Annotated in this window: 65 protein-coding genes (2 of these 65 cut by a window edge); 46 read left to right on the forward strand and 19 right to left on the reverse strand. The window is 32.8% G+C overall.

The window, feature by feature from the left end:
- From nagB to CM54_RS00305, 9 genes are all read left to right on the forward strand, one after another.
- Window positions 1–88 carry the 3' end of a glucosamine-6-phosphate deaminase gene (nagB, locus tag CM54_RS00265; protein ID WP_002433147.1) on the forward strand. 653 nt of this gene lie to the left of the window's left edge, so 88 of the gene's 741 nt are visible here — the last part of the coding sequence; its start codon lies off the left edge, out of view; its stop codon occupies window positions 86–88.
- A 99-nt stretch (window positions 89–187) separates the two neighbouring features.
- Window positions 188–820, forward strand: a complete 633-nt coding sequence (hxlA, locus tag CM54_RS00270) for a 3-hexulose-6-phosphate synthase (RefSeq protein WP_023350759.1) — start codon at window positions 188–190, stop codon at window positions 818–820.
- Between the two features lies 1 nt (window position 821).
- Complete coding sequence (gene hxlB, locus CM54_RS00275) at window positions 822–1,370, forward strand: 6-phospho-3-hexuloisomerase (RefSeq protein ID WP_002433290.1); 549 nt, start codon at window positions 822–824, stop codon at window positions 1,368–1,370.
- A gap of 120 nt (window positions 1,371–1,490) precedes the next feature.
- Window positions 1,491–2,138: an HAD family hydrolase gene (locus CM54_RS00280; protein ID WP_037548159.1), complete on the forward strand. Its 648-nt coding sequence runs from the start codon at window positions 1,491–1,493 to the stop codon at window positions 2,136–2,138.
- Window positions 2,139–2,250: 112 nt separating this feature from the next.
- Complete coding sequence (locus CM54_RS00285) at window positions 2,251–3,606, forward strand: AMP-binding protein (RefSeq protein ID WP_037548162.1); 1,356 nt, start codon at window positions 2,251–2,253, stop codon at window positions 3,604–3,606.
- 2 nt (window positions 3,607–3,608) lie between these two features.
- Window positions 3,609–4,748, forward strand: a complete 1,140-nt coding sequence (locus CM54_RS00290) for a thiolase family protein (RefSeq protein ID WP_037548164.1) — start codon at window positions 3,609–3,611, stop codon at window positions 4,746–4,748.
- Window positions 4,723–5,088, forward strand: coding sequence for a hypothetical protein (locus CM54_RS00295; RefSeq protein ID WP_002433510.1), 366 nt, complete (start codon window positions 4,723–4,725; stop codon window positions 5,086–5,088). The genes CM54_RS00290 and CM54_RS00295 overlap by 26 nt, the downstream gene beginning before the upstream one ends.
- Before the next feature lies 1 nt (window position 5,089).
- Window positions 5,090–5,350 carry a hypothetical protein gene (locus CM54_RS00300; RefSeq protein WP_037548165.1) on the forward strand — a complete coding sequence of 87 codons (261 nt, stop codon included), beginning with the start codon at window positions 5,090–5,092 and terminating at the stop codon, window positions 5,348–5,350.
- Window positions 5,351–5,540: 190 nt separating this feature from the next.
- Complete coding sequence (locus CM54_RS00305; protein WP_002433423.1) at window positions 5,541–6,953, forward strand: MFS transporter; 1,413 nt, start codon at window positions 5,541–5,543, stop codon at window positions 6,951–6,953.
- 378 nt (window positions 6,954–7,331) lie between these two features.
- Here the strand turns inward: CM54_RS00305 and vraX are convergent, their stop codons facing one another.
- The 4 genes from vraX to CM54_RS00325 all read right to left on the reverse strand — a co-directional run bounded on the left by vraX (window position 7,332) and on the right by CM54_RS00325 (window position 11,184).
- Window positions 7,332–7,502, reverse strand: a complete 171-nt coding sequence (gene vraX, locus CM54_RS12710; RefSeq protein WP_016898722.1) for a C1q-binding complement inhibitor VraX — start codon at window positions 7,500–7,502, stop codon at window positions 7,332–7,334.
- A gap of 237 nt (window positions 7,503–7,739) precedes the next feature.
- Window positions 7,740–8,891 carry an FAD-dependent oxidoreductase gene (locus CM54_RS00315; protein WP_037548168.1) on the reverse strand — a complete coding sequence of 384 codons (1,152 nt, stop codon included), beginning with the start codon at window positions 8,889–8,891 and terminating at the stop codon, window positions 7,740–7,742.
- A 371-nt stretch (window positions 8,892–9,262) separates the two neighbouring features.
- The gene (gene thiD, locus CM54_RS00320) at window positions 9,263–10,093 is read right to left on the reverse strand and encodes a bifunctional hydroxymethylpyrimidine kinase/phosphomethylpyrimidine kinase (RefSeq protein WP_030059924.1); all 831 of its coding nucleotides are present in this window, start codon (window positions 10,091–10,093) and stop codon (window positions 9,263–9,265) included.
- A gap of 107 nt (window positions 10,094–10,200) precedes the next feature.
- On the reverse strand, window positions 10,201–11,184 hold the full coding sequence (locus CM54_RS00325; protein ID WP_023350750.1) for a choloylglycine hydrolase family protein: 984 nt from the start codon (window positions 11,182–11,184) through the stop codon (window positions 10,201–10,203).
- A 168-nt stretch (window positions 11,185–11,352) separates the two neighbouring features.
- On the opposite strand from CM54_RS00325, the gene CM54_RS00330 reads away from it, so the two are divergent.
- The 4 genes from CM54_RS00330 to CM54_RS00345 all read left to right on the forward strand — a co-directional run bounded on the left by CM54_RS00330 (window position 11,353) and on the right by CM54_RS00345 (window position 14,356).
- Window positions 11,353–12,003 (forward strand): uracil-DNA glycosylase, encoded by a 651-nt coding sequence (locus CM54_RS00330; protein ID WP_037548171.1) that lies wholly within the window; start codon window positions 11,353–11,355, stop codon window positions 12,001–12,003.
- 11 nt (window positions 12,004–12,014) lie between these two features.
- On the forward strand, window positions 12,015–12,377 hold the full coding sequence (locus CM54_RS00335; protein WP_002433511.1) for a DUF5327 family protein: 363 nt from the start codon (window positions 12,015–12,017) through the stop codon (window positions 12,375–12,377).
- A 24-nt stretch (window positions 12,378–12,401) separates the two neighbouring features.
- Window positions 12,402–12,770 carry a DUF423 domain-containing protein gene (locus CM54_RS00340; RefSeq protein WP_162488584.1) on the forward strand — a complete coding sequence of 123 codons (369 nt, stop codon included), beginning with the start codon at window positions 12,402–12,404 and terminating at the stop codon, window positions 12,768–12,770.
- Between the two features lie 113 nt (window positions 12,771–12,883).
- Window positions 12,884–14,356 carry an APC family permease gene (locus CM54_RS00345; RefSeq protein WP_037548174.1) on the forward strand — a complete coding sequence of 491 codons (1,473 nt, stop codon included), beginning with the start codon at window positions 12,884–12,886 and terminating at the stop codon, window positions 14,354–14,356.
- Between the two features lie 108 nt (window positions 14,357–14,464).
- Here CM54_RS00345 and CM54_RS00350 read toward each other — a convergent pair whose 3' ends face one another.
- From CM54_RS00350 to hemQ, 3 genes are all read right to left on the reverse strand, one after another.
- Window positions 14,465–14,917, reverse strand: coding sequence for a threonine/serine exporter family protein (locus CM54_RS00350; RefSeq protein WP_002433140.1), 453 nt, complete (start codon window positions 14,915–14,917; stop codon window positions 14,465–14,467).
- A 14-nt stretch (window positions 14,918–14,931) separates the two neighbouring features.
- Window positions 14,932–15,696: a threonine/serine exporter family protein gene (locus CM54_RS00355; RefSeq protein ID WP_023350747.1), complete on the reverse strand. Its 765-nt coding sequence runs from the start codon at window positions 15,694–15,696 to the stop codon at window positions 14,932–14,934.
- Between the two features lie 431 nt (window positions 15,697–16,127).
- Window positions 16,128–16,877 (reverse strand): hydrogen peroxide-dependent heme synthase, encoded by a 750-nt coding sequence (hemQ, locus tag CM54_RS00360; RefSeq protein WP_023350746.1) that lies wholly within the window; start codon window positions 16,875–16,877, stop codon window positions 16,128–16,130.
- A gap of 172 nt (window positions 16,878–17,049) precedes the next feature.
- Between hemQ and pta the strand changes: the two genes are divergently transcribed.
- The 6 genes from pta to CM54_RS00390 all read left to right on the forward strand — a co-directional run bounded on the left by pta (window position 17,050) and on the right by CM54_RS00390 (window position 22,895).
- Window positions 17,050–18,039, forward strand: coding sequence for a phosphate acetyltransferase (gene pta / locus CM54_RS00365; RefSeq protein ID WP_002452520.1), 990 nt, complete (start codon window positions 17,050–17,052; stop codon window positions 18,037–18,039).
- Window positions 18,039–18,878, forward strand: coding sequence for a lipoate--protein ligase family protein (locus CM54_RS00370; RefSeq protein WP_023350745.1), 840 nt, complete (start codon window positions 18,039–18,041; stop codon window positions 18,876–18,878). The genes pta and CM54_RS00370 overlap by 1 nt, the downstream gene beginning before the upstream one ends.
- Before the next feature lie 521 nt (window positions 18,879–19,399).
- Window positions 19,400–20,320, forward strand: coding sequence for a mevalonate kinase (gene mvk, locus CM54_RS00375; RefSeq protein ID WP_037548177.1), 921 nt, complete (start codon window positions 19,400–19,402; stop codon window positions 20,318–20,320).
- 4 nt (window positions 20,321–20,324) lie between these two features.
- On the forward strand, window positions 20,325–21,308 hold the full coding sequence (gene mvaD / locus CM54_RS00380; protein ID WP_037548180.1) for a diphosphomevalonate decarboxylase: 984 nt from the start codon (window positions 20,325–20,327) through the stop codon (window positions 21,306–21,308).
- A 12-nt stretch (window positions 21,309–21,320) separates the two neighbouring features.
- Window positions 21,321–22,397, forward strand: a complete 1,077-nt coding sequence (locus CM54_RS00385; RefSeq protein WP_002433171.1) for a phosphomevalonate kinase — start codon at window positions 21,321–21,323, stop codon at window positions 22,395–22,397.
- A gap of 156 nt (window positions 22,398–22,553) precedes the next feature.
- Window positions 22,554–22,895, forward strand: a complete 342-nt coding sequence (locus CM54_RS00390; protein ID WP_002433135.1) for a DUF1450 domain-containing protein — start codon at window positions 22,554–22,556, stop codon at window positions 22,893–22,895.
- 182 nt (window positions 22,896–23,077) lie between these two features.
- Here CM54_RS00390 and merA read toward each other — a convergent pair whose 3' ends face one another.
- Both merA and hypR read right to left on the reverse strand, forming a co-directional pair.
- Window positions 23,078–24,409, reverse strand: coding sequence for a hypothiocyanous acid reductase MerA (gene merA, locus CM54_RS00395; protein WP_037548183.1), 1,332 nt, complete (start codon window positions 24,407–24,409; stop codon window positions 23,078–23,080).
- Window positions 24,406–24,837 carry a redox-sensitive transcriptional regulator HypR gene (hypR, locus tag CM54_RS00400; protein ID WP_037548187.1) on the reverse strand — a complete coding sequence of 144 codons (432 nt, stop codon included), beginning with the start codon at window positions 24,835–24,837 and terminating at the stop codon, window positions 24,406–24,408. The genes merA and hypR overlap by 4 nt, the downstream gene beginning before the upstream one ends.
- Window positions 24,838–25,024: 187 nt before the next feature.
- Here hypR and CM54_RS00405 point away from each other — a divergent pair, with 187 nt between their 5' ends.
- The 5 genes from CM54_RS00405 (at window position 25,025) to CM54_RS00425 (ending at window position 29,399) form a co-directional block, all read left to right on the forward strand.
- Entirely contained in the window at window positions 25,025–25,963 is a 939-nt protein-coding gene (locus CM54_RS00405; protein WP_030063504.1) for an aldo/keto reductase, read from the forward strand.
- Between the two features lie 164 nt (window positions 25,964–26,127).
- Window positions 26,128–26,667 carry a flavodoxin family protein gene (locus CM54_RS00410; RefSeq protein WP_037548194.1) on the forward strand — a complete coding sequence of 180 codons (540 nt, stop codon included), beginning with the start codon at window positions 26,128–26,130 and terminating at the stop codon, window positions 26,665–26,667.
- 249 nt (window positions 26,668–26,916) lie between these two features.
- Complete coding sequence (locus tag CM54_RS00415) at window positions 26,917–27,393, forward strand: GNAT family N-acetyltransferase (protein ID WP_002433199.1); 477 nt, start codon at window positions 26,917–26,919, stop codon at window positions 27,391–27,393.
- A 117-nt stretch (window positions 27,394–27,510) separates the two neighbouring features.
- Window positions 27,511–28,809 carry an HD domain-containing protein gene (locus CM54_RS00420; protein WP_002452531.1) on the forward strand — a complete coding sequence of 433 codons (1,299 nt, stop codon included), beginning with the start codon at window positions 27,511–27,513 and terminating at the stop codon, window positions 28,807–28,809.
- A gap of 83 nt (window positions 28,810–28,892) precedes the next feature.
- Window positions 28,893–29,399, forward strand: coding sequence for a YwhD family protein (locus tag CM54_RS00425; RefSeq protein WP_023350739.1), 507 nt, complete (start codon window positions 28,893–28,895; stop codon window positions 29,397–29,399).
- Between the two features lie 97 nt (window positions 29,400–29,496).
- On the opposite strand, the gene CM54_RS00430 is transcribed toward CM54_RS00425, so the two are convergent.
- The 5 genes from CM54_RS00430 to larA are packed head-to-tail and all read right to left on the reverse strand — an operon-like array spanning window position 29,497 to window position 34,006.
- On the reverse strand, window positions 29,497–29,895 hold the full coding sequence (locus CM54_RS00430) for a nuclear transport factor 2 family protein (RefSeq protein ID WP_037548197.1): 399 nt from the start codon (window positions 29,893–29,895) through the stop codon (window positions 29,497–29,499).
- Window positions 29,896–29,918: 23 nt separating this feature from the next.
- Window positions 29,919–31,106 (reverse strand): nickel pincer cofactor biosynthesis protein LarC, encoded by a 1,188-nt coding sequence (gene larC / locus CM54_RS00435; RefSeq protein ID WP_037548200.1) that lies wholly within the window; start codon window positions 31,104–31,106, stop codon window positions 29,919–29,921.
- A gap of 14 nt (window positions 31,107–31,120) precedes the next feature.
- The gene (gene larB, locus CM54_RS00440) at window positions 31,121–31,879 is read right to left on the reverse strand and encodes a nickel pincer cofactor biosynthesis protein LarB (RefSeq protein ID WP_037548203.1); all 759 of its coding nucleotides are present in this window, start codon (window positions 31,877–31,879) and stop codon (window positions 31,121–31,123) included.
- A gap of 3 nt (window positions 31,880–31,882) precedes the next feature.
- Window positions 31,883–32,719: an ATP-dependent sacrificial sulfur transferase LarE gene (gene larE / locus CM54_RS00445; RefSeq protein WP_037548205.1), complete on the reverse strand. Its 837-nt coding sequence runs from the start codon at window positions 32,717–32,719 to the stop codon at window positions 31,883–31,885.
- 18 nt (window positions 32,720–32,737) lie between these two features.
- Complete coding sequence (larA, locus tag CM54_RS00450) at window positions 32,738–34,006, reverse strand: nickel-dependent lactate racemase (RefSeq protein WP_037548208.1); 1,269 nt, start codon at window positions 34,004–34,006, stop codon at window positions 32,738–32,740.
- Between the two features lie 217 nt (window positions 34,007–34,223).
- On the opposite strand from larA, the gene CM54_RS00455 reads away from it, so the two are divergent.
- The 13 genes from CM54_RS00455 to CM54_RS00515 all read left to right on the forward strand — a co-directional run bounded on the left by CM54_RS00455 (window position 34,224) and on the right by CM54_RS00515 (window position 45,908).
- Window positions 34,224–34,745 (forward strand): VOC family protein, encoded by a 522-nt coding sequence (locus tag CM54_RS00455; RefSeq protein WP_002433212.1) that lies wholly within the window; start codon window positions 34,224–34,226, stop codon window positions 34,743–34,745.
- A gap of 398 nt (window positions 34,746–35,143) precedes the next feature.
- On the forward strand, window positions 35,144–35,560 hold the full coding sequence (locus CM54_RS00460; protein WP_002433342.1) for a DUF1934 domain-containing protein: 417 nt from the start codon (window positions 35,144–35,146) through the stop codon (window positions 35,558–35,560).
- The gene (gene argS, locus CM54_RS00465; protein ID WP_002433338.1) at window positions 35,557–37,218 is read left to right on the forward strand and encodes an arginine--tRNA ligase; all 1,662 of its coding nucleotides are present in this window, start codon (window positions 35,557–35,559) and stop codon (window positions 37,216–37,218) included. Before CM54_RS00460 ends, argS begins: the two co-directional genes overlap by 4 nt.
- 92 nt (window positions 37,219–37,310) lie before the next feature.
- Window positions 37,311–37,946, forward strand: a complete 636-nt coding sequence (locus CM54_RS00470) for an endonuclease III domain-containing protein (RefSeq protein WP_037548211.1) — start codon at window positions 37,311–37,313, stop codon at window positions 37,944–37,946.
- Window positions 37,947–38,000: 54 nt separating this feature from the next.
- Window positions 38,001–38,756, forward strand: a complete 756-nt coding sequence (locus CM54_RS00475) for a MerR family transcriptional regulator (protein WP_037548214.1) — start codon at window positions 38,001–38,003, stop codon at window positions 38,754–38,756.
- Between the two features lie 196 nt (window positions 38,757–38,952).
- On the forward strand, window positions 38,953–39,453 hold the full coding sequence (locus tag CM54_RS00480; protein WP_037548217.1) for a DUF805 domain-containing protein: 501 nt from the start codon (window positions 38,953–38,955) through the stop codon (window positions 39,451–39,453).
- A gap of 188 nt (window positions 39,454–39,641) precedes the next feature.
- Window positions 39,642–40,538, forward strand: a complete 897-nt coding sequence (locus CM54_RS00485) for an ABC transporter substrate-binding protein (RefSeq protein ID WP_016898713.1) — start codon at window positions 39,642–39,644, stop codon at window positions 40,536–40,538.
- Between the two features lie 92 nt (window positions 40,539–40,630).
- Window positions 40,631–41,581, forward strand: a complete 951-nt coding sequence (locus tag CM54_RS00490) for a FecCD family ABC transporter permease (RefSeq protein WP_037548221.1) — start codon at window positions 40,631–40,633, stop codon at window positions 41,579–41,581.
- Between the two features lie 53 nt (window positions 41,582–41,634).
- On the forward strand, window positions 41,635–42,363 hold the full coding sequence (locus tag CM54_RS00495; RefSeq protein WP_002433179.1) for an HAD family hydrolase: 729 nt from the start codon (window positions 41,635–41,637) through the stop codon (window positions 42,361–42,363).
- Window positions 42,341–43,147 carry an alpha/beta fold hydrolase gene (locus CM54_RS00500; RefSeq protein WP_002433355.1) on the forward strand — a complete coding sequence of 269 codons (807 nt, stop codon included), beginning with the start codon at window positions 42,341–42,343 and terminating at the stop codon, window positions 43,145–43,147. Before CM54_RS00495 ends, CM54_RS00500 begins: the two co-directional genes overlap by 23 nt.
- A 204-nt stretch (window positions 43,148–43,351) precedes the next feature.
- The gene (locus CM54_RS00505) at window positions 43,352–43,861 is read left to right on the forward strand and encodes an SA0570 family protein (protein WP_002433432.1); all 510 of its coding nucleotides are present in this window, start codon (window positions 43,352–43,354) and stop codon (window positions 43,859–43,861) included.
- Between the two features lie 285 nt (window positions 43,862–44,146).
- The gene (locus CM54_RS00510; protein ID WP_037548224.1) at window positions 44,147–44,863 is read left to right on the forward strand and encodes a hypothetical protein; all 717 of its coding nucleotides are present in this window, start codon (window positions 44,147–44,149) and stop codon (window positions 44,861–44,863) included.
- A gap of 250 nt (window positions 44,864–45,113) precedes the next feature.
- Entirely contained in the window at window positions 45,114–45,908 is a 795-nt protein-coding gene (locus tag CM54_RS00515) for an alpha/beta fold hydrolase (protein ID WP_002452550.1), read from the forward strand.
- 210 nt (window positions 45,909–46,118) lie between these two features.
- Here CM54_RS00515 and sarA read toward each other — a convergent pair whose 3' ends face one another.
- The 5 genes from sarA to sroA all read right to left on the reverse strand — a co-directional run bounded on the left by sarA (window position 46,119) and on the right by sroA (window position 49,681).
- Window positions 46,119–46,493: a global transcriptional regulator SarA gene (gene sarA, locus CM54_RS00520; protein ID WP_002433479.1), complete on the reverse strand. Its 375-nt coding sequence runs from the start codon at window positions 46,491–46,493 to the stop codon at window positions 46,119–46,121.
- A gap of 401 nt (window positions 46,494–46,894) precedes the next feature.
- Window positions 46,895–47,851 carry a hypothetical protein gene (locus CM54_RS00525; RefSeq protein WP_037548227.1) on the reverse strand — a complete coding sequence of 319 codons (957 nt, stop codon included), beginning with the start codon at window positions 47,849–47,851 and terminating at the stop codon, window positions 46,895–46,897.
- Between the two features lie 232 nt (window positions 47,852–48,083).
- Window positions 48,084–49,013 (reverse strand): DMT family transporter, encoded by a 930-nt coding sequence (locus CM54_RS00530; RefSeq protein WP_037548230.1) that lies wholly within the window; start codon window positions 49,011–49,013, stop codon window positions 48,084–48,086.
- A 222-nt stretch (window positions 49,014–49,235) separates the two neighbouring features.
- Window positions 49,236–49,460, reverse strand: a complete 225-nt coding sequence (locus CM54_RS00535) for a DUF2922 domain-containing protein (RefSeq protein ID WP_002433204.1) — start codon at window positions 49,458–49,460, stop codon at window positions 49,236–49,238.
- A 14-nt stretch (window positions 49,461–49,474) separates the two neighbouring features.
- Window positions 49,475–49,681, reverse strand: coding sequence for a sigS mRNA-stabilizing protein SroA (gene sroA / locus CM54_RS00540; protein WP_023350722.1), 207 nt, complete (start codon window positions 49,679–49,681; stop codon window positions 49,475–49,477).
- A gap of 138 nt (window positions 49,682–49,819) precedes the next feature.
- On the opposite strand from sroA, the gene CM54_RS00545 reads away from it, so the two are divergent.
- From CM54_RS00545 to CM54_RS00585, 9 genes are all read left to right on the forward strand, one after another.
- Window positions 49,820–50,377: a tyrosine-type recombinase/integrase gene (locus CM54_RS00545; protein WP_037548233.1), complete on the forward strand. Its 558-nt coding sequence runs from the start codon at window positions 49,820–49,822 to the stop codon at window positions 50,375–50,377.
- A 26-nt stretch (window positions 50,378–50,403) separates the two neighbouring features.
- On the forward strand, window positions 50,404–52,806 hold the full coding sequence (mnhA2, locus tag CM54_RS00550) for a Na+/H+ antiporter Mnh2 subunit A (protein ID WP_037548236.1): 2,403 nt from the start codon (window positions 50,404–50,406) through the stop codon (window positions 52,804–52,806).
- Window positions 52,793–53,218: a Na+/H+ antiporter Mnh2 subunit B gene (gene mnhB2, locus CM54_RS00555; RefSeq protein WP_002433258.1), complete on the forward strand. Its 426-nt coding sequence runs from the start codon at window positions 52,793–52,795 to the stop codon at window positions 53,216–53,218. The genes mnhA2 and mnhB2 overlap by 14 nt, the downstream gene beginning before the upstream one ends.
- Complete coding sequence (gene mnhC2, locus CM54_RS00560; RefSeq protein ID WP_002452627.1) at window positions 53,215–53,559, forward strand: Na+/H+ antiporter Mnh2 subunit C; 345 nt, start codon at window positions 53,215–53,217, stop codon at window positions 53,557–53,559. Before mnhB2 ends, mnhC2 begins: the two co-directional genes overlap by 4 nt.
- Entirely contained in the window at window positions 53,549–55,048 is a 1,500-nt protein-coding gene (gene mnhD2, locus CM54_RS00565; protein WP_103157104.1) for a Na+/H+ antiporter Mnh2 subunit D, read from the forward strand. Before mnhC2 ends, mnhD2 begins: the two co-directional genes overlap by 11 nt.
- Window positions 55,049–55,531, forward strand: a complete 483-nt coding sequence (gene mnhE2, locus CM54_RS00570; protein ID WP_016898376.1) for a Na+/H+ antiporter Mnh2 subunit E — start codon at window positions 55,049–55,051, stop codon at window positions 55,529–55,531.
- Window positions 55,528–55,830, forward strand: coding sequence for a Na+/H+ antiporter Mnh2 subunit F (gene mnhF2 / locus CM54_RS00575; RefSeq protein ID WP_037548240.1), 303 nt, complete (start codon window positions 55,528–55,530; stop codon window positions 55,828–55,830). The genes mnhE2 and mnhF2 overlap by 4 nt, the downstream gene beginning before the upstream one ends.
- The gene (mnhG2, locus tag CM54_RS00580; RefSeq protein WP_037548243.1) at window positions 55,805–56,275 is read left to right on the forward strand and encodes a Na+/H+ antiporter Mnh2 subunit G; all 471 of its coding nucleotides are present in this window, start codon (window positions 55,805–55,807) and stop codon (window positions 56,273–56,275) included. The genes mnhF2 and mnhG2 overlap by 26 nt, the downstream gene beginning before the upstream one ends.
- A gap of 488 nt (window positions 56,276–56,763) precedes the next feature.
- On the forward strand, window positions 56,764–57,671 hold the 5' portion of the coding sequence (locus CM54_RS00585; RefSeq protein ID WP_002452630.1) for a cation:proton antiporter. It continues 1,132 nt past the right edge of the window; only the first 908 of its 2,040 coding nucleotides appear in the window; the start codon lies at window positions 56,764–56,766; the stop codon falls past the right edge of the window.

Here is a 57,671-nt window from a genome sequence, read left to right on the forward strand (position 1 = left end):
CATCCCTTCTACAATTTTACATGCCCATCCAAATGTGGAAGTGTATGTTGATGATGAGGCTGCACCTCCTCATATTGATAAAGTCTAATTGTGGTGATAGCATTTTCAGCTCAGTTTAAAAAATGAAATGCCGGGTAAACACCTTTATATAATAGAAATTGACTGTCATATGAAAGGATGTATTTCATTGGAACTACAATTAGCAATTGATTTATTAAATAAAGAAGAAGCAGCAAAATTAGCGAAAAAAGTTGAAGAATATGTAGATATTGTTGAAATTGGTACGCCGATTGTTATTAACGAAGGTTTACCATCAGTACAACATTTAAATGAGAATATTAGTAATGCGAAAGTATTAGCAGATTTAAAAATCATGGATGCAGCAGATTATGAAGTAAGCCAAGCTGTTAAATTTGGTGCTGATGTTGTAACTATTTTAGGTGTAGCAGAAGACGCATCAATTAAAGCTGCTGTTGAAGAAGCACATAAACATGGTAAAGAATTATTAGTAGATATGATTGCGGTACAAGATCTTGAAACACGCGCAAAAGAATTAGACGAAATGGGCGCTGATTATATCGCTGTACACACTGGTTATGATTTACAAGCTGAAGGTCAATCACCATTAGATAGTTTACGTACAGTGAAGTCAGTAATTAAAAATTCTAAAGTCGCTGTAGCTGGCGGTATTAAACCAGATACAATTAAAGATATTGTGGCTGAAGAACCTGATTTAGTTATCGTAGGTGGAGGAATCGCAAACGCTGACGATCCTGTTGAAGCTGCAAAACAATGTCGCGATGCGATTGAAGGTAGATAGGATGACAGAATTTAATAACTATCGTCTTATACTTGATGAATTAGATCATACGTTGTCGCATGTTGATGATACGTCGTATGAAAGATTTGCTAATGACGTTGTTGGTGCGGATAGAATATTTGTAGCTGGTAAAGGGCGTTCTGGATTTGTTGCAAATAGTTTTGCAATGCGTTTAAACCAACTAGGTGAACACGCTTATGTTGTAGGAGAGTCCACGACTCCATCAATAAAAGAGCACGACCTTTTCATTATTATTTCTGGGTCAGGTTCAACAGAACACTTAAGATTGTTAGCTGAAAAAGCGCAAAAGATTGGCGCTAAAGTTGTACTTATTACAACGCAAACAGATTCGCCAATCGGAGAGCTTGCTGAAACTATTATAGAATTACCAGCTGGCACTAAACACGATATTGAAGGTTCTAAGCAACCACTAGGAAGCTTGTTTGAACAAGCGTCACTAGTTTTCCTCGACAGTGTTGTATTGCCTTTAATGGAAGCATTTCATATCAATGAAGAAACAATGCAACAAAATCATGCTAATTTAGAATAGTAAGAAATACTACCAGAGATTCCATGAAGTCCATGAAATCTCTGGTTTTTTAATATATCGCAGTTTTAACCAAAAAAGTGTATATTTATAATGTAATTACTATCTAAGAGGTGTAACATCATGAATTTTGACAACTATATTTTTGATTTTGGTGGTACTTTAGCAGACACAACATCATGTCACGTTTATGCAACTGAGCAGGCTTTTAAGGAATTAAATTTAAAGAATCCTGGTAAAGAAGAAATTTTAAGTGCACAAAGCCAACCGTTAGAGGAAGGTTTGAGAAGTTTAACTAGTATCGGTATAGATGAGGAAAAAGTTGAATTATTCCTTAGGGCTTATCATAAATATTACAGGCAATATGAAATACATAATATAAAAGAGTTTGCGGGAATAAGTGAAATGCTCCAATTACTACATAATAAAAAGAAAAATATCTTTGTAATATCAAGTAATGAAACAGCTGTAGTAACAAGACAATTAGATTATTTAGGGCTTAATCGATTTACAAAAGATGCACTAGGTTTACATATTAAGGAGTTGCGAAAGCCTCATTATAAAATCTTACAATCCATCATACAGAATAATCATTTAAATCAAGGACGTACAGTCTATATCGGAGATACAACGCATGATGTTAAAAGTGCGAGTTTATCAGATATTAGATCCTGTGTAGTGACTTGGGGCGCGCAATCTGCACATGATTTACTTCAAGAAAATCCGTATTATGTCGTGAATGAACCAGAGGGAATTTTTACTATAATATAAATTAATAACGTCTTACTTCCATATCATTGGTAGTAGGGCGTTAATTTTAGCATGAGGAATTTTAAGATTAATGTTAACATATTTATAAATATAGTTTACATATGGTGATGGTATGTTAGAGGTAATTAAAAATATTTATGATTTTGGTGAGCATCAACCTAAGCGATTGGCTTTGGTATTTGATCATCAACGAATAACTTACGATGAATTGATTCATGAGATAGATAAAGCAAGTTCTCAATATTCTATGATTAACGAGGGAGAAAAAGTTGGTTTATTAAGTAACCATCCGATAAAAAATCTAATTCATTATTTCGCTATTCATAGAGTTGGAGGTATTCCGTGCTTTTTTAGTAGTAAATGGAATAAAGTTACAATAAATCAGCTGATTGAAAAATATAAAATTCAATGGTTAAAGAGTGACCAGCACTTAATTAAAACAGGGTATAATAGGATTTCTCATTCTAATAATGGTACATTACTGCATATTGGATTTACTTCGGGAACAACTGGCTTGCCCAAGGCTTATTATAGAAATGAACATTCATGGTTAATTTCTTATAAAGAGAATGAGAAATTAATAAAGCATGATTCAAAAGTGATTGTTGCTCCTGGCCCTTTATCACACTCACTCTCCTTATACGCATGTATATATGCTTTGTTTACAGGACGCACATTTGTAGGTCAAAAAGAGTTTAATGCAGAAGTACTCGTGAAGACTATACAGTCTATACATCAGCCTGCTTCATTGTTTGTAGTACCCACGATGCTTTATCAGTTCATTTTAAAAGATTTACATACTGTAGAAATTAAAAGTATTTTCAGCAGTGGAGCAAAGCTTTCAAAAGAACAATTTATGGCTATCGCTCAACTTTATCCAGATACGAATTTAATAGAATTTTTTGGCACCTCTGAGGCAAGTTTTATTAGCTATAATTTCAATCAAACAGCACCAAGACAATCAGTAGGCAAATTGTTTCCAAACGTGGAAGCCAAACTATTTGAGAAAGATTCAAAACATATTGGACTACTAAAAGTTCGAAGTGAAATGACTTTTAGTGGATATGTTGGTGAAGAACAAATTTCAAATGAGTGGATTGAGACAGGAGATTATGCACTAATTAGAAATAGAAATTTATATCTAGTAGGAAGGAAAAGTGACCGTCTAATTATAGGTGGCGTTAACGTATATCCTAGTGAGATAGAACAGCGCGTGATGAATATTGAAGGTGTCAGTGAAGCAATAGTAATAGGTGAGCCACATCATAAGTTTGGAGAAATAGCAGTTCTTTTGTATACAGGAATAAAAGAATTAAAATATTCAGAAGTAAAAACGTGTTTAAAGAGTCATCTATCAAGATATGAGGTTCCGTCTAAAATTAGGAAAATTGACGGTATGCATTACACTGAATCTGGAAAAATTGCTAGAGGAAAAATGAAAACTAAATATTTGAATGGAGAGATTTAAATATGAAGCAACCAGTCATTGTAGCAGCTAAACGAATTGCATTTGGCAAGTACGGTGGATATTTAAAGCATTTGGAACCAGAACAACTACTAAAACCTTTATTCAATTACTTTCAAGCAGAATATCCTGGAGCGATGGAATACTTGGAAGACGTTATTATCGGCAACACAGTTGGCAATGGTGGTAACATCGCAAGGAAATCTTTGCTAGAAGCAGGCCTTAAAAACTCCGTTCCAGGCGTTACTATTGATCGACAGTGTGGTTCAGGGCTAGAAACTATTATACAAGCTTGTAGAATGATACAAAGTGGCGCTGGAAATGTATACCTTGCAGGTGGTGTTGAGAGTATAAGTAGAGCACCTTGGAAATTAAAACGACCTCAATCAGTGTATGAAACAGAATTTCCTCAATTCTTCGAAAAAGCGCCATTTGCTCCGGAAGGTCAAGATCCTTCAATGATAGAAGCTGCTGAAAATGTGGCGCGAAAATACGGTATTTCGCGAGTAATGCAAGATAAGTTCGCTTATAGAAGCCATCAATTGACTCAAGGTAACTATGATAATGGGAATATTTCCCGAGAAATATTGCCTATTAAAGTTAAAGGGGTATCGTTTGATAGAGATGAAAGTGTTAAGTCTCGTTTAACTACTGAGAAATTAAGTAGATTTAAACCATTATTAATTCAAGGTTCAATTACAGTTGGTAACAGTTGTATGAAAAATGATGGTGCCGTATTAATCCTTGTAATGGAAGAGAAACTCGCTATAAACTTAGGTTTTGCTAAAGGATTAAAATTTATTGAAAGTTGTACAGTTGGGGTCGATCCTAATTATTTAGGTATAGGTCCTGTGCCAGCAGTTAGAAAGTTGTTGAAAAGAGCTAAAGTTAAAATAGAAGATATTGATACTATAGAACTAAATGAAGCATTTAGTTCACAAGTTTTAGCTTGTCAGAAGGAACTTAGTATTTCTGATGATAAGCTAAATCGATGGGGCGGCGCAATCGCTTCTGGTCACCCATATGGAGCAAGTGGCGCTGCTCTAGTTACACGATTATTTCATATGAATGTGCAAAATAAATCCATTGCAACAATGGGAATCGGTGGAGGACTCGGTAATGCAGTATTATTTGAGAGATGGTGAAGAACATCAAAGAGTCATTTTTAAAGAAAAAGAAGTGCGTAAGTATTGCTATTTATTAAATAAAGATTTCAATTATCAAGTCCCTACTTTAATGTGTGCAAAGCTTTGGTCGGAATTTAAAAGTTATAAAAAATTTGTAAAGAAACCTTTAATTTTAAAGGAGACATATGTTAAAGAATTTAATAAATTAGTAACGGATGAAGTATATGACGCGACTTTAAGCAAAATTTCAGTTAAAAATATAAAAGATTTTATCAAGCACACCTATAGTTTGAAAATAAATAAAAATAACCATAAATGTATATATATAGAACAAGTTTTTATCGAGGTAAAGCGTTAAAATGAAGATTTCAATCGAGATTATTAAAGAATACTTAGTATTAGTGAATGATATGAATCCAATACACAATGACATCGTACCAGGTCAATTAGTATGTGAAATCGCCTTCGAAGAACTCAATATACAATGGGAGAATTATAAAATAAAATACCTTAATCCTATTGATATACATGACGATATACGATTTTTTGTTGAAGACGAAACAATTATAAAAGTTTCGGATGATTTATACGGGGTAAAACTAATGGTATTAAAAAATTAGATGAAAAATTATTTTTTAGTTTTTTTATTTTCGTTGCCAATAATTAATGGAAGCAATTTCAAATGTTAAATTTAAATATCTGTAAAATGAATAAACTTAAAAAATTGAAAATTATGTAAACTGAATTAATTTGACATTAAAGTTTAACTACGTATAATTATGTAACATATCACAAGGGAGTGTTATTGTAATGAAGTTCAACAAAAATCATATTAACGTGGTAGACGGTCAAGAAGCGAAAAAAACCGTTGTAGCTACCGGTATTGGTAACGCCATGGAATGGTTTGACTTTGGGGTTTATGCTTATACAACTGCATACATAGGAGCGAATTTCTTCTCTCCAGTACATAATCCTCAAATCCAACAAATTTTTACATTTGCAGCATTAGCAATCGCGTTCTTATTAAGACCTATTGGTGGTATCGTGTTTGGTATCATCGGTGACAAATATGGACGTAAAGTTGTATTAACTACAACAATTATTTTAATGGCATTATCTACACTTACTATTGGATTACTACCCAATTACAATACAATAGGAATATGGGCGCCAATACTGTTATTACTTGCTAGGGTGCTACAAGGCTTTTCTACAGGTGGGGAATACGCAGGTGCAATGACTTACGTTGCTGAATCATCACCGGATAAACGTCGTAATAGTTTAGGTAGTGGCCTTGAAATTGGTACACTTTCAGGTTATATTGCGGCTTCAATTATGATTGCATTATTAAGTTTCTTCTTAACTCATGATCAAATGCAAGCATGGGGTTGGAGAATTCCATTTATTCTAGGTTTATTCCTTGGATTATTTGGTCTTTATTTACGTCGTAGACTTGAAGAGTCTCCTGTTTATGAAAATGATGTAGCTTCCACTCCTCAAAGAGATAACATAGGGTTCTTCACTATTATTCGATATTATTATAAAGATATTCTCGTTTGCTTCGTAGCGGTAGTATTCTTTAATGTAACGAATTATTCTGTAACAGCTTATCTACCAACGTATCTTGGTCAAATTGTTAAACTGGATGCTACGACTACAAGTGTACTTATTACATGTGTAATGGCAGTTATGATTCCATTAGCACTAATGTTTGGTAAAATGGCCGATAAAATTGGTGAGAAAAAGGTATTCTTGATTGGTACAGGAGGACTTACTTTATTAAGTATTGTCGCATACAGTTTACTAAGTACTAAATCATTACCATTAATAATTATCGGTGTCTTCATATTAGGATTCTTCCTTTCAACATATGAAGCAACAATGCCAGGATCTTTACCAACAATGTTCTATACACATATCAGATATCGTACATTATCAGTAACATTTAACGTATCTGTTTCTTTATTTGGTGGTACTACGCCTTTAATTGCATCATGGTTAGTAGAATCAACTGGAAATGCTTTAGCTCCAGCATATTATTTAACTGCAATTAGTTTAATTGGATTCTTAGTTATTACTTTATTTCATGCAAGTACAGCAGGTAAGTCACTTAAAGGTTCTTATCCAAATGTTGATAATGAAGAAGATAGAAAATACTATGAAGAAAACCCTAAAAAAGCTTTATGGTGGGTTAAAGAGAGAAAAGAAAAAGAAAACTTTTAAATATAAAACTTAGAATATAACTTTCATTAAAGTAATAGCAGTAAAATGATCTCAATTAGAAATCATTTTACTGCTATTTTTTTATTCACTAGACGTACTTTTAATTAGAAAAAATAAACGCTAATGGTAGCAACGCTCAAAGGTTCTCTCCGAGCTACAAAAGGGGACAATTTTGGCTAACATTAGCGTTTTATACATTTTAAGGTGAGTATTTTTAGGGATGATTGAATGGCTTTTAAAGTTTATAGTTTAGGGGACAGAAAACTTTAAAAAACACATTATGTTAGGGAATAATTAGAACATAAATTCTAATTCTCAAATTCTCAATTGGATTTTGTGCAATGTCTTGTTTGGATGTGAAAATAACATCGACACGGTTTAGTAACTCATTTTCATTGTGTCTACGTCATTTTCTAGTAGAGAGAGCAATTTATAGATTTCGAATTCACTGAAAGTTTCATCACATTTTACTGTAATAGTCTTGAAAGTTTTAGTTATGATTTCGTAAATAGGTACTCCGTTCTCTATATTTTGCCTGTAGATAATCATGTTGTTCGATTCCTCCTTTGTCTCTCTACACTCTATATAGTAAATGAGTTTCTTTAAAAATACATGGGACTATGGTATCAACTTTGAATACTACGAACATCGGAGAGATGTCTCAGACTTTATGCCTAGAAATTTAGAGAAGTATTTGAAACCTCATTCAACAAAATATTTTAATTTCAATGATGATCTAAAAAACTGGCTTACACTTAAAGTAAGCCAGTTTCATTTACATATTTATTAAATATTACCTTTAAAGAGTTCAACTAGACGATGTGGACTGTCCTCACCTAGACATATATCCAATAATTCATGTGATTCTCTAGCTTCTTCTTCGCTTCTAGGGAACATGGTTTCTTCATAATCTTTAATAACGCTATTTAAATCTCCATTCATTTTTGCAATGCTTTCTGCTAATTCCGCGGCATCTAACATAGCTAAGTTTGCGCCTTCACCTGAAGGAGCCATTAAATGAGCCGCATCTCCGATTAAAGTAACGCCTTGTCGTCTTTGCCAACGATGTTCATCAGGCAATGCATTAATTTTTCTTGGAGTAATTGAGGATTCAGCTTCCGTAATCAATGCAGTAATTTCATTAGGCCAACCTTTAAATTCATTAGCTATGGTTTGTGTCGCTTCCTTTTTATTTGAGAAATCAATGTTGTCAATCCACTCTGAAGAGCATTGCATCTGTACATAAGTATGAATAATACTCCCATATTCACGATGTGCTACGATACCTTTTCCTGGAGATAATGCAAACATTTGGCCTTGTCCTACAACTTTTGCAGTTTCAGGATATTGGTTATCAACGTCATGAAGGTATGTTTCTATAAATGTGTAACCAGTATAATGAGGTGTAATATCAGTTAAAACTTTACGTACTTTAGACCATGCGCCGTCTGCACCTACTAATTTGCTAGTAGTTAAAGATGTATCATCTCTAAAGAACACTTGGTATTGTCCTTTTTCCAATTCTTCTACACGATCCACTTTTTTATTCCACTCTATTGTTTCGTTAGGTAATGAATCAATTAAAATTTGTCTTAAATCTCCACGTAAAACTTCAGGTCTACCATTATTTTCGTCAGCAGGCGCATCGTGAAGTAATTCCCCATTAGAATTAAATATACGTGCTGCGTCTGCGCCTTCATGAATAATAGAGTGAAATTCATCCATCAGATGAGCTTTTTTAAGTGCAACTTGTCCATTATGTTCATGTATATCAAGTTGACCACCTTGCGTACGTGCATTTGGAGATGTATCAATTTCATAAACCTTAGATGGTATACCATTGACATACAATACTCTGGCAAGTGTCAAACCTCCGATGCCTCCGCCAATGATTGTAATAGGTTCAGTCATCCCCACGTTTTGATCTTCAATATTCATGTTATAATTTCCTCCTTTTTAAAAGGTTTCATTTACCATTGTTTACTACAGTAAAGGTTGTTTTAAACATATTCGTTTTAATATTTTTAGAGTGAAGATTCTAAAACGTGTGATAAAGGTGGAATATACACATAAAAATTTCCAATATAGAAAAATAAAAAGCTTTCAATCACCTTATTAATCAATAAAAAGTGATTAAAAGCTTTAAATTAAAAGAGGATAAACATCAATTCATATCTTAAACGCTTCTAACATTTTTGAATTAGATGACTGAATTTGAACTGTGTTTATATCAAGCTTTTGTCTATTTTAGCCATCTTAGAAAGCTATATAGAATGAATTCTTATTTTAGAAATCAATGCAGTATTTCTTTAAACTTCTGTTACTTCGACTTCGATGTGTTCGATGCGATGATATGCACCATGATCAACAGGTCCTACAAATTCATTCATTTTCCAACCGTTTTTGATTGCAGATGCTACGAAAGCTTTAGCAGCGATGACTGCTTCTCTTGGAGATTTACCGTTAGCTAGGTAAGCAGTTGTCGCAGCTGCGAACGTACAACCTGCACCGTGGTTATAACTTTGTTGGAACATATCTGTTGTTAACTGATAGAATTTATCGCCATCGTAGTATAAATCATAAGATTTATCTTGATCTAGCGCTTTACCACCTTTGATAATCACGTGAGGTGTACCTGCATCATAAATGATTTTAGCAGCTTTTTTCATATCTTCGATTGAAGTTAATTTTCCTAAACCTGAAAGTTGGCCAGCTTCAAATAAGTTTGGCGTTACTACTGTTGCTTTAGGTAGTAAATATTTAATCATTGCGTCAGTATTTCCTGGGTTAAGTACTTCGTCTTCACCTTTACAAACCATGACTGGGTCTACGACGAAGTAATCTGCACCTGATTCTTCATAAACTTCGCCTGCACGTTTAATGATTTCTTGAGTACCTAACATACCCGTCTTGATTGCGTCAGGGCCAATAGAAATTGCAGTTTCAAGTTGCTTTTCAAAGACATTCATATCTAGAGGTGTTACATCATGAGACCACGTTTCTTTATCCATCGTAACGATAGATGTCAAAGCCACCATTCCATACGTATCTAATTCTTGGAATGTTTTAAGGTCTGCTTGCATACCAGCTCCCGCACTCGTATCAGACCCTGCAATTGTTAATACTTTCTTTAAAGCCATAATTTTATTCACTCCCGTTAAGTTCTAATATATCCTTAATCATACCACGTTTATCGGGTAAGCTAAATGTTTATAGCTTTTCGAAAATGAAGGACCGCATGAATATATTACGCATTTAATTGAGAAATATGTAATTCATTGTTAATAGGAAGAAATGTCATATCGTCCTTTGATAGTAATTCTTCATTTAATTGAACTTTGAAAAGTTGATTACTAAAGTATGGCTTAATGTAATAAGCTTTATCTTTACTATCCATAACTAATTGATATTGTGTGTAATGTGTTTCTCCAGCATCTAGCACAGCTCCTTGCGGTATACTGACAGAGTCTAGGATTTTAAAACAATTCATAAGGTTGATATCTTCATTATGAGAAGATGATAAATGATGTCTTAAATAAGTGGCACGCACGAATCGTTCTGTAGATGTATAGCCACCTGGTAGGCCATTAGTGCCAGCTTCACATCCCATGGAACGCACTAATACTTTGCCAACAAGCTGATTTGTTGATTTCTCAGGTTGAAGGAAAGCATAATTTCTTAAATTTTGAATATGCCACTCAAGTTTAGGTGCGTTGGTTAATACCTTAACGTGGTTGTCTTTAACGATAAGTAGTCCGTTATGGGGTTCCACTGCAACTGTATGTCCTGACGCATCAGTGATTATAAAATGCAGGGGTGGAACTATATTTAATGTAGTATTTTTTTCATTCATAATGTTGATGTTTTTCACTTTTTGTTTGAGTTCTTCTATACTTTTAACGAAGCCAAGCACCCACACTATAAATTCTTCAGGTGCTAAATTGAAATAGCCATACCGTCTATGGTTGCTATATGAAGCTTCACCAGTAAAATAATGGTTTGAAATTGCCACTCCATGTTCATTGATGCCATCACCAAAGCGATATCTTCCGACTTTTAAATTAGTGCCTACGAAACCGTATTGAAGTCGTAATTCTGATTCTAAGTCAAATTGATACTGATAGTGGCGAGGTACCACAGTAGGTATGCCGTTAAATTCGAATGCGAAATCCATTGTTCTAGCTAAATAATGATGTTTTGATTTTGTGAAAAATGAAAAACCAGTACACATATGTCTACGCTCCAAACTTCTGATATAAATTGATTTAGTAGTACTATAGCCAAAAATATTTATATTGTAAACCTTGTAATATTATAGGTTTACATTTATAGAGCGGCAATTTAATCTTCATAACTTCTTATCATTGAATATGTTAAAATATGTCGAGAGGTGAATGCGATGAAATGGTCAGAAGTTTTTCATGATATAACGTCAAGACATGACTTTCAGGAGATGCACGATTTTCTAGAAAAAGAATATACAACTAAAATTGTGTACCCAGATAGAAAGAATATTTACCAAGCATTTGATTTAACACCGTTTGACAATATAAAGGTAGTTATACTGGGGCAAGATCCATACCATGGACCTAACCAAGCACATGGTTTAGCATTTTCAGTGCAACCTAATGCTAAATTTCCACCTTCATTGCGAAATATGTACCAAGAACTAGAAGATGATATTGGTTGTCATAGGGTATCACCACATTTACAAGATTGGGCTAGAGAAGGTGTGCTTTTATTAAATACTGTGCTGACAGTGAGACAAGGAGAAGCACATTCACATAGAGATATCGGATGGGAAACATTTACTGATGAAGTGATTGAAGCGGTTTCTAAACATCGTGAAAATGTTGTTTTTATATTATGGGGCAAACCTGCTCAACAAAAAGAGAAACTCATTGATACATCTAAACATTTAGTTATAAAATCTCCTCATCCTAGTCCATTATCTGCTTTTAGAGGTTTCTTTGGTTCTAAGCCTTATTCAAGAACGAATGAATATCTAAAAGCTAAAGGAAAAGACCCTATTAATTGGTGCGAAGGTTAAGGTGATAAATGATGCGCAATGATAAAATGATTCATTTGATTGAACAAGAATTAGTGCAAGCGGATGAAGCTCAGACTGAGGCTGAATTTGAAAAGCATATGTATGCTATACATACATTAACTTCTCTATACACTTCTAGTGATAATCAAACTTCGGTTCAAGATAGGCATGAGGCATCCAATGCTCAAGTTTTATCTTCGCAACGCAAAGAATCGAATCAATCAAATCATAATAAAAATCAAGTGTCAGCTGCTGAAATTGAAGCAATGGGAGGTAAAGTACCTCAATCAATGAAAAATGAACATACGTCTCATTCAAATTTAATGACTACAGATGACAATATAGGAAATGGCGAGTCTATTTTCGACTTTTAAACATAAAGGAGCACAATTGAAATGATGAAATTATTTATAATTCTAGGTGCACTAAATACGATGATGGCTGTCGGTACAGGCGCTTTTGGTGCACATGGTTTAGAAAACAAATTATCTGAAAAATACATGTCTGTTTGGGAAAAAGCGACAATGTATCAAATGTATCATGGTCTCGGACTATTAATTATTGGAGTAATTAGCGGTACTACTGCTATTAATGTTAATTGGGCAGGTTGGTTACTTTTCTTCGGGATCGTCTTCTTCAGCGGTTCTTTATATATCTTAGCACTTACACAAATTCGAATTTTAGGTGCTATTACACCAATTGGCGGCGTGTTATTTATAGCAGGTTGGTTAATGTTAATTATCGCTACATTTAAATATGCAGGCTAAATACTAATAACTAACAAACATTTTTAAGCTTAAAATTCTAAAGAAAATAGTATACTTGATATTTAAAAACTCACCGAATCGGGTATAGAATACCTTCGAGGTGAGTTTTATTTATGGAAAATAAAAATAATAAAGTAGATAGAGGTGACCTTAAGCAAAACCTTTCTGAAAAGTTCGTATGGGCAATTGCTTACGGCTCATGTATCGGTTGGGGTGCTTTTATTTTACCAGGGGATTGGATTAAACAATCAGGACCTATTGCATCCTCTATAGGCATCGTCATCGGTGCGTTATTAATGATTTTAATCGCCGTTAGTTATGGGGCGTTAGTTGAGAAATTCCCGGTTTCAGGGGGAGCATTTGCTTTTAGTTTCTTAAGTTTCGGTAGATATGTAAGTTTCTTTTCATCTTGGTTTTTAACATTTGGCTATGTCTGCGTCGTAGCACTAAATGCTACAGCGTTTAGTTTATTAGTTAAGTTTCTATTACCCAATGTTTTAAATAATGGAAAGTTATATACAGTTGCAGGTTGGGATGTCTACATAACGGAGATTATCATTGCAACAGTACTATTATTAGTCTTTATGATTATCTCAATTAGAGGTGCGAGTGTATCTGGATCACTTCAATATTATTTCTGTATTGCAATGGTTGTCGTTGTCTTACTTATGTTCTTTGGTTCATTCTTTGGTAGTAACTTTGACTTAAGTAATATACAACCTTTAGCTAATTCAGATAAAGGTTGGTTTAGATCTATTATCATGATTGTGGCTATCGCACCATGGGCTTATGTAGGTTTCGATAACATTCCGCAAACCGCAGAAGAATTTAATTTCGCACCAAATAAAACATTTAAATTAATTGTTTATAGCTTACTAGCAGCAGCACTAACTTATGTTGTCATGTTACTTTATACTGGATGGTTAGGCACACATTCTAAAAGTCTCAACGGTAACTTATGGTTAACAGGTGCGGTTACGCAAGGAGCATTTGGTTACATTGGTCTTGGTGTATTAGCTATTGCTATCGCAATGGGTATCTTTACAGGACTCAACGGTTTCTTAATGAGTTCAAGTCGTCTTTTATTCTCTATGGGACGTTCTGGTATTATGCCTACAGTATTTAGTAAATTGCATAGTAAATATAAAACACCATATGTTGCTATTATCTTCTTAGTGGGTGTAGCATTAGTAGCGCCTTGGTTAGGACGTAATGCATTAAATTGGATTGTTAACATGTCGTCAACAGGTGTCTCTATTGCATACTTCATTACTTGTTTATCAGCAGCAAAACTATTTAGTTATGATAAACAAAGCAACACATACGCGCCTATTTATAAGACGTTTGCGATTATTGGTTCAATCGTATCATTTATCTTCTTAGGATTACTCTTAATTCCAGGATCGCCTGCATCATTGCCAGGACCTTCTTACATTGCTTTAGCAATTTGGCTAGTGATAGGTCTTATCTTCTTCTTTATCCGCTATCCTAAGCTTAAGAAGATGGATAATGACGAATTAAGTCGTTTAATTCTTAACCGTTCTGAAAATGAAGTCGAAGACATGGTTGATGAACCTAAGAAATAATTTAATTAATACAAAAAATGTTTCTTTAATATAGTTTTGAAATAAAGAAAGCTCAAAGATGATTTACATTAATAAAATCATCTTTGAGCTTATTCTATATATATGGAATTATAATTTTTTTCGTGTACGATCAAAGCCTGAGATAACTATTTTAGAGATTTGGTCAGCAAACAATAAGCCTAAAGCAATTGCTCCTGCAATCAATGTTACTTCAAGCATCGTATTAATTGCTCTGCTGAAATGAAGTAATACTAAATTTTTAGTAGCATCGTAAGCAAGTCCACCTGGAACTAAAGGAATAATACCAGTAACCATAAAGATAATGACTGGTTCTTTCATATGGCGTGCCATGTAGTGGCTTAATAAACCTAATGCTAAACTTCCAAAGAAACTTGAATAGATAGTGTGAACTTGTAACCCATCAAAGAATAGAATATAGACCATCCAACCACATGCACCAACAAATCCACATGATAGATACAATTTCCTAGGCGCATCAAATATGACACAGAAGAAGAGTGAGGCGAGAAAACTAAATACAAAATTCAATATCCAAAACATTTTCTACATGCCTCCTAAACTAAAATTAAAATTGAGCTAACGCCTGCACCAATACCGAATGAAGTCACTAACGCCTCTAAAGATTTAGTAGTAAACATCAACATATGCCCACCAAATAAATCTTGAATCGCATTAGTAATTAATACTCCTGGTACAATCGGCATGACTGCTGCGATGATGATTGTTGCTAAATCGCCACTTGGTACAAGCGAATGTCCAATGACTGCAATAATACCAATCACTAATGAACCTAAAAATTCTGGTATAAATTGTGCATGTAATTTGCGATCAAGAATTTCAACTACTAGATAACCAAAACTCCCAGCTAAAATCGCTGTAATCACATCAATGAGACGTCCTCCTTGTAAATAGAGAAAACTCATTGCGATTATTGCAGCAGCTATACCTTTGAAGGGAAGACTACTGTCCCTCTTAGCTATATAAATATGTTCTAATTTTTTCTTAGCTTCCTCTAGGTCAATCGTGCCATTAGTAATTTGTCTTGAGATTTCATTAGCTTGAGAAATTTTTATAAGATTTGTATCACGTGATTTAATTCTATATAAACGCTGATATGATTCATTATGTAACGTAAATTGAATAACAGTATTCGTTACAAAGCTATTACTTTCTGAATAACCTAACTTTCTAGCGATGCGAGTCATTGTGTCTTCGACTCTAGTACCCTCAGCGCCAGATTCTAATAATATTCGGGCAGCTAACATGACTACATCTTTAATTAGACTTTCATGAGCTGTTTCATTTGATTCAATAGTCATTACATCACCAATTTTTAAAATATTTTGAATTTAATATTATTATAGTAGATGTGATTAAAAAAGACCACATACATAAACTTTAACCCTATTCGCAAATGTGAAAAGTTAAACTAAAATATAATTAATTTATTTAAATAAGTTCAATTTTAAACCTATAATGAAATTATTCGGTAAAAGTGTATATTTTTAATTTTATCGTGTTTCAAATGTTTCAAAATGGTTAAAATAATATTAGTTAACGATTACAAAGAATATATTGGGTAGCGACTGTATATTCTCTGAAGTTAACTTAATACGTAGTAGTGATTAAAGTTCTCCCAAGGATACTACTAGGAAGGCACACTTCGAGTTCTCCGAAGTGTGCTTTTTCTATTTTTAAGTATATAAAAAAGCTATGAAGATATTTCTTCATAGCTTTCTGCAGTCAAAAATTAAATATTAAAGAATTCATTGAAATCGTCTGTATTTAAGATATGACCTACATAGAAACTACCAAAATCGCCATAACGCGCTGTAGTTTCGTCAAAACGCATTTCGTATACAATTTTTTTAAATTGTAATACATCGTCTGAGAATAATGTCACACCCCATTCAAAATCGTCAAAACCAACAGAACCAGTGATAAATTGTTTGATTTTACCGGCATATTTACGTCCAATCATGCCATGGTTATACATTAAATTCTTACGTTCTTCTATAGGTAACATATACCAGTTATAAGTTTCATTACGACGTTTATCCATAGGATAGAAGCAGATGTATTCAGAATGAGGAAGTTCAGGATACAATCTAGCTTTCACATGTGGATTTTCATACGGGTCTTCGTCAGATTTGCCGGCTAAGTAATTACTTAATTCAATCACTGAAACATAAGAATAAGTAGGAATTAAGTAGTCCGCAATACGTAATTTATTAAAATCATTTTCAATTTTATTTAAGTCTTTCATTTCAGGACGTAAGAACCATAATAGTAGGTCTGCTTTTTGGCCTGTAATATTATAAATTGCTTGATCACCTGTGTGTGACTCTCTTGCTTTAGATTTATCTTCAACAAATGATTTTAATTCAGAAATCATTGCCTCACGCTCGTCTTCTGGAACTAAACGAAATGTAGTCCAATCCATTGCATAAAACAAATGTAAACTATACCAACCATCTAAAGTTTCGGCTGCTTCACTCATAGTTATCGCTCCTTATCTTCAAATTCTTAATCAATTCACGTTAAATTTTATCATAAACAAACTAGGAACTCCTAAGTAAATGTTTACAATTGAGTGAAATGGAATTCTACTACAAAATGACGTATAATTTGAAATGTAAACGTTATTATGAATGTGAATTGAGGAGGACATTATGGCTGATTTATTAAATGTATTACAAGAAAAATTATCTGGAAAAAATGTAAAAATTGTATTACCTGAAGGGGAAGACGAAAGAGTTTTAACGGCAGCAACGCAATTACAAGAGAGTGATTATGTTTCACCCATCGTGTTAGGTAATGAAGAAAAAATTAAATCTTTAGCAGAAGAAAAATCTCTCAATTTAACTAATATTGAAATTATTGATCCTTCATCAAGTGATTTAAAACCTGAATTAGTAGATGAATTTGTAGAGCGTAGAAAAGGTAAAGCGACTAAAGAACAAGCTGAAGAAATGTTAGACAATGTTAATTATTTCGGTACAATGCTTGTTTACACTGGTAAAGCCGCAGGTTTAGTAAGCGGTGCTGCACATTCAACTGGTGATACAGTACGTCCAGCATTACAAATTATTAAAACTAAACCAGGTGTATCTAAGACTTCTGGTATATTCTTTATGATTAAAGATGACGAGCAATATATCTTCGGCGACTGTGCCATCAACCCTGAATTAGATGCTCAAGGATTAGCTGAAATTGCTGTAGAAAGTGCTAAGTCTGCACTAAGCTTTGGTATGGAACCAAAAGTAGCAATGTTAAGCTTCTCTACAAAGGGCTCTGCTAAATCAGACGACGTGACTAAAGTTCAAGAAGCATTAAAATTAGCTCAAGAAAAAGTTCAATCTGATAATATTGAAAATGTTGTGATTGATGGGGAATTCCAATTTGATGCTGCGATTGTCCCTAGTGTAGCTGAGAAAAAAGCGCCTGGCGCTAAAATTCAAGGAGACGCTAATGTGTTTATCTTCCCAAGTCTTGAAGCAGGTAACATTGGCTATAAAATTGCACAACGTTTAGGTGGTTATGATGCAGTTGGTCCTGTTCTTCAAGGTCTAAATTCGCCTGTTAATGACTTATCACGTGGATGCTCAACTGAAGATGTTTATAACTTATCTATTATTACTGCAGCTCAATCACTACAATAATGGATTTATCAAGTAAATATTTTAACCAAATACCGTGGCGTTATGTGGATCATTCAACGGGTCTGGAACCCATGCAATCCTTTGCATTTGACGATACATTCTCTGAAAGTGTTGGGAAAGACTTATCATGTAATGTAGTAAGAACTTGGATTCACCAACATACAGTTATCCTTGGTATACACGATTCAAGACTTCCATTTTTAAGTGATGGCATACGTTATTTAACAAATGAAGTAGGCTATAATGCCATTGTGAGAAATTCAGGTGGACTTGGCGTAGTATTGGACCAAGGTGTGCTTAATATTTCTTTAATATTTAAAGGACAAACTGAAACAACTATAGATGAAGCTTTTACAGTAATGTATCTATTGATATGTAAGATGTTTGAAGACGAAGATGTAGATATTCACACACATGAAATTGAACAATCTTATTGTCCTGGTAAATTCGATTTAAGTATTGATGGCAAGAAATTTGCTGGTATTTCTCAAAGACGTGTACGTGGAGGTATAGCGGTTCAAATCTATCTTTGTGTAGAAGGATCGGGTTCTAAGCGTGCTGCTATGATGAGAGACTTTTATCAACACGCACTCAAAGGAGAAACAACCAAGTTTCGTTTCCCTAATATTGATCCCGAATCTATGGCTTCATTAGAGACGTTACTCAATAAAGACATTAAAGTTCAAGATGTAATGTTTTTACTTTTATATGCACTGAAAGATTTAGGTGCTCAATTAAATATGGATCCAGTTACTGAAGATGAATGGCAACGATATGAAGGTTATTTTGAAAAAATGATCGAACGAAATGCAAAAATGCATCAAAAATTAGATTTGTAAAGCGTGCGTAAGAATATTTTAAATAGATGAGTAAGTGAATAGGAGAAGGTCTACAAAAAACTCGATTTGTAGACCTTCTCTACTTGTATTATCAAATAAAGAATAAATTCTTATATCATTAGTTATAGATATATATTCCCAGGTCTTTTTGTAGTATCATATGTAAGGTGGAAAATTTTAGAAAACTTTAGTTAAAATTTATTAAATGTTTACATAATCGAAGTTAAAGGTAAATATAATTCATAATTTTGATAACTCTATTTAAGAGTTTTATACTATTAAAGTATTGTTAGTTATCAAGAAAAGAGTTATTATACTCTTTTGTAGTTAAAAAATACTGATATTAAAATATTGCATCGTTAAACAGTGGCAACACAATTGTAAAATTCGCTAAAATAGTAATTTCAATGATGTCTAAATATAGACGTATTTATACGTAATAAAAATTATTTTTCAAATTAATTATCAGATAGTGTCAATGAATTAAAGTATATATAAGGTATATAAAAAGGTGAGAAAACATGACGAGACAAGGATACGGGGAGTCTACCGGAAAGATTATTCTAATAGGTGAACACGCAGTAACATTTGGTCAGCCAGCAATCGCCATCCCATTTAATGCTAGTAAAATAAAAATATTAATTGAAAGTATGGAGGAAGGTAACTATTCTTCTATTACAAGTGATGTATATGATGGCATGTTATATGATGCGCCTGAACATCTAAAGTCTATCATTAATCGTTTTATAGAAAGAAGTGGTGTAAAAGAACCACTTTCTGTAAAAATCCAAACGAACTTACCTCCTTCAAGAGGACTAGGTTCAAGTGCAGCCGTAGCTGTTGCATTTGTTAGAGCTAGTTATGACTTCATGGGAGAACCTTTAGATGATGAAACATTAATCAAGGAAGCAAATTGGGCAGAACGTATTGCACATGGTAAACCAAGTGGGATTGATACACAAACTATAGTTTCTAATAAACCTGTATGGTTCAAACAAGGGCACGTTGAAAACCTTAAATCACTTCAACTTGATGGTTATATGATAGTTATAGACACTGGAGTCAAAGGATCGACTAAACAGGCAGTAGAAGATGTTCATAGATTGTGTGAAGACCCTGGATACTTGAGCCATATTGAACATATTGGATCTCTTGTTCATGAAGCAAGTGAATCTATTGAAAAACATGACTTTAATCATCTTGCAGATATATTTAATCAATGCCAAAAAGACTTAAGACACTTAACCGTTAGCCATGATAAAATAGAAAGACTATTAAAAATAGGTGAAGAACATGGTGCTATCGCTGGTAAGCTTACTGGAGGAGGACGTGGCGGTAGCATGCTTCTTCTTGCGCAAGATTTACAAACTGCCAAAAAGATCGTAGCAGCTGTTGAAAAAGCAGGCGCAGCACATACGTGGATTGAACATTTAGGAGGGTAAACCATTGGTGAAAAGTGGCAAAGCACGTGCGCACACAAATATTGCGTTAATCAAATACTGGGGTAAAGCTGATGAATCATATATTATTCCGATGAATAATAGTTTATCTGTCACGCTAGAACGTTTTTATACTGAAACACAAGTAACGTTTGACGCGGCACTAACTGAAGACCAACTTATTCTAAACGGGGAAGAAGTTGATGCTAAAGAAACAACTAAAATCCAAAAATATATGGATATCGTGAGAGATGTTGCTGCCACAGATTTACATGCTAAAATTGAAAGCAATAATTTTGTTCCTACAGCGGCTGGATTAGCTTCATCGGCTAGTGCATACGCTGCATTAGCAGCTGCTTGTAATGAAGCACTTCAATTAGGTTTATCAAGCAAGGATTTATCTAGATTAGCACGTCGAGGTTCTGGTTCAGCTTCAAGAAGTATCTACGGAGGCTTTGCTGAATGGGAGAAAGGTCATGATGATGCGACTTCTTATGCTCATGCTATTGATGCTAATGATTGGGAAAAAGATCTTTCTATGATTTTTGTAGTAATCAATAACCAATCGAAAAAAGTCTCAAGTCGTTCAGGGATGTCTTTAACAAGAGAAACATCTCGTTTCTATCAATATTGGCTTGACCATGTTGATCAAGATTTAGCTGAGACAAAAGAAGCAATAAAAAATAAAGATTTCAAACATTTAGGTGAAGTTATAGAAGCAAATGGTTTAAGAATGCATGCTACAAATTTAGGTGCACAACCGCCATTTACATATTTGGTTCAAGAAAGTTACGATGCGATGGCTGTCGTCCATCAGTGTCGTGAAGCTGGCTTGCCTTGTTATTTCACCATGGACGCAGGACCAAATGTTAAAGTGTTAGTTGAAAAGAAAAATAAACAAGCTGTCGTTGAACAATTTTTAAAAGAATTTGATGAATCGCAAATTATTGTAAGTGATATTATTAGTACTGGCGTTGAAATTATTAAGTAAGGAAGAGATAGAATGATACAGGTCAAAGCACCCGGAAAACTTTATGTCGCAGGTGAATATGCTGTAACAGAACCAGGCTATAAATCTGTCCTTATTGCAGTAGACAGATTTGTTACAGCAACAATAGAGGCCTCTAATGAAGTTGAGGGAAGTATTCATTCCAAAACATTACATTACGAACCTGTAAAATTTGATCGTAATGAAGATAAAATTGAAATATCTGATGTGCAAGCTGCTAAGCAATTGAAGTATGTAGTTACCGCTATCGAGGTATTTGAACAATATGCACGCAGTTGCAATATCAAACTTAAACATTTCCACTTAACGATTGATAGTAATTTAGCTGATGATTCTGGCCAGAAGTATGGCTTAGGATCAAGTGCTGCTGTTTTAGTTTCAGTTGTTAAAGTATTGAATGAGTTTTATGACATGCAACTTTCGAATTTGTATATCTATAAATTAGCAGTTATAGCTAATATGAAATTACAAAGTTTGAGTTCTTGTGGAGATATAGCAGTGAGTGTATACAGCGGTTGGCTTGCTTATAGTACATTCGATCATGATTGGGTTAAGCAACAGATGGAAGAAACATCTGTAAATGACGTATTAGAAAAAAACTGGCCAGGACTTCATATTGAACCATTACAGGCACCAGAAAATATGGAAGTATTAATTGGATGGACAGGTTCTCCTGCATCATCACCACATTTGGTTAGTGAAGTAAAACGTCTAAAATCTGACCCAAGTTTCTACGGTGAATTTTTAGATCGATCACATGATTGTGTAGAAAGTTTAATTCAAGCGTTTAAGACTAATAATATCAAAGGCGTTCAAAAGATGATACGACAAAATCGTCGTGTTATTCAATCAATGGATGTTGAAGCAACAGTTGATATAGAAACAGATAAACTTAAGAAATTATGTGACATTGGTGAGAAACACGGTGGTGCATCTAAAACATCTGGCGCTGGTGGCGGTGATTGTGGTATAACAATTATTAACACTATTATTGATAAACAGTTAATTTATGATGAATGGATAGCGCAAGGGATTAAACCATTAAAATTTAGAATTTATCATGGACAGTAATAAAAACAGCCTTTATTAAAGGTTGTTTTTTTATATGGTGTATATTATCGATTAAATCAACTTGAAATTTATAGCAAAAAGAGTAAAATAATTAGAGTTATATAGAGAAATGATTATGATATAAGTTGATTTAATAATAGAAAGGTGGGTAGCAAGATGCAGAATAAATTTCTGATTTGCGATGAATGTCAGGCAGTTAATATTAAAACGTTGAAAAAGAAATTAGAAAAATTAGATCCTGAAGCGGAAATTGAGATTGGCTGTCAGTCATACTGTGGTCCGGGAAGACGTAAGACCTTTGCATTCGTTAATAATCGCCCACTTGCTGCTTTAACTGAAGAAGAGTTAATGGAGAAGGTCATTAAACAATTGAAGAAACCACGTGATCCTGAGGAAGAAGAGCGTTTAAGAAAACGTAATGAAGAACGCAAACGCCGTAAAGAAGAGCAAGACCGCAAACTTAAAGAGAAACTAGAAAAACGTAAAGCGGCTAAATAGATAAATACTAAAAAAAGGAACTGACGTAGCGCAGTTCCTTTTTTTGATAAAATCCAAAGTGAGAGTTTTAATACAGTAGATAGGGATTTACTGCATAAGAACCACTAATGATTAAAAATCAAAGTGTAAAAAGGAATACAGTAGATAAGGATCTACTGCATAAGAACCACTAATGATTAAAATCAAAGTGGTTCTAAAAACAAATCGTTGAATGATTCGGCCATAGTTGGGTGTGTATAGATATTTTTACTTAGTACTGTGTATGGGATGTGCTGATCTATCGCTAATTTGATTAGATTAATCAATTCTTCTGATTCTTTTCCATATAAACTTGCACCTAATATTTCGCCATTATCTTTATTTAGTACAACTTTGAAAATACCTCTTGAATCGTTATTAATTTTATGTCGAGGTATTGTATTTACGTAGATTTTATTTTCCAGGAAATTAAAACCTTGTGCTTCTGCTTCAGCAGCAGTGAGACCAACTCTTGATAGAGGTGGATCGATAAATACTGTATAAGGAATGTTGCCTCTATTCTCAGTTGTTCGCGATCCATCTCCAAAGAGTTGGGAACGAAGAATTCTAAAGTCATCAAGAGAAATGTAAGTGAATTGTAAGCCACCTTTAACATCCCCAGCTGCATAAATATGTTTAACTGAAGTTTGAAGTTGGGAATTTACCTGTACTTCACCACGTTGACCGATTTTTACGTCAGTATTCTCTAGACCTAGTCCATCGATGTTAGGTTTACGTCCAGTTGCTAGTAACACTGCATCAGCTTTGAATTTACCATGATTGGTATGAACGATTGTTGAGTCGCCTTCATTAGAAAATGCAGTTGTTTCAACGTTTGTATGAACTGAAATCCCTTTGTCTTGCAAATCTTGAAGTGCTAGGTCAGCCACCTCTCGGTCCTCACGAGGCATTATCACATCACCATGTTCTAATATAGTCACTTGTGTTCCTAAATTACTAAACATTGAAGCAAATTCGAGTGCAATATATCCACCACCCACAATGACTAAGTCTTTAGGTTGGAAATTAATATTTAATAATCCAGTTGAATCATATATATTTTTAGTAGTTTTTATACCCTCAATTTTTGGTATATTTGCTTGAGCTCCAGTATTAATGACGATTTTGTTCCCTGTGCTTTTATCTTTTACATTACCTGCATGATCCAATAACGCAATTTCATTATTAGAAACAAAAGACGCTTTATAATCTAATATCTCTATATTGTCTTTTGATGCTAAATTGTTATAATTCTTTTTATTTAATGCATTCACTACTTCATTTTTTCTTGAAAATGCTTCATCGAAAGATGCTCCTTCGATACCGTCATGCACTAATGTTTTAGAAGGAATACATCCAATATTTATACATGTACCGCCATACATTTTAGATGATTGTTCTATAAGTGCGACGTGCTGTCCTTGTCCGGCTGCGAAAGATGCTAAAGTTTTACCTGCTTTACCAAATCCAATGATGATAAGGTCATAAGATGTCATATTTGGTTTACCTCCTGCAAAATGTCGTTTAAGACATCTTGAATTGTTTTGTTACGATAGAAATTTAAAATGAGTTGAATTTCTTCATCACGATATCGAGCCATTATCTGTGCAATATGTTTAGAAATGTCACAGTGACTGTTGCGGTCTCCAGTGTAAACGCGTTGATTATTATCTTTAGCGAGAACGAATTGTTGATATAACTCAGCTAAATTCACTGTAGACGTATATTGATTAGCTTTGTATCCGCCATCTTTACCACGTACTGTAGTGATAAGTTGCTGGTCGCTTAAGTTAGCCACGACACGTCTTAACTGAACGGGATTAAGACAAGTTAATTCCGCCAATTCCTTACTATTAAATTTTTCGTTTTTGTGCTTAGTAAGAAAGCTTAACACATGTACCGCAATGTTGAATTCTAAATTCATATCTACCCACCTTAAATGTAACTTCTTTAGTTACATTTAACTGCAATAAGTAACAATAGTCAATCTTTATGACTTCGTCACAAATTTTTCGTGATTTTATATACTATAAGAAGGGTAAATGTAATTTGTAAGTTCATTTTTGAAAATGAAATAAAAAACAGTAATAGTAGTGAAGGAGATGACTTCAATGGCTAATAAAGTACAATTAGGTAAATCAGATGTTAAAGTCTTCCCAATTGCACTTGGAACTAATGCAGTAGGTGGACATAATTTATATCCGAATTTAGATGAAGAACAAGGTAAAGACGTTGTACGTAAAGCAATTGATAATGGTATCACTTTATTAGATACAGCTTATATTTATGGACCTGAACGTTCTGAAGAACTCGTTGGACAAGTTGTACAAGAATATCCACGTGAACAAGTACAAATCGCAACTAAAGGGTCACATGTTATTAAAGATAATGATGAAGTGGTACAAAATAATGACCCAGAATATCTAAAGCAACAAGTTGAGAATAGTTTAAAACGTCTCCAAGTAGATTATATTGATTTATATTATATTCATTTTCCTGATGAAGAGACGCCAAAAGATAAAGCTGTTGCAGCGTTAAAAGAATTAAAAGATGAAGGTAAAATAAAAGCAATAGGTGTGTCTAACTTCTCATTAGAACAATTGAAAGAAGCAAATAAAGATGGATATGTCGATGTCGTACAATTAGAATATAATTTATTACATCGTGAAAATGAAGAAGTAATGGCATATGCAGCGGAAAATAATATTACATTTGTACCATACTTCCCATTAGCTTCTGGAATTTTAGCAGGTAAATATGATGAAGACCAAACATTTGACGATCATCGTGCAACACGTCGTGATTTCCAACCTGAAGTGTTCAATGATAATGTACGCCGTGTTAAGGAATTAACGGATATAGCGGAAGCGCACAACACATCAATTGCTAATGTCGTACTAGCATTCTACTTAACACGTCCATCATTAGACGTTGTAATTCCAGGTGCTAAACGCGCTGAACAAGTTGTAGAAAATATTGATGCTGCAAATATTGAATTAACTCAAGATGAAATTAATAAAATTGATCAATTATTCCCGATTGAAAATTAATAATTGGGAAGTTTAAGAGCGATACCAACATATGACGTTGAGTATCGCTTTTTTAATGTAATTATAAATTTTAAAGTTTAGACAAAATAATTTGAGAAATTTTGGGTATGTTAAATAATATCTATACATAAAAATGCACAGTATAAAGTTGGAGGAAATGAATAATGATTACGGTGTTGTTTGGTGGGAGCCGTCCTGAAGGGAATACGGCAGAATTAACCCGATATACTTTAGATGGTTTAGATTACACTTGGGTGGATGTCACTCAATATCAATTTAATCCTGTTCGTGATGTGAGACATGAAGATTACTATATTGAATCGTATGAAGACGATTATAAACAACTTATTGATTTAGTATTAGAGAGTGATACAGTTATATTCGCGTCGCCAATATATTGGTATAGTATTTCGGCTTCTTTAAAGGCATTTATTGATCATTGGTCTGAGACTATGGAAGACAAAGATTATCATGATTTCAAATCTAAGATGGCTAAAAAGGATTTTCGATTAATTTTAGTAGGTGGCGATTGTCCTAAAGTCAAAGCTAAACCATGTATTACTCAGATGAAATATAGTGTAGAGTTTTTAGGCGGAGAGTTGAAAGGTTATATTATTGGAACTGCTGAAAAGCCTGGAGATATTAAAAAAGATATATATGCTTTAGATCGTGCACGAGAATGGAATGAAGAACTAGGTAAATAAGATTATGACAATACAACGGAAGAAACATTTTAAATTTTAATGTTATCTTTCGTTGTTTTTTATTTTTTGTGAGTTAGTAGTTTCGTTTAATTCTATTTATCGAAATTTTATTAATTTTCCAGTTTGGATTTTAATAGTTTCAAAATAATTTTTATATAGGGTTTTTAAATGTTTAAATTGAATTAAGTTAACATAAATGTGATATAATGCCTTTATTAATAGCTTGTAATAGTTAGGGGAGAAAGTAACATGTATAGAGTGAGACAAGCAACTGAGAATGATGTAGTAGCTATTAGAGATGTTGCTACTAAAGCTTGGTATAATACATATTTAAATATTTATGCAGCTTCTACAGTCAATGAATTGTTGGCAGCTTCTTATAATGAAACTCATTTGAAGAAGAGATTAAAAGAACAACTCTTTTTAGTGGCGGAAGAAGATGATGAGATTATAGGTTTTGCAAATTTCATTTATGGCGAGGAATTATATCTCGCTGCACATTATGTGAGACCACAATCTCAACATAAAGGTTATGGTACAAGTTTACTTAAAGAAGGTTTAAATCAATTTAAAGATAGATATGATACCGTTTATTTAGAAGTAGATAATAAGAATAACCATGGTATTGATTATTATAAGGAAAATGGCTTTGAAATCGTTCGTTCTTATCAACCTGAAATGTATGGAGAGACGATGGACTTAGCTCTAATGAAAAAGACCTTTTAATATCATAAACGATATGCATCAAAACTAGTTTATTAATGGAGTTAAATTATTTCCGGGGTAATACTCAAACAAAAAAGCACTATGAACGTCATTCTAGTGTTCCTAAGGAGGGGAAGTATGGCACTATCATCATATGCAACAAGTAAACTAACTGAAGAAAAGGTATTTAAAGATCCTATTCATCGATACATACATGTTAAAGATCAGTTGATTTGGGATTTAATTAAAACTAAAGAATTTCAACGTTTAAGACGTATCAAACAACTTGGTACCTTATATTTATCGTTTCATACTGCAGAACATAGTCGCTTTGGGCATTCATTAGGTGTATATGAAATCGTCCGTCGAATGATTGACGAGTCTTTTATAGGTAGAGAGGCCTGGGATAATACAGACCGTCCACTTGCACTGTGCGCAGCGTTGCTACATGATTTAGGCCATGGCCCTTTCTCTCATAGTTTTGAAAAGATATTTAATACTGATCATGAAGCATTCACTCAAGCTATAATCACAGAAGACACGGAAGTCAATGAAGTGCTAAGTCGCGTTTCTGAAACATTCCCACAAGAAGTTGCAGATGTTATTAATAAAACACATGATAATAAACTAATTATATCAATGATATCTTCTCAAATTGATGCTGATCGTATGGACTACTTGCAACGTGATGCGTATTTTACAGGTGTGACTTATGGTTCGTTTGATATGGAACGTATTTTAAGATTAATGCGTCCTTCAAAAGATGAAGTATTGATTAAAGAGAGCGGTATGCACGCGGTTGAGAATTTTATTATGAGTCGTTACCAAATGTATTGGCAAATCTATTTCCACCCTGTAAGTCGAGGGGGAGAAGTGTTACTAAATAATTGTTTACAACGTGCGAAGCAACTTTATAGTGAAGGCTATGAATTTAGAATGTATCCCCATGACTTTGTACCATTCTTCGAAGGGACAATGACAATTGAACAGTATGTTGAGTTAGATGAAGCGGTTGTACTATATTACTTGAAAAAATGGATTAATGAAGATGATCCTATACTCAGTGACTTGTCACGTCGTTTTATAAATAGAGATTTATTCAAATATATCCCGTTTGATGGTTCAATAATTACTATTTCAGAATTACAAGAATTATTTGAAGCAGGTGGTATCAACCCTGACTATTACTTTGTAAGTGAAGCTTTCTCAGATTTACCTTATGATTACGATCGCCCTGGATCTAATCGTAAACCGATCCATTTATTAAGAAGTAATGGTTCTATTACAGAAATAAGTCATCAATCTATGGTAATTAATAGTATTACTGGTATTAATCGTGAAGACCATAAATTATATTATCCTAAGGAACTGATTCTAAATATAGATAATCTTGAAATTAAAGGTGCTATTATTAATTTATTGAATGAACTTAATTAGAGCTTTACACTCATTGTACCTATTAGATAAGATTGAAAATATCATCATTGAATCAATGATTTTCAGAATGGGAGGTATCTAACTTGGCTGAGAAAAAAGGTTTTAATTTTAATATTATAAAAAATGACCCACTAGATGGACATAAAGGAACGAATATCGGGTCAATTAGTTTAGATAATATTGCACCTGTTTTTATAGATGTTGAAAATAAAGAAGCTTTTATTGATATTGGCGGGATGCATGCACGTGCAAAAGTTGAAAAAGGTGTTAAATGGATTAATGATAAAGAGCAAGTTGAAGGCGACGAAGCTAAAGAATATTGGTTGTGTTGGGTGACTACAGAACGTAGTGAACAAGGACCGTACTATGCAGGTGTCACAGCTTGTTACTTATTAGTGAATAGAAGTATCCGTCGTGGCTATAAGAGTATGCCTGAACATGTAAATATGATGGATAAATCTATGAAACATCAATTTATTATCGATCAAATTGGTGATGAAAATAAGAAAATCTTAAAAAAATTCTTAAAAGATCATAACGAAGACATGTGGAATAATTCTAGCGACGAATTATATCAAGCATTTGAATAACTATTAAAAATATATTCATTTTGTAATAAATATATCCGAATAAAATCTAAGCCTTTAAATGAATGTTTGCTAAATTCATTTAAAGGCTCTTATAGTATTATTTCACACTGCCAATTCCGTTAAGTTCTTCATTATAAGGCAATGTTAATTCTTTGCACGTGATGACTTTACCATCTTCATTAAAGACAAATTCTGCATAAACTTCTACTTTACCTTTATCACCATTTTTCTTTTCTACATGAACATCGTAGCGTAAAAAAATCGTGTTTTGAGACTCATCTATGAGCATGGTTTTAAATTCTTCAATAGAAAGACGAGACACAACTTCTTTCAGTTTCTTAAGATGATCTGTGAACTTATTAATATCAGACGTTTGATGATCTGTGGTTTGAACATAAGAAGGGGCAAAGTACGTATCAATTTTATTAACATCAAGATTGATTAAAATATCATTATAAAGCTTTTCAATTGTAGATTTTAAATCATCTCTATTCATCACTTATCTCCTCTATAAAGTAATTATTTTAATTCTTCACCAATTTGATATGTGTGATACAAAGCTTCTATAATTTCATTATGAATGATATGAAATGGTCTTTCAAATCTTTTAGCAACTTGTTTCACATCTTCATATTCGGGTTTCATTTTTAAAATTTTACCCTCTTGCAAAGCGAATTTCACAGAAATATTACCGTAGTCGGTATTAATGTCTCTAAATTCTCGATCTAGTATATTTCTACGAACCGCGTAACTGCGAACTCCGAGAGAAGATGTTTCTTGTAGGATTAAAGTTTCAAATTTAGATGCGTTCTCAGTTTTACAGATTAAGGTTAATTGTGTACTTGGACGTCCTTTTTTCATAAATATTGGAGTGTAGTAAATATCTAGTGCACCATGTTCGAGTGCTATATCCATGAAGTGTCCTAATGATTCAGGTGACATATCATCGATTTGGCATTCGATAACTTGGACGTCATCTTGCTTTTTTGATTGAGTTTCAAATTGAATAACTCTTAACACATTAGGGAAGTCAAAGTCTTTACTCCCTGCGCCATACCCAATTTCTTTCATCGTAGCAGATGGGAATGGGCCAAATGATGATACTAAACTTTTCGCAAAGGCCGCACCAGTTGGCGTCGTTAACTCACTTTGAACATCAAATTTAGCTAATGGAACGTCTTTAAGTATCTCAGCAGTGGCAGGTGCTGGTACGGGGTAGATACCATGGGCGATATTGATTTTGCCATTACCTGTAGGAATAGGCGAGCAATATAATTCGTCAATATTTAATAATTCTAAAGCAATACATCCACCAATAATATCGATAATAGAGTCCATTGCCCCCACTTCATGAAAGTGGACGTTTTTAAATGACATACCATGAATTTTAGCTTCTGCGTGACCAATCACTTCAAATATACTTTTACTTCGAGCTTTAACACGTGGTGAAAGTGCGCTGTCATCAATCATTTTAAAGATATCTGACGCGTGACGGTGATGGTGTGGTTCATCGAAATCAATGTTTAAGGTCATTGCATGTATGCCTTGTTTTACCTTCTTCTGAAAATGAAGTTCAAAATTATCTAATGGTAACGTTTTAAGTTCGCTTTCAATTTTATGTGGGTCAGCCCCTAAATCGACTAAAGCTGACAATAGCATGTCACCGGCTATGCCTGCATGACAATCTAAGTAAATTGCATTTGCCATATTGATGCTCCATTCTAGTTATTTTCTATCATCTTCACTATCATTCCAGCGTTATATCCTCCACCAAAGCCATTATCAATATTGAGTACACTGGTACCAGGTGCACATGCGTTAATCATGGAAAGTAGTGTAGTGACGCCGTCTAAATTTGCACCATAGCCAACGCTGGTAGGGATGGCATAGATGGGATGATCGACAAGTCCTCCTACAACACTAGCCAAGGCACCTTCCATTCCAGCAATGACCACGGATACCTTACCTTGGCGTATCTCATGGATGTGATTAAATAGTCGATGAATGCCAGACACACCAACGTCATAGAAGCGTTTAACTTGAATTCCCATTACTTCCGCAGTTAAAGCAGCTTCTTCGGCTACTGCTAAGTCCGAGGTTCCAGCACAAAGGATAGAAATATAATTTTGTGATTTTTTAATTTCTTCTATCGGCGTACTCACAATATTAGCTACTGAGTGATACTGGAGATAGGGGTGATGTTCGAGTACAAACTTCGCCTTTGTTTCATCAATACGTGTCACTAAAATCACATTGTCGTGTTGAGTAAGGCTTTCAATAATTTGTTTAATTTGTTCTTTAGTTTTACCTTCACCGAAGATGACTTCGGGAAAGCCTTGTCGCTTTGCTCGATGTAAATCAATTTTAGCAAAGCCCAATTCGTCATAGTGACTGAGTTGGGCTTTAGCTTCATCTATAGAAATTTGATTTGATTTTACACCTTCAAGTAAGTCATCTATAAAGTTTGGATCTTTACTCATGTGTTAACTTCCTTGTACTAAATTAGTTGCTTTTGTATCAATGACTTCGTTCATACTGCCGGTTCTGTATCCTTCTAAATCTACAGTGACATAGTCGAAACCAAGTTCTTTTAAGCGTAAAGTGATATTGTCTCTATTTTTTATTACAGTAGCTAAATCATCTTCAACCACTTCGATACGAGCGATATTATGGTGGTAGCGTACACGGACATGATTGATTCCTAATTGTAGAATGTATTTCTCTGCTTCGTTGACTTTGTTTACTTTAGCAAAGCTTAACGTTTCACCATAAGGGATTCGTGAAGCTAAACTACATAGAGCCGGTTTATTCCATACAGGTAAATCATGTTGTTTACTTAATTCTCTAATTTCTGATTTATAGAGATGTGCTTCTTGAAGTACACTACGTACTCCAAATTCATCTCTAGCTTTTAAGCCTGGACGGAAATCCTTGAGATCGTCCATAATCATGCCATCTAAGATATAATTAAAGTTGAATTCCTCTTTGATTTCATTAAGTTTTCCATAAAGAAGTCGTTTACTGAAATACCAGCTTTCGGGTGTATTCTTAACGATATTATCGTCCTCAAGTTCAGCCATTTCAGTCTCTAATACTTCTACACCTAGGCTTCGACCTAATTCAATCGCTTGGTTAAATTCTTCGTTTCTGAAAAGTTCTGATTTTACAACCACAGGTTTAACACTTTTAACACCTAAAACATCAATCGCTTTTTTAAGTACTAAACTGCTATCTACACCACCTGAATATGCAATGACAACACTTTGCATTTCTTTAAGTAAGTGATTTAATTTCATTTCTTTATTTAATAATTCAGTCATTCTCATCATCCTCCCAAATTATTCTTCATTTTCAACATATGGAATGGTTAGTGGTCCTTGTGGCATGACACCAATTGATAATTTACGTCCATATTGTTCTTCTAACTCTTGAAGCGTTTGTTCAATATTTGAAGTTGGATTCAACATTGAATCTTTCAATTGTTGATCTGTTAATTCTGAGTAGACATAAACATTGGCAAAGGTCTGAATGCTCGCTTGTTTTTGAACTTGCCATTGATCCATCTCTTTAAAATTAGGATCAAGGATAAGCTCTAGAATTCCCTGAGGGGTGTCAGCCATTTTAAAGATTTCAGCAAATTTACCATGATCTGGAAAGCCATCTGCACATTCGGAGACCATAATAATATTTCCGTCTTCTTTGACGATTTTACTAGCAGCACTCATCCCTTTAACAGTCTGATACAAGTTTTGATCTAAAGGATAACCTGAATTAGAAGCAATGACGACATCAAAACGTTGATGGCATTTAAACATCGCGTGTTCTTTAACATAAGCACATCCTTCTTTATGTGCTTCAAAAACTTCTCCAGCGAATGCAGCTGTAATTTCCTTACTTTTGTTTAAAGCCACATTTAACATGAAGTCTGGCTTACACATACGGTTCACTTCTCTAGCCATATCCTGAACAGGGTTATCTTCTAAATTTCCCCATGTAGAACGAGGGTCGCCAATCATCTTTGCATTATGGAAAGTTTGAATAGTTTCTAATCCAGCGATACCTGGCATAATACCTTTTGGACCGCCTGAAAATCCTGCAAAGAAATGAGGTTCAATGAAACCAGTGACGATTTTGAAATCTGACTCAACATAGTCTTTATTGAGATATGCATCACAACCATATTTACTCTCCCCAACTTTGATAAGACTATCTGCTTCAGTACAGTGGTTATGGACAATTTTAACTGTATCCACAATATCTTCACCTAACATTTGAATAAGCTCGTCGCGCGTTTGGTCACGATGTGTTCCTGTACCATTAATAATTACGAAATTTTCACGTGGCACATGGTTCAATTCCTCAATTAGTAAAGGTACAAGAATATGGTTTGGTGTTGGGCGAGTGATATCACTAATTACTATAGATACGATGTCATCACTTTTAACCATTTCTTTAAGAGGTTTTGAGTTGGTTGGATGTCTTAAAACGTCTTTAATGGCTGTTTTATAATCTTCAATAGCGTCAATATTTTGAGGTTCTATAATAGTGCTATCATCAGGTACATTGACACTAATTTCAGACTTGCCGTAGAGCACATCTGTCTTCACTAACATTCCCTCCGTTTATTTAAATATTATAAATTACTATTAAATGTATACTCTTAATAAAGTGTTGCAATGCAATTATTATATGTAAATTGTAGCACAATTTTTAGAATATTTTAATTTATGAAAATAAATAGCTTTATTCAAAATTAGTGATGTGAAATATTTAAATCTAAAATTTAGGGTAAACATCTTTAAAATAATGAAAGGGAGAAGTTCAATGAATCATATTAAGGGAATTAATCATATTGGTTTAACAGTATTAGATATTGAGGAGGCAACAACGTTCTTAAAAGAGGCGTTTGACGCTAAAATAGCGTATGATGCTCTTACATATAATGACCAACCTCGTGAAGGAGAAGAAGTTGAACGCATGTTAGGTCTTTCAAAAGGAGCAAAAATCGTTCGTCAAAGAATGATAGTGATTGGTGAGGGAGCTAATATAGAAATGTTTGAAATAGAAAGTAATAATCAAAAAGAACCACTCAAACTAGAAGATTTAGGCTTTAATCATATTTCATTAATGGTCGATCATATTGAGGACGTATTAGAAAATGTTAAACGTGCTGGTGCAGAACCATTATCTGAAACACATGGTAATTCAACTTACGAGGATTCTGAAGGAAGTAAGAGTGTTTATGTTAAGGCACCGTTTAACGCTTTAATTGAGTTACAATCCATTCCGAATGGTTATTATTATCCAAATGATAGTGAAGCAAATGTATTTATTCCTGGTGAGTAAAATATGAGAAACTATATATTTATTCAATAGTTGTGACCAATTTTAAAAGAAGATGATATAATAAAGGATGACGTACATCAAAAATTATGAAATATGAGGTAGTTAGATGAAAAAATATGTATTCATCATTGCAACAATTGTATTCGGCATCGTATATTTCAAAAAGTATTGTTCTATTCGAGATAAATATATCATGGATATCGTTGATGTTGAATTCAACAAGTAATTCTAATGATAACCTATGTAAAATCGTGTTCATATCGATAAGATATGGAGACGATTTTTTAATTTTTTAGGCAAAATAAGTCGATACTTAGAAAGTAGGAGCGTACTACAAGCCATAGTGTTTTTATGCTATAATGACATGTATTATTGTAAAGATTAAGGTGAGTAGTAAATTGGATAAAAACATAAATATTCAAACTAAACAGGTTTTGAAACAGAATGATGAAAAACAAAAATTTGAGTTTACTACAAAAGGTGCTTGGCAGAAACGACGAGCAGAATTTATCCGGTATACAGAAGAAATTGAAGAAGCAAAAGTCAATGTTACAATAAAAATTGAAGATAGCGGAGTTAAGTTGATTCGTAAAGGCGATATCAATATGAATCTACATTTCGTTGAAGGGGAAGAAACGACAACTTTATATGATATACCCGCAGGACGGATACCTTTAACAGTGAAAACACTGAGTATTTTACACTTTGTAACGCCAAATGGTGGGAAATTGAAAATTCACTATGAACTATATCAAAATGAAGAAAAGATGGGTTCTTATCAATACGAACTAAATTATAAGGAGATAAGCGAATGAATATTATCGATCAAGTGAAACAGACATTAATTGAAGAAATTGAAGCTAGTATCAAAAAAGCGGGATTAGCTGAAGATATTCCCGAAATAAAAATTGAAATACCTAAAGATACTAAAAATGGTGATTACTCATCTAATATTGCGATGGTATTAACTAAAATTGCTAAACGTAATCCACGTGAAATAGCACAAGCGATTGTAGATAATCTTGATACAAGTAAAGCACACGTAAAAGAAATTGATATTGCAGGCCCAGGTTTTATTAACTTTTACTTAGATAATCAATATCTTACTCAAATTATTCCAGAAGCGATTAATAAAGGCGATCAATTTGGCTATGCAGATCAATCTAAAAATACAAACATTTTATTAGAATATGTGTCTGCAAATCCAACTGGTGATTTACACATTGGTCATGCTAGAAATGCTGCTGTAGGTGATTCATTAGCCAATATTTTAATCGCCGCAGGGTACAATGTCACTCGTGAATACTATATTAACGATGCAGGGAATCAAATTACTAATTTAGCTCGTTCAATAGAGACACGTTATTTTGAAGCTCTAGGTGATACAAGCCATGAAATGCCAGAAGATGGATATAATGGTAAAGACATTATTGAAATTGGTAAAGATTTGGCTAATAAGCATCCAGAAATCAAGGATTATTCAGATGAAGAACGCCTAAAAACATTTAGACAATTAGGTGTAGATTATGAAATGGATAAGTTAAAGAGAGACTTAGCTGATTTTAATGTACATTTTGATAACTGGTTCAGTGAAACGTCTTTATATGAAAATGGTGCAATCGATAACACATTAGCTAAAATGAAAGAATTAGGTTACACATATGAAGCTGATGGTGCAACATGGTTACGTACAAGTGATTTCAAAGATGATAAAGACCGTGTATTAATTAAAAAGGATGGTAACTACACTTACTTTACACCTGATACAGCATACCATTACAACAAAATTAATCGTGGAAATGATATCTTAATTGATTTAATGGGTGCTGACCATCACGGTTATATAAATCGTCTTAAAGCAAGTCTTGAAACATTTGGTGTAGATAGTGATCGTCTTGAAATTCAAATTATGCAAATGGTGCGTTTAATGCAAAATGGTGAAGAAGTGAAAATGAGTAAACGTACAGGCAATGCGATTACTTTACGTGAAATTATGGATGAAGTAGGCATTGATGCAGCGCGTTACTTCTTAACAATGCGTAGTCCTGACTCTCATTTTGATTTTGATCTTGAACTTGCCAAGGAGCAATCACAAGATAACCCAATTTATTATGCTCAGTATGCTCACGCACGTATTTGTTCAATACTAAGACAAGCGAAAGAGCAAGGTGTTGATATCACAACAAATGCTAATTTCGATACAATTACTAATGAAAAAGCAATAGACTTATTAAAGAAAGTTGCTGAATTCGAAACAACAATTGAGAGCGCAGCAGAACATCGTGCGCCTCATCGTTTAACAAATTATATTCAAGATTTAGCTGCAGCTTTCCATAAATTCTATAACGCCGAGAAAGTTTTAACTGATGATATTGAAAAGACTAAAGCATTAGTAGCTATGATTGAAGCAGTAAGAATTACATTACACAATGCTTTAACACTTGTTGGCGTTACAGCACCTGAGTCTATGTAATTCAAAACATATTTAATTAAATAAACAGTCTTATGCCCTCATAAATCTATATTTGTGAGGGTATTAATTTTATAAAGAATTGGAGTGTAAACATGCTATCTACAATGGAACTGTATCGAATTCTATATAAAAATATGGGTGCACAACATTGGTGGCCAGCTCAAAGTCCTATTGAGATGATGCTAGGGGCTATACTTGTTCAAAATACTAATTGGAAAAATGCAGATATGGCATTAACACGTCTCAAAGAAGAGACGCAATTCAATGGTAAAAAGATATTAAATATGTCACTCGAAGATTTGCAACAAACGATTCGTTCGAGCGGTTTCTATAAAAATAAAGGTAAAGCGATTCACGCTTTAATGAGTTGGTTAAATCAACATGACTTTAATTACAAAGATATCGCACAATACTATGGTGATAATTTAAGAAAGGAATTATTAAATATTCGTGGTATTGGAAGTGAAACGGCAGATGTTTTAATTGTATATATTTTTAAAGGGATAGAATTTATTCCAGACAGTTATACTCGCCGTATATATGCTAAGTTAGGCTATACTCAGACTGAAACCTACGATAAGTTTAAGAAGACCATTCAATTACCTTCTAATTTCACTAACCAAGATGCGAATGAATTCCATGCTTTGCTCGATAATTTTGGTAAAAATTATTTTAACGGTAAAGGAGAACATCGTTATACATTTTTAGATTCATTTTTTGAAAATTAAACATTGACTTTTACGTAACGTCATACCTCATACTTCAGCTTAGGAGGTGAAGATATGAAAGCGTATTTTAGTCCTAAAGATCTTTGTGACATTACAGGAGTGAGTTTACGTACACTTCATTATTATCACGATATAGAATTATTAATCCCTCATCATATTGAAGACAATGGTTATCGTCTTTATAGTGTAGAAGATATTTCTAAACTGCAATATATCTTATTTTTAAGGGAGCTTGATTTAACATTAAAAGAAATTAATGATTATTTTAAAAGTGATATAAATACTAAAAACGAAGTGTTGCGTAAGAATTACGATGATGTAATTAAGAAAAGAGATAAGTTGAATGTAATCATTGAACATCTTGACTACCATTTTAAACAGGAGAGCAATGAAGAAATTGAGGTGACGAATATGAAAGAATTTGATTTATATCAACAATATGAAAATGAAGCGGCTTTGAAGTATGGTGATACTAAGTACTATCAATCTTATGAGGAACAACAACAAGATATGAATGATTCTGAGAAAAAAGAGAACTATAAAAAGATTAATGTTGAATTAAATACATTTTTCGATGAGATGAGTGATTTATTTTCTAAAGATGTCTCGATTAAGGAGGCAAGCACTAGAATAAAAAAACTAGAAGACATATTGAAGCTACAAGTTCCTAACTGCGATAAACAATTTATGTCCTATATTGCAACAACATATGTTGATGATGAACGATTTGCTAAAAATATTAATAAAAACCGTAATGAAGGATTAAATCGATATATTGCAAATGCCATAAATGAATATATAACGTACTAATTGTTCCTTTCAAAAATATTAATCTTAATTATTACTGAGTAACGATAAACGCCCACTTAGAAAGTAGGGCGTTTTTTATAGTTAAAAACTATAGAATAGGAGATATTATAATTTATAATGATTTTTAATTTTGATTAATTAATTATATAATGATTTTTGTAGTAACTAAAGTTATAAATATTTTAGAGGTGGTACGATGATTGAAGCCTATAAGTTATTCTGGCTGAATTTCTTTAAACTAAAAGGTCGCAGTAGAAGACGCGATTTTTGGTGGCCCTTTTTCATCAATGCTATTATTGAAGTTATAGTCTTAAATGGCACAAAATTTTTAGAAAATTCTATGGTTCACGGTCATATTATTTCATCAATTATTTATCAAGTCATTTCACTCATTCTATGTATTGGAACATTTTCATTATCTGTAAGAAGATTTCATGATATCGGAATGACTAAGAAATTCCCAGTGTTTTATTTAATTTTGACCTTACTACCTTATTTAAAAAATGTGATAGAACCTGTTATAAACTATACACATCTTGATCATAATCACGTATTTGTGATGATTTTAAGTGGTTTATTCATCACTTACTATATCATCTCCATCATCGCTGCACTTGTAGCTTTAGCATATTGTGTAGCTGATAGTGAAGATGGTTCCAATAAATATGGACCGAATCCTAAACCTATTTATGAATAATATGAAATTGAGTATCTTCGTTAAAAAGGCGAAGATACTATTTTTTTGAAAATGTTTAATTAAAACATTATTCAAATAAAAATAATCATTTAAAATTTCAAAATTCTAATGAAATTTTTGTCGATTTTGATATGATTATAACGAAGCGAAGAATGTATATTACTGAATAAGAAGGGAATGCTCAATAAATGAGAAATAAACTATGGATGGTTATTCTCGTGCTTGCTTTATCATTAGCAGCATGTAGTCAAGGCTCAAATCAATCATCAGATAGCAATTCAACATCGAAAAAAGGGAATAATAAAGTAAAATACCATAGAATTGTTTCTCTAATGCCAAGTAATACTGAAATCTTATATCGACTTGGTTTAGGGAATAACATTGTTGGTGTATCAACGGTTGATGATTACCCTAAAGATGTTAAAAAAGGTAAAAAACAATTTGATGCGATGAATTTGAATAAAGAAAAATTACTCAAAGCTAAACCAGATCTGATTTTAGCACATGAGTCCCAAAAAAGTTCTTCAGGAAAAGTATTAAACTCACTTAAAAAAGATGGGGTTAAAGTTGTTTATGTTAAAGACGCCCAATCAATTAATGAAACATATGACACCTTTAAAACTATCGGTAAAATTACAGGACGTGAGCATCAAGCTCAAGATTTAGTAGATGAAACGAAAAAGAACGTTGATAAAGTAGTTAATTCTGTTCCTAAACATCATAAAAAACAAAGTATATTTATGGAAGTTTCATCTAAACCAGATATTTATACAGCAGGTAAAGGCACATTCTTCGATGATATGTTAAATCAACTAGACGCGAAGAATAACTTCTCAGATATAAATGGTTGGAAATCAGTCAGTAAAGAGAGCATCATTAAGCATAATCCAGATATATTAATTTCTACTGAAGGTAAATCAAAATCTGATTATATTAAAATGATTAAAAAACGTGGTGGCTTCGATAAGATTAATGCTGTTAAAAATACACGAATTGAATCAGTTAATGGAGACGAGATTTCTCGACCAGGTCCTCGAATTGATGAAGGCCTAAAAGAATTAAGGGATGTCATTTATAAAAAATAATAGCTCAAAAAGTCAGTGGTCTTTCAGACACTGACTTTTTTAATATGATTTTGTTACTATATGTATAAAGAAAAATGAGAAAAGAGATTATGATGAAAAGAATTCGAAGTATAGTCATATGGTTAATCATTCTATTAATTAGTGTTTTAATCAGTTTATGGTGGGACTTAGGAAGCCTTAATGATGCATTTAATCAAACTATTTTATTAAAGGTAAGACTTCCTAGAGTTCTTGAAGCTATGCTTACTGGTGCGACACTCACTATAGCTGGGCATATGTTTCAAACCATTTTGAATAATCCATTAGCTGATAGTTTTACACTAGGCTTAGCAAGTGGTGCTTCTTTAGGCTCCGGACTTGCACTATTTCTCGGCTTAAGTTTTCTATGGGTGCCTTTTTTCTCTATAGCATTCAGTTTGATTACACTTGTACTCGTACTTGGCCTAACAGTGATATTGTCACGTGGTTATCCTATACGTGTGCTCATCATATTAGGTTTAATGATTGGTGCCTTATTCAATGCACTTCTGTATATGTTAGTTTTAATTAATCCACGGAAAATGAATTCAATAGCTAATTACTTGTTCGGTGGTTTTGCTTCGGCAGAGTACCACGATGTCATTATCATTGCTTTAACAATGATATTTGCTATGGTCATTTTATTTTCAATGAAAAATGGCATTAAACTACTGCAAGTCGGTGAGTTAAAAAGCCAATCTTTAGGTCTTAATGTTCAAAATGTTATGTTCATTGTGTTGGCAGTGTCATCTATGATAACTGCAGTAGTAGTTGCATATGTAGGGACTATAGGCTTTATAGGTATGATCGTACCTCAATTACTAAGACGTTTTTATTGGCAATATGAGCTAGGAACGCAGATGGTACTTAATCTTATTGTCGGTAGCACAGTGATGGTCGTGGCAGATTTTATAGGCGGAACGATGATACAACCAGTTCAAATACCTGCAAGTATTATTATGGCATTATTAGGCGTTCCAGTTTTATTTTATATTCTTTTTACACAAACTAAGGTATTACGATAAGTGAATTCATTTGCTAAAATAGAAACTATTAAAAAGTTAAGAGGTAACTTAAAATGGATTTGAGTCATATTAAAGCAATAGTCTTTGATTTAGAAGGAACTTTGTTAGATAGAGTTAAATCACGTGAGAAATTTATTGAAGAGCAATTTGAACGTTTTCATGATTATTTCGTTCATGTTCAATTAGCCGATTTTAAGAATAAATTTATCGAGCTTGATGATGATGAAGATAATGATAAACCTGAATTGTATAAACAAATTATTAAACAATTTCATATTGATCGATTAACTTGGAAAGATTTGTTTCATGACTTTGAGATGCATTTTTACCGTTATGTCTTTCCTTATTATGATACGTTATATACCTTGGAAAAGTTATCGAGCCATGATTATAAGATTGGCGTTATCGCTAACGGGAAATCCAAAATTAAGCAATTTAGATTACATTCTCTAGGTATTATGCATGTTATTAATTATCTAACGACCTCAGAAACTGTTGGATATCGCAAACCTCATCCAAAAATATTTGAGGATATGATAGAACAACTCGATGTAGAACCCAGTGAAATTATGTATGTTGGAGACGACGCACTTAACGATGTTGCGCCCGCTCGAGCAATGGGTATGGTAAGTGTATGGTATAAACAAGAGGATGCGGAATTAGAACCACTTGAAGAAGAAGTAGATTTTACAATTACTACGATAGAAGAATTGTTAACTATTCTACCTGAAAATTTTGAACCAGAAGGAGAAGAACGCAATGGCAATGGATTTATTTACTAGTAAAGATGGAACGACAATTCATTATAATACAATGGGTGAAGGCTTTCCTGTTGTACTGATTCATACAGCTTATGATAATTATTCAGTATTTAATGATGTGGCTAAGGCGTTAGCGAAATCTTTTCAAGTTGTGCTTATTGATTTAAGAGGTCATGGTTATTCTGATAAGCCAAGAAATATTGAGTTTCATGAATTTGCTGATGATGTGATAGCACTCTTAGATTATATTTATATTGATCATGCAGCGTTTGTTGGTCACGAAATGGGAGCAATAGTAGCTTCAGATATCTCTGTAAGATATGAAGACTATGTATCTTCAATAATATTAGTTAATCCGACATCTATTGAAGGAGAGCTACCCGAAGAACGATTATTCAGAAAGTATGCACACACGATTAGAAACTGGGATGATGAAAAGCAAGACAAGTTTTTAAATAAACGTAAATATTATAAACCGCGTAAAATGAATAAATTCTTAAAGCATGTTGAAGATACTAATTCAGTATCTACGAAAGAAGAAACGCAAGCTGTTGAAGATGTATTTAAAACTGTAGAAATCTCAGAGGTATTTAAACAAGTCCATGCTCCTACGTTAATTATTGCTGGAGAATATGGGGAAAGAACAACAACTTTAGAAGCGAAAGAAGTAGCCGATTTAATTGAACACAGTCAGTTCAATGTGTACGCTCAATCAAGTTTATATCCATTTGTTGAAGAACAAGAACAATTCATCACTGAAATTACTCCATTTATTAAAGATCATTTTTCCCATAAAAAAGAATAAAAATCACATAAAGACGATTAAATTGAACTAAAAGTTGGTAAATATAACTAACATTAGTTCAATTTTTTCATTTTATAGAAATAAAGTAAGCGTAAAAATATTTATTTGTAATGTTTTTGTAATATTATTGTTATTTTAGTAATATATGTAGTATAATCAAGTTAAGCACAAAATAGAGATATTGAAATAAAGGAGAGAGTGCTTATGAAAAAGCTAATGACATCATTACTTGTTTCTGGATTAGTTTTAACAGGAGTAAGCGCTGGTCATCACGCTGAAGCAGCATCTGGAAACTCAATGCAAACAGTTCAACAAATTACTCAAGGTGATCAATCATTAGAAAATGTTAAAATCGGCGATTCAATTAAAAGCGTATTAAATAAATATAGTCATCCAATTTATTCATATAATCAACAAGGAACAGAACATTATTATGAGTTTAGAACACATAAAGGTGTCTTACTTGTAACTGCAGATGGTAAAAAAGATAGAGGTCATGTAACTCGTGTGTCTATGACTTACAATCAAGCTAACGGTCCATCTTATAAATCTGTAAAAAATGAATTTGGTAACAAAGCGGTAAGTCGCGTACATTATAATAGAGTAACTGGTAACTTTGGTTACATCCAAAATGGTAAAGCTAGTTATCAATTTAGTTCAAATTCACCTAAAGATAAAAATGTAAAACTTTATCGCATTGATTTATCTAAATAAGAGAATAATGGCGATATAAAATTTTTGAAATTAATTTCTAGAGTATGAATAACTTTATATTAGATATGAATAGGGAGCAGAAAGATGAAATGAAATTTTTAAAATTGACGTTTCACTTTTGCTCCTTTTACTATGTCCATTGATTTAAAGATAGTTAAAGTTTAATATGGGGTTTGAGAAATATTGCGTAGAGTATGGTAAAATTTTAAACTGAAAATTAATAGTTTAATTTATTGCTTAATTCGTATTAGCATCAAGATTGTATGTAGAAGGAGTTAATCATGCATGCGTACTAATGATAAAGTATTGCTCGAAAACATTAATGATTATTTTAGCCATAAAGGTATGTCACCAAATCTAATAGATGATATTAAAGAAAAATTCAGATCAGATATCAAAAAATCAGAAGAAAAAGATCAAGATTATATTGAATATAGAGGTAAATCCCCAGCACAAATTATATTAACGATTCAACGTAATCTATTTGCTTTACAACTCAATCCCGTCATCTTTTTTATCATTAATTTTATACTTATTTCTTATTTATATGATAAACAGTATGTACAGTTCCAAGCGATTACTGGAATAAGTTTATTTTATTGTATTGTGATTTTCCCTATCACGATTATTCTCTATACTAGGATAGCTAGGAAAAATTATCTATATAGTAATAAATATGAGATGTGGGTAGGCATTGTGATTGCTATCATCGCTTTAATTCTTGTCATTATGCAAGGTTTTCATTTTAATTGGGCGATTATACCAATCAATATTTATGGACATCAATTTGTATTCTTTGTTGGAATCATTTTGGGTCTAATTGGTATATTCTTTAAGCGCTTAGAATTTTCAGGAATTGGTTTATTATTCTGTCAGAAGACAATAGATGCAATGATTACAAATCCTGAAATTGCACAATTTTTCTCGTTAGCAATTTGGATATTATTAGTGGTACTCATTATTTTTTATACAATTAAACTATCAGCGAGAACGAAATCGTAGATTTTCTTTAATCTTAAATTCGAAGAAGTCTTATATATAGTTGTTTAAGTTAACTATATGTAAGGCTTTTTTTATGTCTTAAAAATTCGTCAGAATAAGTTGAATGCACGTTAAAAAACTGAAGAATAAGAAGTGATTCTGTTTTAAATAATTAATTTAATTGAATCATAATTTAATTCTTCGTTCATTGAATTAAAGGCGTAACGATGATTCGAATTGGGTATAACAATTATTAAAGGGAGGTGCCAGTATGAATAAAATTCAAACTTGCAATCAAATTGAACTTGCTTATAGTGATGAAGGAGAAGGCATCCCCATTATTTTAATTCATGGATTAGACGGTAACTCAGCTGGCTTTCAGGATTTGAAAAATGAACTCAAGCAAACACATAGAGTGATAACTTATGATGTGAGAGGACATGGTAAATCCTCACGATCAGAATCTTATGATTTAAAAGATCATGTTGAGGACTTAAGTCATTTAATGGATGCATTAAATGTGAGTTCAGCACATATTCTAGGACATGACATGGGGGGCATAATTGGAAGAGAGTTCACTGAAACATATCAGTACAGAACAATTTCACTAACAATAATCTCTGCGAAGAGGGAAGATATCACTCACGGATTCACAAAACTCATGGTTGATAATCAAGAAGAAATTGCTGGTTTTAATAAAGCAGAGGCAATGATTATTCTATTTCCTAAATTATTTAAACAACAAGACAATACGATGAAGTGGTATCAACGTCAGAAGTTATATAGTAGACCGACACCTGAAGATAGCGCAATTGCTGTTAGGGCATTATTAAATCATGTTGATATGATTAAGGACGTTCATCATAAAGTAACTGTGCCAACACTTTTAGTTAATGGTAAACATGATCCATTAATCATGGATAAAACACATTTTCGTATTGATAGTTACTTTGAAAATATTAAAAAGTACATCTTTGATGAATCAGGACATGCACCACATATAGAAGAACCAGATAAGTTTTTAGATATTTACTTAGATTTTATTAAGTTAGAGGAAAATGCATAACTTTCACTATATTTAAAATTATTTATAATAAGTATTTAGTATTACATTTCATAAATATATATCAAAAAATGCGACCAAAATAATATTTGGTCGCCTTTTATTATTTGTGTCAGACATATTGTATTTTCAATTATATATCCCCACAAAAAGAGAGTAAGATTATGAAATCCTAAGAATCAGATTTCTATCTTACTCTCGTCAAATTTCATATTAAACTTCGTTATCGTCGTTCGCTTCAGTGATTCGTTTGTTAACTCGTTTTAATAGCTCGTCAATTTTTTTACGTTGTTTAGAGTTAACTAAGATTAAAACTGTTCTTTCATCGTGTTCGTTACGTTTTTTATTGAAGTAATCCTCTTGAGATAAGTTTTTAACAGCTTTTACCACTTGAGGCTGTTTATAATTTAAGTGGTTAATAATATCTTTAAGATAATATTCTTCCTCTTTATTTTGACTAATATAAGTTAAAACAGCGAATTCTTCAAAACTGATTGAGAATTCTTTCTTAATAATACTTTTTAATCTGTCAGCATAAGTGACCATAGCTAATAATTCAAAGCAGTCATTAATTTTTGAAATAGCCATTATTGAAACCTCCCTATTTATAGCGTAAACATTAAAGACCCATATAACATGACTCAGCAAGTTTTGTATGTTATTAAATTAAGATCTATATGAATACTCTACCCGAATTTATTAATTTGTATCTATTTTTTTGAAAAAATACGAAGTGTCTGCCATAATTTAGTATTAAATAAAATTTTAAGAAATATATTTAATGCTATATTATTTAGTTAATTATAACTAAATAAAAATAAGAAGTAAACAAATAAGTGTTTATAAAACTAATTATTGTTTGTACATTATGATTGAATTAGTAAAATAGCATTTGCCTTATTCAAAAATATTACAAATATTTATAATTTTTCTAAATTTAATAAAAATAATGCTGAAAAGTAAACATTTTGAAATGTTATTTTCAACTTTTAATGACTAAAAGCGCTTACCATTTTATTAGTAGGATGCTTAATTACATTCTCATTAAGAGCTAAACCACTTGTTATAGTGATATACCCACTTTTAGAAGATTTTTTATATTTTATTTCTCTTTTTACAATTTTTTTATTATTCATTACTAAAATAAATTTGTTATCTATAATACTTGTTTGTGGTAGCTCGATATCATTAGACATTAAAGTTACTTTAAAATGTGTGCCGATAGGATACTTAGCTTTGGTAGTTAATACTACTTGGTAATAAGAAGTATTATTTTTCACCTTAGTTGGTACTGTTGCAATTTCTTTCACTTTACTAATGAATTGAATTTTATCACGAGTAGTTACAGAAATATTTTGATTTATTTTTAATAAATTTATATCAGATTCTGATATATTAGCATGAATAACCTTTTCCTCGCTATCAATTTGCATTATCTTATCAGTTGCTTTTGAAGGGTAACAATTGATGATAGAGACCCTTCCATTAATAGGAGAGAAGTGGGTTGTATGAATAGAATTTTGAGTTTGAATAAGCTGAGAATACAGTAACGGTGAGGTTAAGAAAGGATTGTTTTTTAAATATGAAGGTATATGATTGGGGAGTTGAATTTGATTAAGAACACCTTTAAGTGTTTTAAATTCTTGTTCCTTTTCGTAATTATAATATTCAAAAATCGGTCTTTTGGTGGATATTTTATCTTGATGTTTAACTAAGAAGCGGCTGATTTGTCCTTGTGAAGGATTGAAGTAGATAGAGTAGCTTTGGAAAGGAGTTTGAATGCCATCCGCGGTAAGTAACCTTTTAGGCTGAGCTTTAATGATTTGAGTAGACTTTAAATTATTATCATCTGATCGTATTTTCGAATAAGTATGATAACCAAAACCTAAACTTGTAAGAACTAAAACTAGAATTAATAGTATAAGAATAATGCGCTTATTATTCATAGATGTTCACCTCATGATGTTATGATAAAAATATTATACAATATTAATTTATTTCTAAATAGTTTTTTTACCTATAATCAAAAGATAACTCTTTCATTCTTTCTAATTTTTACAATAATTGAAAAAAGGTTATTTATTCACTTCAAAAATAAAGAAATTCTAAGCTCTACAGGTAGAGCTTAGAATTTTAATAAGATAAAGATTAATTTAAAAGAATGATATAAGGTAGACTTTAAAATAAACGTAATAGAATAATTCCGATTGCAATACATATTAACCCACACACTTTACGCGCTGTAATTTTATTTTTAGGAGAGCCCATTAAACCAAAATGGTCTATTATAATTCCCATAATCATTTGGCCTAGCATTGCGACAATCGTTGTAAGCGCAGCACCTAAAAAAGGCATAAGGATAATATTAGCAGTGACAAAAGCCATGCCTAACATACCACCGATAAAGTAGACAGGCTTAATGCGTCCAAGCACATCATGAGTAATACTAATTTTTAAAGTGCGATTAAAAAGTAAAGTTAAAATGAATAAAGCTGTCGTACCTATCGTAAATGATACTAAAGACGCAAAGATAGAAGAATGTGTCTGTTGAGCAAGTGCGCTATTAATTGTAGTTTGGATCGGTGGTGCCGAGCCAAATACGAGTCCAATCGCTAACCATAAGATGAAGTTTGAATTGGTTTTATGATGAATTTTACGATTCGGGACATAATTCATTAAAAGAATACCGAAGATTAAAAAAATAATCCCAATTGCTTTAAAAAATGTAAATGGTTGTTGTGAAGCACCAAATAATCCAAATGTATCTATGACTACACCCATAAGTATTTGTCCTGTCACGGTGATGACTACTGTAAGCGCAGCACCTAATCTAGGTAATAATAATAGGTTTCCTGTTAAAAATATAACGCCCAGTAATCCTCCAACAAACCATGTATAGTTAAATGTCTGTCCTGAGAAGAATGAGGTTGTAAATACATGTGGATTAATAATAAGGTTAAGGATTAATAAACATAACGTTCCTACCGCAAAAGAGATGGTTGAGGCGTAAAATGATGAACGTGTAAATTGACTTAACCTTGAGTTAACTGAGGTTTGAATAGGAAGTAACATTCCCACAAATATACCTAAGAGGTATAAGAATATCATTTGTGATACCCACTTTCTCGAATTAATAATAATATGATACCACTCATATACTTGAATCTAAATAGAATGTTTGATTATGTATTATGGTACATTTTAATTCTCTAGTTTAAGAATATATATGTATAATGCATATAATAGTAATAAAAAAACATCACTAATGATTCTTTTTTTCTCTCATTAATGATGTACTTGTTAGTAAGAAACAATTCTCCCTATAACTTGTTATTTTTTATCTTCGAAAAGGATAGTCGTATTCTTATCAATGATTTGAGCTGAATAAGCTTTGACAGGTTTACCTACATTTGATTTTAAAATGCCTAATTCTAAAATTTGATTCATACTTTCTTTAACTAATTGTTCTGTCAAAACAGCGTCAAATTTTGTTAACTGTAATTTTACTGGCTTGTCTAAACTCGTTTTAAAGATGAGTTCTAACGTTTTTGACATATTCCTACTCCTCCTTAGATTAATGCTTCTGTCTTTGTGACTTCAACTTTGTCGTACTTTTCTCCAGTTAAACGTTCAATAATGTTACTGAAAGTTCTTATTTGATCATTAGACGTAGATGGATTTAAGTTAGAGAAACGACGTTTATGTTCGACTACTTTCCCTTCAGAGTCATGTTTAACTTGTGTAAAGAGTGCAGTCACTTGATTAATTTCATTCATCTTTAGCACCTCCTTTCACTTTATATATCGTTTGAAAATGAAAAAAAGGTCACTATATTTCTAAATTTCAGGCAGAAATTTTTGATGTAACTTAAATATCATATATCATTAAATGAGAAACCTTAATAAGGAGGACGTATGAATCAAGTAGACCCAATTAAATATAAAGAAGAGATTCATCAAATGTATCAAGTATTACAAGAACGGTCACAAAGGGATTATTTGTTTTTTAAGTTCGCAATTCATACAGGAATTAAACTGACAGATTTGTTAAATATGAAAGTAAAGTACCTTAAAACTTCTGAAATAGGGAATATAAAAACATCTTGGATGATAGATGATGAGCCAACTATTAAAATTAAGTTGCCATCTGAATTGCGAAACGAATTAAAACTTTACATAGAGGATTGTAAATTGGAAGATGAAGAACTTATTTTTCAATCTACGAGGACGCATCAATGTCTTTCAAGACAACAAGCTTATAGAATAATTAATCGTGCTGCTGAACAATTAGGTATGAAACATATTGGACTGACTACATTAAGAAAGACGTTTGCCTATCATGCCTATCAAGCAGGCATTTCAATCTCAATTATTCAGAAATATTTGGGACATCAAACAACTCAAGAAACTATAAAATTTATTGGGATTCAAGATAAATCGATTCATCAAACTGTGATTGCACTCAACTTATAAAAAAATATATTTAAAGGAGGCTTTAAATGAGTCTGATGTACCTTATGGGCGTGCTAATAGTTGTGATGATTCTAGTTTTACTCACTTTGAGTCATCAAATACTTAAAAAATATGCTGGTTATTTGTCGTTACTAGCGCCCATCATTTCATCTGTTTATTTCATTACACAAATACCAAATGTCTATCACCATCATTTCACTTCTATTCATATTCCATGGATGTCTTCAATAGATATCAATTTAGATATGAAATTAGATGGATTAAGTTTAATGTTTGGTTTGATTATCTCTCTTATAGGTGTAGGTGTATTTTTCTATGCTACACAATACTTATCACCTCAAACTGATAATCTGCCTAGATTTTTTGTCTATTTATTATTATTTATGTTTAGTATGATTGGCATCGTTATTGCGAATAACACTATATTAATGTATGTATTCTGGGAATTAACGAGTGTGTCTTCTTTCTTGCTTATCTCTTATTGGTATAACAATGGTAATAGTCAACTCGGGGCTATTCAATCATTTATGATTACCGTATTTGGTGGATTAGCGTTATTAACTGGTTTTATTATGTTATACATCATTACCGGTACAAATAATATCTCAGAAATACTAGCCCAACGTCAGGCGATTGAGAAGCATCCATTGTATATTCCAATGATACTCATGCTATTATTGGGAGCATTTACAAAATCAGCTCAATTTCCATTTCATATATGGTTACCGAAAGCGATGGCTGCACCCACGCCAGTGAGTGCATATCTTCATTCAGCGACTATGGTTAAAGCCGGTATATTCTTACTGTTTAGGTTTACGCCATTATTAGGACTAAGTGATATATATGTATATGTTGTTACGTTTGTAGGACTTATAACCATGCTTTTTGGTTCGCTTACCGCATTACGCCAATATGATATTAAAGGCATTTTAGCCTATTCTACTATCAGCCAACTCGGTATGATTATGTCTATGGTAGGTATAGGTGGGGGCTATGCACAACATACCTCAGATCATTTGTCAGAGTTTTACGCTTTAGTCCTTTTTGCTGGCTTATTTCATTTGATGAACCATGCTATTTTTAAATGTGCATTGTTCATGGGTGTTGGTATTATTGACCACGAGTCAGGTACGAGAGACATTCGTTCACTCAATGGGATGCGTCATGTCTTTCCTAAGATGCACATTGTTATGTTGTTAGCTGCTCTTTCTATGGCAGGGGTCCCATTTTTTAATGGTTTCCTTAGTAAGGAAATGTTCTTTGATTCACTTGTAAAAGCTATTGAACTAGATCAGTTTGGAATTAGCCTTACTATCATAGTTGTTGCATTAGGTGTGATAGCAAGTATTTTTACTTTTACTTATGCACTTTACATGATTAAAGAAACATTTTGGGGACAATTCAATACTGAAAAGTTTACTAAGAAAAGTATTCACGAACCATGGTTGTTTAGTTTACCTGCTATGATTCTTATGGTACTTATACCAATTGTATTCTTTATACCTAACGTTTTCGGACATAATATACTTATACCAGCATTAAGATCGGTATCTGGTGTTGGAACTCAAGTAGACAGCGTAGCACCTCACATTTCACAATGGCACGGTATCAACCTTCCATTAATATTAAGTGTCATCGTTATTGTGTCAGGAATTATTTTAGCACTTGCTATAAATTGGAAATCATTGACACATCGAATGATTAAACAAGCTTCAATCACAGATACTTATCGACGTGTTTATAGAGAGTTTGAATCTTATTCAGGTTATGGAATAAGAAGCTTAATGAGTGCTAAACTCAATTATTATATTATGATTACGTTACTCATATTTGTAGCAATTATTGCATATGGCTATCTTTCGGTTGGTTTCCCTAAAGTTCATGATTTACATGTTTCATCTTTTGGACCGCTCGAGATTATCTTATCAATCGTTACAGTAATCATCGGTATTTCTCTTATATTTATACGTCAACGCTTAACGATGGTTATTTTAAACGGTATTATCGGGTTTGCAGTGACGCTTTACTTCATTGCAATGAAGGCACCTGATTTAGCTCTCACACAATTAGTGGTTGAAACCATTACGACGATATTGTTTATCGTGAGCTTTTCAAGATTACCAAATATTCCAAGAGCAAAAGCAAACTTGAAGAAGGAGACGCTTAAAATTGTAGTTTCACTTATAATGGCTGTTTCTGTTGTTTCTCTAATTTTTATCGCTCAGCAAGCGGATGGTATGCCATCGATTTCAAAATTCTATGAAGATGCCTATAAATTAACAGGTGGCAAAAATATTGTTAATGCTATATTAGGTGATTTCAGAGCGTTAGATACTTTATTTGAGGGATTAGTATTAATCATTGCAGGTTTAGGTATCTACACACTACTTAATTACAAAGATAGGAGGGGACAAGATGAAAGAGAATGATGTGGTATTAAAAACGGTCACTAAGATTGTTGTTTTCATTCTATTAACATTTGGATTTTATGTTTTCTTTGCAGGACATAATAATCCAGGTGGTGGATTTATTGGCGGCCTTATCTTTAGTTCAGCTTTTATCCTTATGTTCCTTGCCTTTGATGTTAAAGAAGTATTGATTAGTTTACCTATAGATTTTAAGAAATTAATGATTATTGGATCATTAGTATCTGTGTGTACAGCAGTAGTTCCTATGTTCTTTGGTAAACCAATCTTATACCAAACTGAAGCTAATGTGGCCTTTCCATTATTAGGACATGTGCACGTTACGACTGTAACGTTATTTGAATTAGGCGTATTACTTACGGTGGTAGGTGTTATTGTGACAGTTATGTTGTCAATAAGTGGTGGTAAGTCATGAACTTGATACTTTTACTGGTGATAGGATTTTTAGTATTTATAGGAACGTACATGATTCTATCCATTAATTTAATACGTATTGTTATTGGTATTTCTATTTATACTCATGCAGGTAATTTAATTATTATGAGTATGGGCAAATATGGTCCACATATGTCTGAACCATTAATTCAAAATAATCATTCGAATTTTGTAGATCCATTACTACAAGCCATTGTACTTACTGCGATTGTAATTGGGTTTGGTATGACTGCATTCTTACTCGTATTAATTTACCGAACATATCGCGTGACGAAAGAGTATGAAATTAGTGCATTGAGGGGTGAAGAAGATGATGAGTAACTTATTGATTATGCCAATGCTTCTTCCTTTTTTATGTGCTTTGATTCTAGTTTTTATAAAAAATAAAAATCAAACATCGAAAATACTCTCAATTACGACTATGATTGTTTCGACTTTAATTTCTTTAGCATTGCTTATCTATGTTGTGAACCATAAGCCAATCACATTAGATTTTGGTGGTTGGAAAGCACCATTTGGTATTCAATTCCTTGGCGATTCACTAAGCTTACTCATGGTTACAGTATCGTCATTTGTTGTGACGCTAATTATGGCTTATGGATTTGGTCGAGGTGAAAAGCGTGTAAATCTTTTCCATTTACCAACTTTTATCTTATTACTTACTGTTGGTGTAATAGGTTCATTTTTAACCTCAGATTTATTTAACTTATACGTTATGTTTGAGATTATGTTACTCGCGTCATTTGTGCTTGTAACATTAGGCCAATCAGTTGAACAGTTACGTGCTGCCATTATTTATGTAGTACTTAACATTATTGGCTCATGGTTGTTTTTATTAGGTATCGGTATGTTATATAAGACTGTTGGTACCTTAAATTTTTCTCATATTGCATCACGCTTGAACCATATGGAAAGTAATCAAACTATCACGATTATCTCACTCGTCTTTTTAGTCGCTTTTAGTTCTAAAGCTGCTTTAGTGATATTTATGTGGTTGCCTAAAGCTTATGCTGTGCTCAATACAGAACTTGCTGCTTTATTTGCAGCGTTGATGACAAAGGTCGGCGCATACGCGTTAATCCGCTTCTTTACCTTATTATTTGATCATCATCCTGGTATCACACATCCATTACTCGTTTTTATGTCATGTATTACGATGATAATCGGTGCATTTGGTGTAATTGCTTATAAAGATATTAAGAAAATTGCTGCTTATCAAGTTATATTATCGATTGGTTTTATTATCCTAGGATTAGGATCTCATACACATGCTGGAGTGAATGGTGCAATTTTCTATTTATCAAATGATATTATCGTTAAAACGTTACTTTTCTTTATTATAGGTAGTCTCGTTTATATTTCTGGCTTTAGAAATTATCAGTATTTAAGTGGTTTAGCCAAAAGGGAACCCTTCTTTGGTGTTGCATTTATTGTGATGGTATTTGCAATAGGTGGTGTACCTCCGTTTAGTGGTTTCCCAGGTAAGGTGCTTATATTCCAAGGTGCGATTCAAAACGGTAATTATATTGGTCTTGCTTTAATGATTCTGACTAGTCTTCTAGCGATGTATAGTCTGTTTAGAGTCATGTTTGTAATGTACTTTGGCGATACTGATGGTGAAGAGGTCAAATTCAAAGAGATTCCTCCTCATCGTAAAGGTATTCTTGGTATTCTAGTTGCCGTTGTACTTGCTATGGGTATTGCTGCACCAGTTGTCTTAAAAGTGACTGATAATGCTACAAACCTCAATATGAAAGAACATGTTTTCCAAGAGAATGTTAATTCGCATTTGAAGGAGGTTGAAAAATAGATGAAACAAGTCGTACTTAATATTGTCATCGCGTTCCTTTGGGTTTTATTCCAAGACGAGGATGAATTTAAATTTACAACCTTCTTCTCAGGATTTTTAATTGGTTTAATTGTCATCTATATCCTTCATAGGTTCTTTGGTGAAGAATTTTATCTCAAAAAGATATGGGTAGCGATTAAATTTTTAGCAATATATCTCTATCAACTATTAACATCAAGTATTAGTACGATTAATTATATTCTGTTTAAAACTAAAGAAATGAATCCTGGTTTACTTTCTTATGAGACTTCTCTAAAGAATGACTGGGCAATTACATTTTTAACTATTTTAATCATTATCACTCCGGGTTCAACAGTGATTCGCATTTCTAAAGATACGAATAAGTTCTTTATTCATAGTATTGATGTTTCTGAAAAAGACAAGCAAAATCTTTTAAGAAGTATTAAACAGTATGAAGATTTAATCTTGGAGGTGACACGATGATAACGTTAATCACACAATGTTTAATTATAAGTGCATTAATTATATTTGGTGTTGCTTTACTCGTGTGCCTTTTCAGATTAATTAAAGGACCAACAACAGCTGATAGAGTGGTCTCATTTGATGCGACAAGTGCAGTTGTAATGTCTATAGTTGGTGTGTTGAGTGTCGTATATAATTCGGTTTCGTTCCTAGACTCAATTATGCTCATTGCCATTATTTCATTTGTTAGTTCGGTATCTATTTCTAGATTTATCGGAGGAGGTCGAGTCTTTAATGGAAATAACAAAAGAAATTGTTAGTTTCATCTCAGCGATATTTATATTTTTAGGAAGTATCATTGCATTGATTAGTGCGATTGGTATTGTAAAGTTCCAAGACGTTTTTTTACGTAGTCACGCCTCTACAAAGAGTTCAACTTTATCAGTATTATTAACTATTATTGGTGTCTTAATATATTTCACGGTCAATCAAGGATTCTTTAGCGTTCGTTTACTTTTATCATTGGTTTTCATCAACCTTACTTCTCCTGTTGGAATGCATTTGGTAGCGCGTGCTGCCTATCGTAACGGTGCGTATATGTACCGAAAAGATGACGTCCCTAGGCAATCTTCAATATTGTTAAGTCAAAATGAGTTTAATTCACCTGAAGAATTAAAATCTCGTGCGAAACTAAGAGAACAACGTAGGGAAAAACTTTATTATAAAGAACGTGAAAAAGAGAGAAAATTTGACAGTGAAAATTAATCATAACCGTTAACGTATAAGAGTTAATCTATATATGTTAACGGTTTTCTTTTTTAAATAAGACTGAAGTATGAATATGGAAGAGAAGAGAGCTATTTATTTAAGCATTGATACAATTAATGATAAAATTATAAATAAGAATAATTGTAAAATTAAGTAGTAAAATGTTGGTTCAATGAGATTACACATAAACATTTTCTCGTTTGATGAAACGAATTTGTGATTATCTTAAATGAAAATGTTCATGTTTGATTTCACTGATAACTGGAATATGCATCATTGAAATAGATAAAATATTCTAAATAATCAATTTATACTTAATATATTTAAGCAATAAGAATAAGCAATCTCTTCTTTTCTTCTTGTTATCTTCCTCTAATGTAGATCATTCAAATGATGCATCTCTCTTATATGCAATGTGGAAATAGGCATATACGTGCTATTTGTTACTTAATTTTCAATTAAAAAAATAATAAAGAGGTGAAAGTTTGGAGATATTTGAAACTTTACTTATTTTTACTACAGTAGTTATCGTAAGCTCCTTTGTCCATACTTTCATACCAAAGGTACCTCTTGCGTTTATTCAAATCGTTCTTGGAATGATTTTATACCTCACTCCAATTCCAGTTGAATTTAACTTTGACTCAGAACTATTTATGGTCACATTAATTGCCCCATTATTATTTGTAGAAGGGGTTAACGTTTCAAGAGTACATTTAAGAAAGTATATTAAACCTGTAATGATGATGGCTTTAGGTCTCGTTATTACAACAGTGATTGGTGTAGGATTGTTCGTACATTGGATTTGGCCCGAACTACCGATTGGTGCAGCCTTTGCAATTGCAGCAATTCTCTGTCCTACAGATGCTGTAGCAGTTCAAGCAATCACTAACGGTAAGGTGTTGCCTAAAGGTGCGATGACGATTCTTGAAGGTGAATCATTACTTAATGATGCAGCCGGTATCATTTCATTTAAAATTGCTGTAGGCGTATTAGTCACAGGTACGTTTTCACTTTTCGATGCGGTACAACAATTTTTAATTGCATCTATAGGTGGGGCAATTGTAGGTTTACTTATAGGTATGGCACTTGTTCGTTTTCGTTTAACTCTAATGAGACGAGGCATTGAGAATATTAATATGTTCACATTTATACAGTTATTAACGCCATTTGTGACATATCTCATTGCAGAACTGTTTCATGCGTCAGGTATTATCGCAGCTGTAGTAGCCGGACTCGTCCATGGATTTGAACGAGATCGTATCGCTCAAACACGTACACAATTACAAATGAGTTATAACCACACATGGAATATTCTAGGTTATGTTTTAAATGGTTTTGTCTTTTCAATATTAGGTTTCTTAGTACCTGAGGTTATTGTGAAGATTATTAAGAC

Source organism: Staphylococcus sp. TE8 (assembly GCF_000692055.1).
Classification (GTDB): domain Bacteria; phylum Bacillota; class Bacilli; order Staphylococcales; family Staphylococcaceae; genus Staphylococcus; species Staphylococcus capitis.

Excerpts from the sequence above, each read along its gene's own strand:
- hxlB (WP_002433290.1), top strand. The coding sequence starts at position 822 with ATGACAGAATTTAATAACTATCGTCTTATACTTGATGAATTAGATCAT.
- CM54_RS00280 (WP_037548159.1), top strand. The coding sequence starts at position 1,491 with ATGAATTTTGACAACTATATTTTTGATTTTGGTGGTACTTTAGCAGAC.
- CM54_RS00285 (WP_037548162.1), top strand. The coding sequence starts at position 2,251 with ATGTTAGAGGTAATTAAAAATATTTATGATTTTGGTGAGCATCAACCT.
- CM54_RS00290 (WP_037548164.1), top strand. The coding sequence starts at position 3,609 with ATGAAGCAACCAGTCATTGTAGCAGCTAAACGAATTGCATTTGGCAAG.
- CM54_RS00295 (WP_002433510.1), top strand. The coding sequence starts at position 4,723 with ATGCAGTATTATTTGAGAGATGGTGAAGAACATCAAAGAGTCATTTTT.
- CM54_RS00300 (WP_037548165.1), top strand. The coding sequence starts at position 5,090 with ATGAAGATTTCAATCGAGATTATTAAAGAATACTTAGTATTAGTGAAT.
- CM54_RS00305 (WP_002433423.1), top strand. The coding sequence starts at position 5,541 with ATGAAGTTCAACAAAAATCATATTAACGTGGTAGACGGTCAAGAAGCG.
- vraX (WP_016898722.1), bottom strand. The coding sequence starts at position 7,502 with ATGATTATCTACAGGCAAAATATAGAGAACGGAGTACCTATTTACGAA.
- CM54_RS00315 (WP_037548168.1), bottom strand. The coding sequence starts at position 8,891 with ATGAATATTGAAGATCAAAACGTGGGGATGACTGAACCTATTACAATC.
- thiD (WP_030059924.1), bottom strand. The coding sequence starts at position 10,093 with ATGGCTTTAAAGAAAGTATTAACAATTGCAGGGTCTGATACGAGTGCG.
- CM54_RS00325 (WP_023350750.1), bottom strand. The coding sequence starts at position 11,184 with ATGTGTACTGGTTTTTCATTTTTCACAAAATCAAAACATCATTATTTA.
- CM54_RS00330 (WP_037548171.1), top strand. The coding sequence starts at position 11,353 with ATGAAATGGTCAGAAGTTTTTCATGATATAACGTCAAGACATGACTTT.
- CM54_RS00335 (WP_002433511.1), top strand. The coding sequence starts at position 12,015 with ATGCGCAATGATAAAATGATTCATTTGATTGAACAAGAATTAGTGCAA.
- CM54_RS00340 (WP_162488584.1), top strand. The coding sequence starts at position 12,402 with ATGAAATTATTTATAATTCTAGGTGCACTAAATACGATGATGGCTGTC.
- CM54_RS00345 (WP_037548174.1), top strand. The coding sequence starts at position 12,884 with ATGGAAAATAAAAATAATAAAGTAGATAGAGGTGACCTTAAGCAAAAC.
- CM54_RS00350 (WP_002433140.1), bottom strand. The coding sequence starts at position 14,917 with ATGTTTTGGATATTGAATTTTGTATTTAGTTTTCTCGCCTCACTCTTC.
- CM54_RS00355 (WP_023350747.1), bottom strand. The coding sequence starts at position 15,696 with ATGACTATTGAATCAAATGAAACAGCTCATGAAAGTCTAATTAAAGAT.
- hemQ (WP_023350746.1), bottom strand. The coding sequence starts at position 16,877 with ATGAGTGAAGCAGCCGAAACTTTAGATGGTTGGTATAGTTTACATTTG.
- pta (WP_002452520.1), top strand. The coding sequence starts at position 17,050 with ATGGCTGATTTATTAAATGTATTACAAGAAAAATTATCTGGAAAAAAT.
- CM54_RS00370 (WP_023350745.1), top strand. The coding sequence starts at position 18,039 with ATGGATTTATCAAGTAAATATTTTAACCAAATACCGTGGCGTTATGTG.
- mvk (WP_037548177.1), top strand. The coding sequence starts at position 19,400 with ATGACGAGACAAGGATACGGGGAGTCTACCGGAAAGATTATTCTAATA.
- CM54_RS00385 (WP_002433171.1), top strand. The coding sequence starts at position 21,321 with ATGATACAGGTCAAAGCACCCGGAAAACTTTATGTCGCAGGTGAATAT.
- CM54_RS00390 (WP_002433135.1), top strand. The coding sequence starts at position 22,554 with ATGCAGAATAAATTTCTGATTTGCGATGAATGTCAGGCAGTTAATATT.
- merA (WP_037548183.1), bottom strand. The coding sequence starts at position 24,409 with ATGACATCTTATGACCTTATCATCATTGGATTTGGTAAAGCAGGTAAA.
- hypR (WP_037548187.1), bottom strand. The coding sequence starts at position 24,837 with ATGAATTTAGAATTCAACATTGCGGTACATGTGTTAAGCTTTCTTACT.
- CM54_RS00405 (WP_030063504.1), top strand. The coding sequence starts at position 25,025 with ATGGCTAATAAAGTACAATTAGGTAAATCAGATGTTAAAGTCTTCCCA.
- CM54_RS00410 (WP_037548194.1), top strand. The coding sequence starts at position 26,128 with ATGATTACGGTGTTGTTTGGTGGGAGCCGTCCTGAAGGGAATACGGCA.
- CM54_RS00415 (WP_002433199.1), top strand. The coding sequence starts at position 26,917 with ATGTATAGAGTGAGACAAGCAACTGAGAATGATGTAGTAGCTATTAGA.
- CM54_RS00420 (WP_002452531.1), top strand. The coding sequence starts at position 27,511 with ATGGCACTATCATCATATGCAACAAGTAAACTAACTGAAGAAAAGGTA.
- CM54_RS00430 (WP_037548197.1), bottom strand. The coding sequence starts at position 29,895 with ATGAATAGAGATGATTTAAAATCTACAATTGAAAAGCTTTATAATGAT.
- larC (WP_037548200.1), bottom strand. The coding sequence starts at position 31,106 with ATGGCAAATGCAATTTACTTAGATTGTCATGCAGGCATAGCCGGTGAC.
- larB (WP_037548203.1), bottom strand. The coding sequence starts at position 31,879 with ATGAGTAAAGATCCAAACTTTATAGATGACTTACTTGAAGGTGTAAAA.
- larE (WP_037548205.1), bottom strand. The coding sequence starts at position 32,719 with ATGACTGAATTATTAAATAAAGAAATGAAATTAAATCACTTACTTAAA.
- CM54_RS00455 (WP_002433212.1), top strand. The coding sequence starts at position 34,224 with ATGAATCATATTAAGGGAATTAATCATATTGGTTTAACAGTATTAGAT.
- argS (WP_002433338.1), top strand. The coding sequence starts at position 35,557 with ATGAATATTATCGATCAAGTGAAACAGACATTAATTGAAGAAATTGAA.
- CM54_RS00470 (WP_037548211.1), top strand. The coding sequence starts at position 37,311 with ATGCTATCTACAATGGAACTGTATCGAATTCTATATAAAAATATGGGT.
- CM54_RS00475 (WP_037548214.1), top strand. The coding sequence starts at position 38,001 with ATGAAAGCGTATTTTAGTCCTAAAGATCTTTGTGACATTACAGGAGTG.
- CM54_RS00480 (WP_037548217.1), top strand. The coding sequence starts at position 38,953 with ATGATTGAAGCCTATAAGTTATTCTGGCTGAATTTCTTTAAACTAAAA.
- CM54_RS00485 (WP_016898713.1), top strand. The coding sequence starts at position 39,642 with ATGAGAAATAAACTATGGATGGTTATTCTCGTGCTTGCTTTATCATTA.
- CM54_RS00490 (WP_037548221.1), top strand. The coding sequence starts at position 40,631 with ATGAAAAGAATTCGAAGTATAGTCATATGGTTAATCATTCTATTAATT.
- CM54_RS00495 (WP_002433179.1), top strand. The coding sequence starts at position 41,635 with ATGGATTTGAGTCATATTAAAGCAATAGTCTTTGATTTAGAAGGAACT.
- CM54_RS00500 (WP_002433355.1), top strand. The coding sequence starts at position 42,341 with ATGGCAATGGATTTATTTACTAGTAAAGATGGAACGACAATTCATTAT.
- CM54_RS00505 (WP_002433432.1), top strand. The coding sequence starts at position 43,352 with ATGAAAAAGCTAATGACATCATTACTTGTTTCTGGATTAGTTTTAACA.
- CM54_RS00510 (WP_037548224.1), top strand. The coding sequence starts at position 44,147 with ATGCGTACTAATGATAAAGTATTGCTCGAAAACATTAATGATTATTTT.
- CM54_RS00515 (WP_002452550.1), top strand. The coding sequence starts at position 45,114 with ATGAATAAAATTCAAACTTGCAATCAAATTGAACTTGCTTATAGTGAT.
- sarA (WP_002433479.1), bottom strand. The coding sequence starts at position 46,493 with ATGGCTATTTCAAAAATTAATGACTGCTTTGAATTATTAGCTATGGTC.
- CM54_RS00525 (WP_037548227.1), bottom strand. The coding sequence starts at position 47,851 with ATGAATAATAAGCGCATTATTCTTATACTATTAATTCTAGTTTTAGTT.
- CM54_RS00530 (WP_037548230.1), bottom strand. The coding sequence starts at position 49,013 with ATGATATTCTTATACCTCTTAGGTATATTTGTGGGAATGTTACTTCCT.
- CM54_RS00535 (WP_002433204.1), bottom strand. The coding sequence starts at position 49,460 with ATGTCAAAAACGTTAGAACTCATCTTTAAAACGAGTTTAGACAAGCCA.
- sroA (WP_023350722.1), bottom strand. The coding sequence starts at position 49,681 with ATGAATGAAATTAATCAAGTGACTGCACTCTTTACACAAGTTAAACAT.
- CM54_RS00545 (WP_037548233.1), top strand. The coding sequence starts at position 49,820 with ATGAATCAAGTAGACCCAATTAAATATAAAGAAGAGATTCATCAAATG.
- mnhA2 (WP_037548236.1), top strand. The coding sequence starts at position 50,404 with ATGAGTCTGATGTACCTTATGGGCGTGCTAATAGTTGTGATGATTCTA.
- mnhB2 (WP_002433258.1), top strand. The coding sequence starts at position 52,793 with ATGAAAGAGAATGATGTGGTATTAAAAACGGTCACTAAGATTGTTGTT.
- mnhC2 (WP_002452627.1), top strand. The coding sequence starts at position 53,215 with ATGAACTTGATACTTTTACTGGTGATAGGATTTTTAGTATTTATAGGA.
- mnhD2 (WP_103157104.1), top strand. The coding sequence starts at position 53,549 with ATGATGAGTAACTTATTGATTATGCCAATGCTTCTTCCTTTTTTATGT.
- mnhE2 (WP_016898376.1), top strand. The coding sequence starts at position 55,049 with ATGAAACAAGTCGTACTTAATATTGTCATCGCGTTCCTTTGGGTTTTA.
- mnhF2 (WP_037548240.1), top strand. The coding sequence starts at position 55,528 with ATGATAACGTTAATCACACAATGTTTAATTATAAGTGCATTAATTATA.
- mnhG2 (WP_037548243.1), top strand. The coding sequence starts at position 55,805 with ATGGAAATAACAAAAGAAATTGTTAGTTTCATCTCAGCGATATTTATA.